The 57,671-nt window shown below is 56.1% G+C and carries 58 protein-coding genes (1 of these 58 running past the window's edge); 16 read left to right on the top strand and 42 right to left on the bottom strand.

Annotated elements, in window-relative coordinates:
- A protein-coding gene (gene aroA, locus QFX31_RS06590; protein WP_348531320.1) for a 3-phosphoshikimate 1-carboxyvinyltransferase crosses the window boundary here: on the top strand, nt 1–1,037 show its 3' portion. It extends 229 nt beyond the left edge of the window; only the last 1,037 of its 1,266 coding nucleotides appear in the window; its start codon lies off the left edge, out of view; its stop codon occupies nt 1,035–1,037.
- A 161-nt stretch (nt 1,038–1,198) separates the two neighbouring features.
- Here the strand turns inward: aroA and priL are convergent, their stop codons facing one another.
- The 3 genes from priL to QFX31_RS06575 form a co-directional block, all read right to left on the bottom strand.
- Nucleotides 1,199–2,206 (bottom strand): DNA primase regulatory subunit PriL, encoded by a 1,008-nt coding sequence (gene priL / locus QFX31_RS06585; protein WP_348531319.1) that lies wholly within the window; start codon nt 2,204–2,206, stop codon nt 1,199–1,201.
- A complete protein-coding gene (locus QFX31_RS06580) occupies nt 2,203–2,934 on the bottom strand; it encodes a DNA polymerase sliding clamp (protein WP_348531318.1) in 732 nt (243 codons plus the stop codon). Before QFX31_RS06580 ends, priL begins: the two co-directional genes overlap by 4 nt.
- A gap of 62 nt (nt 2,935–2,996) precedes the next feature.
- Nucleotides 2,997–3,305 (bottom strand): transcription factor S, encoded by a 309-nt coding sequence (locus QFX31_RS06575; RefSeq protein ID WP_348531317.1) that lies wholly within the window; start codon nt 3,303–3,305, stop codon nt 2,997–2,999.
- A gap of 276 nt (nt 3,306–3,581) precedes the next feature.
- Here QFX31_RS06575 and QFX31_RS06570 point away from each other — a divergent pair, with 276 nt between their 5' ends.
- The 3 genes from QFX31_RS06570 to QFX31_RS06560 all read left to right on the top strand — a co-directional run bounded on the left by QFX31_RS06570 (nt 3,582) and on the right by QFX31_RS06560 (nt 6,765).
- Nucleotides 3,582–4,262, top strand: coding sequence for a hypothetical protein (locus QFX31_RS06570; RefSeq protein ID WP_348531316.1), 681 nt, complete (start codon nt 3,582–3,584; stop codon nt 4,260–4,262).
- Between the two features lie 102 nt (nt 4,263–4,364).
- A complete protein-coding gene (locus QFX31_RS06565) occupies nt 4,365–5,441 on the top strand; it encodes a pentapeptide repeat-containing protein (RefSeq protein ID WP_348531315.1) in 1,077 nt (358 codons plus the stop codon).
- 4 nt (nt 5,442–5,445) lie between these two features.
- Nucleotides 5,446–6,765 (top strand): right-handed parallel beta-helix repeat-containing protein, encoded by a 1,320-nt coding sequence (locus QFX31_RS06560; RefSeq protein ID WP_348531314.1) that lies wholly within the window; start codon nt 5,446–5,448, stop codon nt 6,763–6,765.
- A 12-nt stretch (nt 6,766–6,777) separates the two neighbouring features.
- Here QFX31_RS06560 and QFX31_RS06555 read toward each other — a convergent pair whose 3' ends face one another.
- The 14 genes from QFX31_RS06555 to QFX31_RS06490 all read right to left on the bottom strand — a co-directional run bounded on the left by QFX31_RS06555 (nt 6,778) and on the right by QFX31_RS06490 (nt 16,562).
- Complete coding sequence (locus tag QFX31_RS06555; protein WP_348531313.1) at nt 6,778–7,509, bottom strand: metallophosphoesterase; 732 nt, start codon at nt 7,507–7,509, stop codon at nt 6,778–6,780.
- A gap of 52 nt (nt 7,510–7,561) precedes the next feature.
- Complete coding sequence (locus QFX31_RS06550; RefSeq protein ID WP_348531312.1) at nt 7,562–8,329, bottom strand: hypothetical protein; 768 nt, start codon at nt 8,327–8,329, stop codon at nt 7,562–7,564.
- A gap of 296 nt (nt 8,330–8,625) precedes the next feature.
- On the bottom strand, nt 8,626–8,991 hold the full coding sequence (locus QFX31_RS06545; protein ID WP_348531311.1) for a hypothetical protein: 366 nt from the start codon (nt 8,989–8,991) through the stop codon (nt 8,626–8,628).
- A 6-nt stretch (nt 8,992–8,997) separates the two neighbouring features.
- On the bottom strand, nt 8,998–9,591 hold the full coding sequence (locus tag QFX31_RS06540) for an NTP transferase domain-containing protein (RefSeq protein ID WP_348531310.1): 594 nt from the start codon (nt 9,589–9,591) through the stop codon (nt 8,998–9,000).
- Nucleotides 9,591–10,331 (bottom strand): adenosylcobinamide-GDP ribazoletransferase, encoded by a 741-nt coding sequence (gene cobS, locus QFX31_RS06535; protein ID WP_348531309.1) that lies wholly within the window; start codon nt 10,329–10,331, stop codon nt 9,591–9,593. The genes QFX31_RS06540 and cobS overlap by 1 nt, the downstream gene beginning before the upstream one ends.
- Nucleotides 10,332–10,348: 17 nt before the next feature.
- Nucleotides 10,349–10,807 carry an alpha-ribazole phosphatase CobZ gene (cobZ, locus tag QFX31_RS06530; RefSeq protein WP_348531308.1) on the bottom strand — a complete coding sequence of 153 codons (459 nt, stop codon included), beginning with the start codon at nt 10,805–10,807 and terminating at the stop codon, nt 10,349–10,351.
- Nucleotides 10,808–11,189: 382 nt separating this feature from the next.
- Entirely contained in the window at nt 11,190–11,741 is a 552-nt protein-coding gene (locus QFX31_RS06525) for an imidazoleglycerol-phosphate dehydratase (protein ID WP_348531307.1), read from the bottom strand.
- Nucleotides 11,723–12,175: a hypothetical protein gene (locus tag QFX31_RS06520; RefSeq protein WP_348531306.1), complete on the bottom strand. Its 453-nt coding sequence runs from the start codon at nt 12,173–12,175 to the stop codon at nt 11,723–11,725. Before QFX31_RS06520 ends, QFX31_RS06525 begins: the two co-directional genes overlap by 19 nt.
- The gene (locus QFX31_RS06515; protein WP_348531305.1) at nt 12,172–12,330 is read right to left on the bottom strand and encodes a hypothetical protein; all 159 of its coding nucleotides are present in this window, start codon (nt 12,328–12,330) and stop codon (nt 12,172–12,174) included. Before QFX31_RS06515 ends, QFX31_RS06520 begins: the two co-directional genes overlap by 4 nt.
- 161 nt (nt 12,331–12,491) lie before the next feature.
- Nucleotides 12,492–13,040 (bottom strand): AAA family ATPase, encoded by a 549-nt coding sequence (locus QFX31_RS06510; RefSeq protein ID WP_348531304.1) that lies wholly within the window; start codon nt 13,038–13,040, stop codon nt 12,492–12,494.
- On the bottom strand, nt 13,037–13,786 hold the full coding sequence (locus tag QFX31_RS06505) for an anaerobic ribonucleoside-triphosphate reductase activating protein (protein ID WP_348531303.1): 750 nt from the start codon (nt 13,784–13,786) through the stop codon (nt 13,037–13,039). The genes QFX31_RS06510 and QFX31_RS06505 overlap by 4 nt, the downstream gene beginning before the upstream one ends.
- A gap of 123 nt (nt 13,787–13,909) precedes the next feature.
- Entirely contained in the window at nt 13,910–14,326 is a 417-nt protein-coding gene (locus tag QFX31_RS06500; protein WP_348531302.1) for a CoA-binding protein, read from the bottom strand.
- A gap of 3 nt (nt 14,327–14,329) precedes the next feature.
- Entirely contained in the window at nt 14,330–15,682 is a 1,353-nt protein-coding gene (locus QFX31_RS06495) for an MBL fold metallo-hydrolase (protein ID WP_348531301.1), read from the bottom strand.
- Between the two features lie 4 nt (nt 15,683–15,686).
- Nucleotides 15,687–16,562, bottom strand: coding sequence for a sulfurtransferase (locus tag QFX31_RS06490; protein WP_348531333.1), 876 nt, complete (start codon nt 16,560–16,562; stop codon nt 15,687–15,689).
- Nucleotides 16,563–16,935: 373 nt separating this feature from the next.
- On the opposite strand from QFX31_RS06490, the gene QFX31_RS06485 reads away from it, so the two are divergent.
- The gene (locus tag QFX31_RS06485) at nt 16,936–17,727 is read left to right on the top strand and encodes a hypothetical protein (RefSeq protein WP_348531300.1); all 792 of its coding nucleotides are present in this window, start codon (nt 16,936–16,938) and stop codon (nt 17,725–17,727) included.
- A 157-nt stretch (nt 17,728–17,884) separates the two neighbouring features.
- Nucleotides 17,885–18,034, top strand: a complete 150-nt coding sequence (locus tag QFX31_RS06480; RefSeq protein WP_348531299.1) for a hypothetical protein — start codon at nt 17,885–17,887, stop codon at nt 18,032–18,034.
- A 62-nt stretch (nt 18,035–18,096) separates the two neighbouring features.
- Here the strand turns inward: QFX31_RS06480 and QFX31_RS06475 are convergent, their stop codons facing one another.
- The 3 genes from QFX31_RS06475 to QFX31_RS06465 form a co-directional block, all read right to left on the bottom strand.
- Nucleotides 18,097–18,408, bottom strand: coding sequence for a winged helix-turn-helix transcriptional regulator (locus QFX31_RS06475; RefSeq protein WP_348531332.1), 312 nt, complete (start codon nt 18,406–18,408; stop codon nt 18,097–18,099).
- A gap of 23 nt (nt 18,409–18,431) precedes the next feature.
- The gene (gene ftsZ / locus QFX31_RS06470; RefSeq protein ID WP_296609969.1) at nt 18,432–19,538 is read right to left on the bottom strand and encodes a cell division protein FtsZ; all 1,107 of its coding nucleotides are present in this window, start codon (nt 19,536–19,538) and stop codon (nt 18,432–18,434) included.
- A gap of 255 nt (nt 19,539–19,793) precedes the next feature.
- Nucleotides 19,794–20,186: an ArsR family transcriptional regulator gene (locus QFX31_RS06465; RefSeq protein WP_348531331.1), complete on the bottom strand. Its 393-nt coding sequence runs from the start codon at nt 20,184–20,186 to the stop codon at nt 19,794–19,796.
- Between the two features lie 151 nt (nt 20,187–20,337).
- Here QFX31_RS06465 and metG point away from each other — a divergent pair, with 151 nt between their 5' ends.
- Genes metG through QFX31_RS06440 form a run of 5 tightly spaced genes read left to right on the top strand, consistent with a single transcriptional unit; the run spans nt 20,338 to nt 26,873 of the window.
- Nucleotides 20,338–22,347: a methionine--tRNA ligase gene (gene metG / locus QFX31_RS06460; protein ID WP_348531298.1), complete on the top strand. Its 2,010-nt coding sequence runs from the start codon at nt 20,338–20,340 to the stop codon at nt 22,345–22,347.
- Between the two features lie 19 nt (nt 22,348–22,366).
- Nucleotides 22,367–24,070, top strand: a complete 1,704-nt coding sequence (locus QFX31_RS06455) for an ATP-binding cassette domain-containing protein (protein ID WP_348531297.1) — start codon at nt 22,367–22,369, stop codon at nt 24,068–24,070.
- Between the two features lie 20 nt (nt 24,071–24,090).
- On the top strand, nt 24,091–25,206 hold the full coding sequence (locus QFX31_RS06450) for an OB-fold nucleic acid binding domain-containing protein (protein ID WP_348531296.1): 1,116 nt from the start codon (nt 24,091–24,093) through the stop codon (nt 25,204–25,206).
- 33 nt (nt 25,207–25,239) lie between these two features.
- A complete protein-coding gene (radA, locus tag QFX31_RS06445; RefSeq protein ID WP_348531295.1) occupies nt 25,240–26,208 on the top strand; it encodes a DNA repair and recombination protein RadA in 969 nt (322 codons plus the stop codon).
- Complete coding sequence (locus QFX31_RS06440; protein ID WP_348531294.1) at nt 26,205–26,873, top strand: phosphoglycolate phosphatase; 669 nt, start codon at nt 26,205–26,207, stop codon at nt 26,871–26,873. The genes radA and QFX31_RS06440 overlap by 4 nt, the downstream gene beginning before the upstream one ends.
- Nucleotides 26,874–26,965: 92 nt before the next feature.
- Here QFX31_RS06440 and QFX31_RS06435 read toward each other — a convergent pair whose 3' ends face one another.
- From QFX31_RS06435 to QFX31_RS06345, 19 genes are all read right to left on the bottom strand, one after another.
- Nucleotides 26,966–27,607: a YkgJ family cysteine cluster protein gene (locus QFX31_RS06435; RefSeq protein ID WP_348531293.1), complete on the bottom strand. Its 642-nt coding sequence runs from the start codon at nt 27,605–27,607 to the stop codon at nt 26,966–26,968.
- The gene (locus tag QFX31_RS06430; RefSeq protein WP_348531292.1) at nt 27,570–27,983 is read right to left on the bottom strand and encodes an LIM domain-containing protein; all 414 of its coding nucleotides are present in this window, start codon (nt 27,981–27,983) and stop codon (nt 27,570–27,572) included. Before QFX31_RS06430 ends, QFX31_RS06435 begins: the two co-directional genes overlap by 38 nt.
- Nucleotides 27,984–28,247: 264 nt before the next feature.
- Entirely contained in the window at nt 28,248–28,862 is a 615-nt protein-coding gene (locus QFX31_RS06425) for a CDP-alcohol phosphatidyltransferase family protein (RefSeq protein WP_348531291.1), read from the bottom strand.
- A gap of 11 nt (nt 28,863–28,873) precedes the next feature.
- On the bottom strand, nt 28,874–30,064 hold the full coding sequence (locus tag QFX31_RS06420) for an aminotransferase class I/II-fold pyridoxal phosphate-dependent enzyme (RefSeq protein WP_348531290.1): 1,191 nt from the start codon (nt 30,062–30,064) through the stop codon (nt 28,874–28,876).
- Nucleotides 30,061–30,540: an Lrp/AsnC family transcriptional regulator gene (locus QFX31_RS06415; RefSeq protein ID WP_348531289.1), complete on the bottom strand. Its 480-nt coding sequence runs from the start codon at nt 30,538–30,540 to the stop codon at nt 30,061–30,063. Before QFX31_RS06415 ends, QFX31_RS06420 begins: the two co-directional genes overlap by 4 nt.
- Before the next feature lie 187 nt (nt 30,541–30,727).
- Entirely contained in the window at nt 30,728–31,354 is a 627-nt protein-coding gene (locus QFX31_RS06410; protein WP_348531288.1) for a segregation/condensation protein A, read from the bottom strand.
- A gap of 26 nt (nt 31,355–31,380) precedes the next feature.
- Complete coding sequence (gene smc, locus QFX31_RS06405; RefSeq protein WP_348531287.1) at nt 31,381–34,896, bottom strand: chromosome segregation protein SMC; 3,516 nt, start codon at nt 34,894–34,896, stop codon at nt 31,381–31,383.
- Between the two features lie 159 nt (nt 34,897–35,055).
- On the bottom strand, nt 35,056–35,526 hold the full coding sequence (locus tag QFX31_RS06400) for a hypothetical protein (protein ID WP_348531286.1): 471 nt from the start codon (nt 35,524–35,526) through the stop codon (nt 35,056–35,058).
- Nucleotides 35,527–35,640: 114 nt separating this feature from the next.
- Nucleotides 35,641–36,765 (bottom strand): TIGR04083 family peptide-modifying radical SAM enzyme, encoded by a 1,125-nt coding sequence (locus QFX31_RS06395; protein WP_348531285.1) that lies wholly within the window; start codon nt 36,763–36,765, stop codon nt 35,641–35,643.
- A 171-nt stretch (nt 36,766–36,936) separates the two neighbouring features.
- Nucleotides 36,937–38,523: a sodium:solute symporter family protein gene (locus tag QFX31_RS06390; protein WP_348531284.1), complete on the bottom strand. Its 1,587-nt coding sequence runs from the start codon at nt 38,521–38,523 to the stop codon at nt 36,937–36,939.
- A 5-nt stretch (nt 38,524–38,528) separates the two neighbouring features.
- Nucleotides 38,529–38,717, bottom strand: a complete 189-nt coding sequence (locus QFX31_RS06385; protein WP_348531330.1) for a symporter small accessory protein — start codon at nt 38,715–38,717, stop codon at nt 38,529–38,531.
- A 193-nt stretch (nt 38,718–38,910) separates the two neighbouring features.
- The gene (gene gatB / locus QFX31_RS06380) at nt 38,911–40,329 is read right to left on the bottom strand and encodes an Asp-tRNA(Asn)/Glu-tRNA(Gln) amidotransferase subunit GatB (protein ID WP_348531283.1); all 1,419 of its coding nucleotides are present in this window, start codon (nt 40,327–40,329) and stop codon (nt 38,911–38,913) included.
- Nucleotides 40,329–41,744 carry an Asp-tRNA(Asn)/Glu-tRNA(Gln) amidotransferase subunit GatA gene (gatA, locus tag QFX31_RS06375; RefSeq protein WP_348531282.1) on the bottom strand — a complete coding sequence of 472 codons (1,416 nt, stop codon included), beginning with the start codon at nt 41,742–41,744 and terminating at the stop codon, nt 40,329–40,331. Before gatA ends, gatB begins: the two co-directional genes overlap by 1 nt.
- Before the next feature lie 2 nt (nt 41,745–41,746).
- Nucleotides 41,747–42,028 carry an Asp-tRNA(Asn)/Glu-tRNA(Gln) amidotransferase subunit GatC gene (gene gatC, locus QFX31_RS06370; RefSeq protein ID WP_348531281.1) on the bottom strand — a complete coding sequence of 94 codons (282 nt, stop codon included), beginning with the start codon at nt 42,026–42,028 and terminating at the stop codon, nt 41,747–41,749.
- A 266-nt stretch (nt 42,029–42,294) separates the two neighbouring features.
- Entirely contained in the window at nt 42,295–42,528 is a 234-nt protein-coding gene (locus tag QFX31_RS06365; protein ID WP_348531280.1) for a hypothetical protein, read from the bottom strand.
- Entirely contained in the window at nt 42,525–43,151 is a 627-nt protein-coding gene (locus QFX31_RS06360; protein ID WP_348531279.1) for a translation initiation factor IF-2 subunit beta, read from the bottom strand. Before QFX31_RS06360 ends, QFX31_RS06365 begins: the two co-directional genes overlap by 4 nt.
- A 13-nt stretch (nt 43,152–43,164) precedes the next feature.
- Nucleotides 43,165–43,662, bottom strand: coding sequence for a 50S ribosomal protein L16 (locus tag QFX31_RS06355; RefSeq protein ID WP_348531278.1), 498 nt, complete (start codon nt 43,660–43,662; stop codon nt 43,165–43,167).
- A gap of 286 nt (nt 43,663–43,948) precedes the next feature.
- Nucleotides 43,949–48,271, bottom strand: coding sequence for a C25 family cysteine peptidase (locus QFX31_RS06350; RefSeq protein WP_348531277.1), 4,323 nt, complete (start codon nt 48,269–48,271; stop codon nt 43,949–43,951).
- Entirely contained in the window at nt 48,271–49,830 is a 1,560-nt protein-coding gene (locus QFX31_RS06345; protein WP_348531276.1) for a hypothetical protein, read from the bottom strand. The genes QFX31_RS06350 and QFX31_RS06345 overlap by 1 nt, the downstream gene beginning before the upstream one ends.
- Before the next feature lie 238 nt (nt 49,831–50,068).
- Between QFX31_RS06345 and QFX31_RS06340 the strand changes: the two genes are divergently transcribed.
- The 5 genes from QFX31_RS06340 to QFX31_RS06320 all read left to right on the top strand — a co-directional run bounded on the left by QFX31_RS06340 (nt 50,069) and on the right by QFX31_RS06320 (nt 54,556).
- Complete coding sequence (locus QFX31_RS06340) at nt 50,069–51,139, top strand: formate--phosphoribosylaminoimidazolecarboxamide ligase (RefSeq protein WP_348531275.1); 1,071 nt, start codon at nt 50,069–50,071, stop codon at nt 51,137–51,139.
- A 314-nt stretch (nt 51,140–51,453) separates the two neighbouring features.
- Nucleotides 51,454–52,647 carry a sugar phosphate isomerase gene (locus tag QFX31_RS06335; protein ID WP_348531274.1) on the top strand — a complete coding sequence of 398 codons (1,194 nt, stop codon included), beginning with the start codon at nt 51,454–51,456 and terminating at the stop codon, nt 52,645–52,647.
- A gap of 36 nt (nt 52,648–52,683) precedes the next feature.
- Nucleotides 52,684–53,229, top strand: coding sequence for a metallophosphoesterase (locus tag QFX31_RS06330; protein WP_348531273.1), 546 nt, complete (start codon nt 52,684–52,686; stop codon nt 53,227–53,229).
- A gap of 500 nt (nt 53,230–53,729) precedes the next feature.
- Entirely contained in the window at nt 53,730–54,290 is a 561-nt protein-coding gene (locus QFX31_RS06325; protein ID WP_348531272.1) for a hypothetical protein, read from the top strand.
- A 77-nt stretch (nt 54,291–54,367) separates the two neighbouring features.
- Entirely contained in the window at nt 54,368–54,556 is a 189-nt protein-coding gene (locus QFX31_RS06320) for a hypothetical protein (protein ID WP_348531271.1), read from the top strand.
- A 2-nt stretch (nt 54,557–54,558) separates the two neighbouring features.
- Here QFX31_RS06320 and QFX31_RS06315 read toward each other — a convergent pair whose 3' ends face one another.
- From QFX31_RS06315 to QFX31_RS06305, 3 genes are all read right to left on the bottom strand, one after another.
- Nucleotides 54,559–55,701, bottom strand: coding sequence for a DUF1646 family protein (locus QFX31_RS06315; RefSeq protein ID WP_348531270.1), 1,143 nt, complete (start codon nt 55,699–55,701; stop codon nt 54,559–54,561).
- A gap of 201 nt (nt 55,702–55,902) precedes the next feature.
- The gene (locus QFX31_RS06310) at nt 55,903–56,997 is read right to left on the bottom strand and encodes a hypothetical protein (protein WP_348531269.1); all 1,095 of its coding nucleotides are present in this window, start codon (nt 56,995–56,997) and stop codon (nt 55,903–55,905) included.
- A gap of 23 nt (nt 56,998–57,020) precedes the next feature.
- Nucleotides 57,021–57,671, bottom strand: a 651-nt coding sequence (locus QFX31_RS06305; RefSeq protein WP_348531268.1) for a hypothetical protein, incomplete at its 5' end; no start/stop codon positions are given.

Genomic DNA, 57,671 nt, shown 5'->3' with positions numbered 1-57,671 from the left:
CCAGAACCCCTGAGAACATAATAGATGTTCTGAACTCAGGGACGACGCTCAGGTTCATGTCAGCGGTTGCAGCGCTCACCGATGGCGCGGTCCTAACAGGCGACAGCTCGATACGGAGCAGGCCCAACGGCCCGCTTCTCAAGGCGTTAAACGAGCTGGGCGCTGAGGCTTTCTCCATAAGGGGAAACGATCGCGCTCCTCTGGTCATAAGAGGGCGGCTCAGGGGCGGATCAACATCCCTGGATGGCAGCGTGAGCTCGCAGTTCCTCTCAGCACTCCTGATAGCATGCCCGCTATCCAGCGGCGATACGACGATCTCGATAAAGGGTGAGCTGAAGTCCAGGCCGTATGCTGAGATCACTCTGGACATACTGAGAGAGGCCGGGGCTGAGATACATGCTGATGGAAGTGTTTTCCACATGCATGGAGACCAGAGGTACAGGCTTCAGGAGTACACGGTGCCGGGGGATTTCTCATCTGCATCGTATCCGCTCGCGGCAGCCGCGCTTGCAGGCTCTGCTAGAGTGCAGGGCCTGTTACCCTCAAGGCAGGGCGACTCTGCGATAGTTGCGATTCTCAGAGAGATGGGAGCGGACGTCTCCTGGGATACAGAGAGAGGAGAGGTTAGCGTATCAGCGTCAGATCTGGAAGGCACAGAGATAGATGCGAGCCTGACCCCGGATCTTGTGCCAACGCTTGCTGTTCTTGGAGCGGTGGCCGAGGGGCATACAGTTATAAAAAACGCGGAGCACGTGCGCCACAAGGAGACCGACAGGATCCATGCGATGGCTGTCGAGCTGAAGAAGATGGGCGCAAAGATAGAGGAGAGACCTGATGGCCTGGAGATTGTCGGGGGAGAACTGCATGGAGCAGATCTTCACGGATACCACGACCACAGGATTGTGATGGCACTGACGCTTGCAGGAATCGTTGCAGGCGATACAAGGATCGATACAGCCGAATCTGTAGAGGTATCCTATCCGGGGTTCTTTGATGATATGAGAAGGCTTGGAGTGAATCTGAGCACATCTCCGTGAAATTCTCTGAACTGAGCAGTTTGACGTTAGGTTAAAAACCGCATCTATACCGAGACTGATGTTCTGTGCAATTTGAAAACAGATCGATGCACCCCGTAATCCCGGCCGGATCGCAAGATCCTGACCAAAACTCCCCGGGGCGCAGGGATGGCGGCACATCCTCAGGAGGGAGCTGTTGACTTCGGCGATTCCCTCAGGCGGCGCCTGTAGTAGCTTATCGGGTGCCTGATGCGCCTGCAGAGCTCATCGCCCCCGGGGCAGTTTCCGTATGTGAGCATCGTGGAGCAGGACGGCGGGGTGTATCTAGTCCCTGTAGATCCAGCGATGTGCTCGATCTGGTATCTTGTCATCTCCTCATCAAAGTCTGGGCTGTTGTTGAAAATGCCGATTATCTCCTCGACACTCAGATTTATGTTGAGAAGAAAGCTTGTGAGCGCGAATCTCGCTGTGTGGGCCAGGTTTCTGCCGGCAGCGAGCTGCTCCAGCAGCGATCTCATGCACGGCGGCAGTGCGTCCCTGTCGAACTCGCCGAGCTCCACCATCGCGCTCTGCTTCGACGATTCGAGCTCATCTCTTATGGATTTAATTTGATCCGAGAGGCTCTCGCATATGCCTCCAGCATCGAGCGGAAGCCCCTCCTGTATCCTGTCCTTGATCCTCTCCTCCATCAGGCGGAGCAGCTCTTCGCGGGTGACTGTGAGATAGCCGCGTTCCAGGTTTCTGTTGATCAGCTTCCACTTCTGGCTCCTGAACCTCGCAGCGGATACAACAAAATCCACAAAGTGTACTCTGAAGTTCTCCCCCTCAGAGAGTGGGCTCATCCCCAGGTCCCTGGCGATCTCCAGCACCTCCTCTGTATCGGAGACCCTCAGCCTCCTGTGGGCAAGCTTCGACTCAGCCAGGACATAGCGCCTCAGAAGATAATCGTCATCGATGCAGGAGACGATCAGCCTGGCGAGAGGATATGACAGGAGCTCGACGTTCTGCTTCACGCTGTCTGATGTGTCCGCTTCCGGTATCTCTCCCTGGAGCGCTCCGCGGACACGCTCGAGCGCCCTGCGCCTCACAGGCTGAAACGCCCTGCTCCTGAGCACGTCCTCAAGGGGCGCATCTATATGCCTGATATCCTGTGCTGCTGCATGTGTGAATGGGTACCAGAACGTCCTCATTCCTGCTCTATTCTGGGCGCCAGGAGGTAGCTGACATAGACCTCGTTCAGCCTGAAGCTGATCCGCAGCGGATAATCGATGCCTATCTCAAGCTTCACCTCAGGTGCCTTTCCTATGGATTTGCTCATGTCGGAGAGGTAATCCAGCGAGAACAGAGATCTTGCCTCCCCAGGCTTCATGTCGAGAAGCTCGGAGCTCGGCATCGTGAGCTTCAGCGCGTCTATGTCGCCCTTCGCCTCCATGTAGAAGACGTCATCTTTAACACCAAGCACCACATGATCACTCACCTTCTCCGCAGCCTTGATAGCCCTTCTGAACTCCGCACCGGGGATCGTCACATGCGCTGGGAGATCGAGCTCGGGAATCCTGGGCTCCTTACGTATCGCGCTCGGATCTATCAGGCTCAGTGTGTATGACAGAGATCCGACGCCTATCCTGAGCTTCCTCTCATCCTCCAGGAGCTCGAGCCTCACACGCTCTCCCCTGTCAGCCATGCTCAGCAGATCGCTCAGACGCACGAGATCGACCCCGATCTCCCCAGGGGTTGCCTGATAGAACTCGAATGCGGATGCATCGATCCTGAGTGAGACCATTGCGACATTCGCCGGATCGACCGCCTTGAGCTCGAGACCTTTCTCAGATATCGTAAACTTGACCTCATCGACCAAGGAAGATACTGCCTCGATCGCATCCCGCAGGGTTTCTGCATCAATAACTGCCTTCAGCATCCTAGCGCCTCCAGAAAAGAAAGTATCTAGTATTTAATATAGTTTTCCATGTGATCCATCATTCAGTCATACTCTCTCCAGGTATTCCCGCACTTTGTGCATCTGAAGAAGCGGACCTCAGACTCGTCAGCGGCTCTCAGCTGTCTGAGCCACCAGTAGGCAGTATCGTTCCCGCACTCAGGGCATTTCGCTTTTGTTGTCGGCAGGCCTGCAGACTCCTGCTCAAGCACGGGCACAGACCTCTCGAGCTTGTTTGTCACCGAGACGATCGGGTTGTTCGAGCTCTTCGGTATCCTCATACCGCACTTTCTGCATACCATCATCCCCTCCCTGGGGATCATCATGCTCTTACACGCAGGGCAGAACTCCATCGCCAGCTGGTCGACCCGTGCTATATTAAAGGTTGCGATGGCTGAGGTAATTGTGTCCGAAACACAACCAAGCAGTCAAGGGCGGTTGTGTGCTCGAATAGCTGAACCGCTGTGGGAACACCGTGCGCAATGCATGATCCATCCACAGAATCGCATGAATCTGAACTGATTGATAAAAGTACACGGCCACATGAGCAGGCGGGAGATCCTACATCCAGTGAGGAATTCACGCCTTGACGAAAGATGATATATACATGCCGCCGACGGTATTATGGGATGGCCGATATGCCGCTCAGCAGCCGGGCGATGTGTATCGTTTTGCTGATCGTGCTGAGCATCGGCCATTCGTCGGCAGATGATGTCAATGATCTGTGGCTGCTGATCTCCAGCTATGAGGATATCGGCATAACAGTACAGGATCTCGCGTTCTTTCTCGTCTCCCATGGATACGACGCGACCCCTGAGCGTTCATATGTAACTGTCAAGCTGCCGAGCGGCAAGAGTGTTTACCTCACTCCCAACGGAGGCGCGCCGAGACTGGCAGATCTCTGGATGGAGCCGCCCAAGAGCACAGGGATCATGCAGGTGATACCCATCGCGGAGATCCAGAAGGACAGATCTTACAACATAACAACAAACCAGGAGTTCATCAAATCTGTGAGCAGGCTTACGATGTTTCCTGTAACCCCTCTGGGCATGTGCTACGACGGCTCCCAGAAGCTGGCAAATCTTTATACAGAGTTCGGGTACAACATAAAATATATGTACGACCCGAGCGGGTTTGAGAACCAGGGACATCTGTGGATAATCGTCGAAGATCCTGATAACAGCGACAGGTGGCTTGCAGTCGACAGCTACTACGGCGTTGTTACGGACAGCAACTACTACAAGGCGCCGTACAGCTTCCCCGACATAAAGTATCTCGATTCTCTGAATCCAAAGTGGAGGTATGCGTGATTTGAGAGTATCACAACTCTGCCCCAAGCGGCCAAATGCATTCCTCGCCCAGGAGGTATTATGAGCCCAGGTTATAAAATGATAATAATTTTTACGATTTTAATGAGTACTGCATGTGCACTGGATATCTGCGATCGATCGGATCTCCGCTTATCCGACATGCGCGGCCGGGATCTCAGCGGTGCGCATCTCAACCAGTCAGACCTGACGGGCGCGGATCTCAGGGGCGCGAACCTGAGTGGAGCCTATCTGAGATCCGCATGGCTTGTCAACGCAAACCTCGAGGGGGCGTCGCTGGCAGGCGCTGACCTGAGCATGGCGGATCTCAGCGGTGCGAACCTCAACGGCTCGGATCTCTCCAGGGCGAAGCTCAGGAACGCGCGGCTCAGCGGCGCAACTCTTGTCAATGCAAATCTGACAATGGCAGACTGCACGGAGGCCATGATGGATGATGTCTCTCTGACGGATGCAGAGATGACGAGCACTAGGTTCTTCCGCACGGATCTGACAGGCGCGGTCTTCTCCGGTGCGTCGCTGAGCCATGCGAACTTCGTCGGCGCACATCTTAGCTGGGCTGACCTGAGCAATGGCAGGTTCAAGGAGAGCCAGTTCTCCAGGGCCGAGCTCTACGGAGCGAATCTGACAGGCACAGATCTCAGCGGCTCAGACTTCACGCGATCATACATGATGAGGGCAAGAATGGCTGGCGCAAATCTGAGGGGGGCCAGCCTGGATTATGCAGACCTGACTGAGGCAGATATGAGGGACTCGGACCTGAGCAGCTGCAGGATGCGCTATGCTGATCTCAGCGGGGCGAACCTGGCAGGCGCGGACGTCTCAGAGGTGGTGCTTGATTCTGTGAAGACGACTGGAGTTAACCTGAGCGGCGCGAACCTGTACAAGACATCGCTGTTCAACCTGGATCTGAGGGACATCGATATGCGTGGAGTGCAGATAAAGAAGGCAAAGATGGACACGGTCTTCCTCACAAACTCAAACCTCGCAGGTGCGGTGCTGAACGATGTGACGATGCACATGGTCGAGATGACCAACGTGGATCTGAGCGGTGCAAGCCTGCGGAACATCGAGTACGATGAGTTCACGCTGAGATCGCTCAAAAAGGCGAATCTCGATCGCGCCACAATGGACGACCGCCTGAAGTCCGACCTGAGCGGGTGAGATCATGAGGTTTATAGTCCTCATACTGCTCGCTATATCTGCCAGTGCTGCAGATATCGATGTTCGGCCCACGGGATCTTTAGCAGATGCGCTCGGTTCCGCATCAGATGGAGACACAATTTACCTCCAGCCAGGAACATACCGCGAGAGCCTGATCGTAAACAAAACGGTGACCATCAGAGGGCCAGAAAATGCGATAATTGAGCCTCCGGGAGGCATCACCATACTTGCAGATGGCGTGGTTCTGAGCGGTATCACCATCCGAGGTTCCGGAATAACCATCGAGTCAAATGGCAGCAGGATCGAGGGCTGCAACGTGAGCTTGTGCAACGGATCTGGCGTGGTGATAAAAGGTGCCGGCAACACCATCATTAACAGCAGCATAACCAGAAACAGCTTTGCAGGCATCGAGATCCTGGGCAGCAACAGCACAGTGAAGTGGAACAGAATCAGCGCAAACGATGATTGTGGAATCATAGTGTACGGTGATGGTAATGTAGTAGAGAGCAATGCGCTTCTCGAGAACGTCCATGACGGAATGGAGGTGGAGGGCTCCAGCAACATGATCTCAGGTAACAACATCTCGATGACCCGTGGCGCAGGGATAGAGCTGCTGAACATGTCCAGCGGGAATATGATAGAGGGCAATACCATCTATGGCAGTGAAGAGTGCGGCATAGAGGTCATAGAGTCATACGAAAATAACATCTCCGGGAACAGCCTCATTGGAAACGGTTTTGGGATAAAAACAGAGCGTGCAACAAACAACCTGATATCCGGCAATAGAGTACAGGGCAGCGTGGAGGACGGCATAATCATCTCAGATGAGAGCAGCTGTAACACAGTTCATAAGAACAACGCAAGCCAGAACCATGGGGCGGGCGTGAGGATAGAGGGATCAAAGGATAACATGGTGATCGGAAACACTGTGCACAGCAACGCGGTGGGCATAGACATATCCCGCTCTGAAAACAATACCATCCGTGGCAACCGTGTGGTGATGAATGGTGTGGGCATTCATCTGGACATCTACAGCACGGACAACACGCTCTACCACAACGCTATGATCGATAACAGGCAGAGCGCATTGGATGGCTCGGTGCACTACGGGAGGAACATCTGGGACAACGGCAGCGAGGGCAACTACTACAGCGATCACGTCTGCCAGGAGTTATGCGGTGCGTATGAAATACCTAGCGGCGAGGAGATAAACAGCATGGACAGATTCCCGCTGAGCTCCTGGGATGAAGGGTTCATGTATGTGAGGTTCGTGTGGCCTATCCCCGGATGCGTGCCTGCATACGCTAAGGGCCTGGCCATATGAGAACCCTTCTGCTCATCTCTTTCTGTACCTCTGAGTTGCAATTATCTCTCCAAGCCTTCCCAGATATGTGCCGTCGAGAAGGTATATCATGGAACGGCTCAGATCAACCAGCTTCATGATCGGCCCCTTCTCATCGTTCATCTCGTTCAGGGGCAGGCTGCCGCAGAGCGGGTTGAAGGCAGGCATGACCACGATCTCTTTTCCGTGCTCGTTCGAGAATGCCCTGACCCAAACCCGCTCGCTCCTCGATGCCCCCAGGGGATCCACGAGCCTGATCGATGGGTGAAGGTGAGCGGTGACGAGGCTTTTAGCTGAGAGCACCTCGGGGCCTGGCCAGGTGTGGCCGTGGAAGTAGCCGATTCCATCGATCACCGTGCCCTCAGGCTCGCACACCTCTGCTCCTCCCGCAAGATCCCGCAGACCTGTATCGTGATTTCCCGGGACCACGGTGACCTCCAAGATCTGGGATAGCGCGTTGAGAAAATCCGGCACCTCGACCCGCTCCTGCCAGCTCGTTCTGGGAACGTTGTGCTTCAGGTCGCCGAGCACGACCAGCCTGTCTGGCTCATGTGCTTTCATCAGGGCTAAAAGATGGTTGAGCAGCTTTCCGGTCTGGCTCGGAACGTTCGCACCTCCGAGCCAAAGCTCGTACTCGATGCCAAGATGAACATCTGCGACCACCATAACCCTGTGTCTGCCCTCTGCAATGAGGACAGCCTCTCCTGCGACCGGGAGAAACCTCACACGAACCCACCCATATGCTCTGGACCTCTGCTGTGTAGCATACACCTCAGGGCTACAGGCAGGGATCGAAGGCCGGCTCAGAGGCGATCGATCTGATGAGCTCTGAGGCAGCCTCCTCTCCATCTCCATGCACATGCAGCCACACGCTGCCCTCCGCCCCGCAGACGCCGCCAGCTGCCATGATCTCAGCCTCTGCGCCTGTGAGCATGCGTATCGCATCGATCTCAGTTATTATCTCACCGGGCACTGGAAGAAGGCGCAGGCCTTTCGATCCAGGCGCGTTCAGCCTTCGCGAGAGATCCATTAGATCCGCATCGACGCGCTTCTCGAGGCCCACGGGTATCATAAGCCCGACCCTTCGACCAACTGCGGCCTGGAGCGCGGCAACAATCGTTCCTCCCCTCGGATGCCCGACGAGGACCGCGGCCTGCCTGCGTTTGAGGTCGAGAGCGTTCGCGCCTTTTATTATCACATCACCCTCTGAGAGACCATCGACAACATCAAAGAGCGTCAGACCCCTCCTCCATTCCCCTCCTGTTATGACCACATCCCCCGGGAAGCTGCGTTCATCTGGAATCCGGCCCGTCTCCGTGGTCTCCTTCCAGGGAGGAAGCGTGATGCCCCTGAAGAATCTCTGCCTCGTGAATCCATCCCTCTGGCCGATGTGATCAAGCAGCTCCTCTGCCACGTAACCGTTCGTGGTTCCTGCGACGATAACCAAAGTGCCGGATCGCATCGCCTCGCGGACCGCGGGATGCGCAGCAACCGCCCTGGCGATCAGACGTTTTCCAGCCGCCGGCGTTACGACAAACTGGCCCATGATCTCAGATAGGCATCCTGCTGAAAAAAGTTCCCTCAGGTTGAAGTGTCATGTCAGCGTTCGCCAAAGCGGTGCTGCGCATCTATGCCACAGCCGCGTTGAAGGGCAGCCCCAGAGTGTGGGCAAACCGCCTTGGCAGATCATGAGTGCTGTTCGGTCGTGTGCTCAGATCATTGAACCAGCAGCATGTGGCATCGCATGATTTTAATCTGTTGTGCCTGTGGATGCCGATTCCTGTATTTCAATTCAGTGATTCAAGTACGTGACTCGTTGTTCTAGATGCGTCCCGTCTCAACTCACTCGAAGTCGGCCTCTATCTCCTTCGGTGCCAGCAGGAGCTCCTTGAAGATGAGAATCTCTATCACCTGGGCCACATAGCGCCTCTGCTGGAAGCGCAGGATGTCCTCATGCATCCTGAGCTCGCTGTCTATCTGCACCCTGAGCAGTGCCATGCGCAGCTCCTCCTTCTCGGGATCGCTGAGCGTGTTTCTCAGCGTGCAGAACTCCCTGAGCAGCTCCGGAAGCCTCATCGGGTTCTGAAGCACCTTTGCGAGCAGGAGTATGTAGTCCTTTACGTTCTCTGGATTTCTCTCGCCTGTGAGAAGCTCAAGCTCTGAGATCCTGTAGACCGCTCCATCTATGCTGATGATCTCCTCGTTCAAGCCATATCACCCTGCGGATTCCATGCGTCTTTTGATGATGCCCTCGCAGATCCTGAGATCCTCAGGTGTATTTATGTTGATCGCGAGCTCGATCCTGCTCATGATGAGGTGGAAATCCTCCTGCTCCTCTGAGATCCTCGAGCCCGTGAGAATGTTCACGCCTGCCGGCACTATGAGCTGGCCCATGTAGTTGAAGATCACGTCAGGCCTTCTTCCGAGAGATCTGTGCAGGCTCAGTGGAGTGTGGACGGAAAGAGCGGGCTCTGGCCTGGATTCATACACACCAATCACCTCTCTTACGATCTCCTCTGTGATTAGAGGGAGATCTGCCATAATCACCATGACAGGTCCGGATATCCCCGATCTCTCCACAGCCTCTATCATATCTGGAATGTAGCCTGACCCCGAGGTATCCACAACCTCCAGATTTTTCTCCAGAGACCATACTCTTGTCTCGGGTGTTGCACTGGTGGTGGCCACAATTATCCTCTCCACCGATGGTCTGAGAGCCGATACGACATAATCGATCAGCGGTCTTCCGTAGAGCCGGACCATCGGCTTCTCGCCCATCCCGAGCCGGGTGCCCCTGCCACCGGCCATCAAAACACAGTCCAGCCCCTCACCCCCAGCACGAGTGCTGAGCACAGCGCTACAGCCCTGCCGATCTCATTCGATGCGCCTATGCCATCACCAGATCCTCCGCCGAAGTTTCTCCTGGAGACACGCGCCAGATAGAGCGCTGATATTATGGAGAAGATCAGCATGATCAGCCCGGCTGTCTTCAATATCAAAGCGGATGCAGTTGAGGAGATGATCAGCGCTATGATGAACTCCCTCTTTCCCGTCCTGTCTATCATGATCTGGCCCAGGCCTGAATGAAACGGCTCTGTGAATGCCGCAAACGCCAGCATTGACTGCTTTGCTGATATCTCAGAGACGACAAGGGCGGCTGGCAGAACCGCATTATCCATGGATCTGATCGCGGAGAAGAGCGCGAGGAGGGTTACTATCACGAACACAGCCCCTCCAGATCCGAGGTTCACGTCCTTCATCGCCCTGATCTTCTTCTCGGTGCTCCCGTGCGCGGTCACACCATCGCCGAAGTCTGCGAGGCCGTCTATGTGATTTATGCCGCAGACCCAGTATATCGCGATCAGGATGCAGATCGCGGTGATATCCCCGGGCAGAAAGAGGCCGAGAAGATATGCCACGGCTGCGAAGATCAGGCCGAGTGCCATTCCAATTACAGGAAAGACATATACATGCCTCATCAGTGCCTCGATCCCCTCCATGGATATCCCCACAGGTATCGTGGAGAGAAATCCGAAGCCCGATCTCATCGCGAAGAGCAGATCCCTCAGCTGAATCCCGCCCTGGTGTACATGTTCGAGGAGACGCCACCGATGAGACCGCCGATCACATCGTCCATGAACGGCCCGAGCCTTGCGAGGATCCCGGGCTTTGCCCTGTCGTATCTGACATACTCGAACGTCCCCTTGTACCCGCCGATGTACTTCGCTATGCTCATCCCCAGCACCTCATCTGCTATGAGATATGTGAGATCCCTCTCGTAGTCCTCTCCTCTCAGGTTCGGGAGCATCCTCATCCTCCCCCTCTCCTCCAGAAGAACCCCCGCGTATATGAGAAGGGCAAGGTTCGGATCCGAGAGCGCTATCTGCAGCTCTCTCCGGAACACAGCATCCGCCTTCTCGCGGGTCTCGACGCCCGGATGCGGGACGTAAAGCTCCAGAGCGGTCGCGACTATATCGTCAACTGTTATACCTTCCTCCCTGAGAACATCCACGATATCCCTCATAATACCTCCTGCTGCAGGGTGGCGAGAACTCCAGCCGTCCCTAAGAACAGCTGCGCCAGGCAGCACCTTTCGCCATGCATCCCTCAAAGCTGCAGACTCATGCATCTATTCGTTATGCTTTCTCAGACACTAAAATCCAGGATTTCCATCTTTCGGCCGGTGATGCTGAGTTACAAGATGCTTCCAGACCGCGAAATTTGAGCTTGAAGAGAAAACGCTCAGCGCGCAGAAGGAGTTCAAATGAGACCCGAACATCGGTTGTGTGCTCTGATCACCGACCCCAGCAGCAAGTGGCACTGCATGATTTGTGATCTGATGTGCTAGTGGGTGCTGACTCCGGAAATTCCATTCAGTGATTCAGGCACAGACCCGAACATCAAAGTCAGGGAATCCTCTCCTCGAATCCGCCATCTCTTATCGCATTTCTGAGCGCAACTCCGAGAGCCCTCATCGATGAGACTATCTTCTCTCTGTCATCGCCGCCATCTGTGATAACGTGAAGCGTGAACGACCCGCTGTATGCCATCGATCTCATGAAGTGCTCAAGATTCTCCAGAGCCATTCCGCCGATGTTCTTCGCGGAGAGGTTCAGATTCGCTTTAAATCCAGTAGAGCCGAAGCTCACTGCAGCAAGAGCCGTGCAGTCCCCGTAAGGAACCACTGCGCTGCCGGTGCCGCTCTTCACTGCTGAAAGGCATCTCCCAAGGGTTATCCCGACATCTTCGACGAGATGGTGATCTCCTGTAGCATCGCCTCTGGCTTTGATCCTGATATCGAAACTGCCAGATGCTGCTAGTATCCTGAGCATGTCATCAAGAAGCTCGACGCCTGTGGAGACCTCGGCCTCCCCTTTGCCATGGAGATCGATGCGAGCATCCACGTCCGTCTCGAGTGTGGTTCGGCGTGCTGATAGCGTCATAGCTTCTCTATGCATACCTCCCCATCAAACCCGATGATCTCTGCACCATCGTTTGTTCCGTGGATCTCAAGCCCGTCCATCTCCTCAGCCCCGCAGAGCACATCCTGCTCCGGATGGGTTCCGGGCTGTATTCTGCAGCTCACACGCGTCCTCCGTCCCACTGATACGACAACCTTGAGCCTGGGGGACGCCGGATGGCCCTTCGGGAGCACTATGAGCGGGGAGCCGAGCTCGCGGATGTGGAATATCGTGCACCTCAACCCCCGCTCAACCGTCCCGCCGGTGCCGAATGATGATGCGACTATCAGATCGTCCGGATCTGTGAATAAGACGATCTCCTCCTGCTCGGTCTCAAGAAAGAAATGCCTGCCAAGCGTTCTGGCCAGTGCGAGCGTTCCTGTGCTGCCACGGAGGTACGCTATCTCATCATCTGCGATACTGATCCTCATCTCTCGAGCTTCACGTTTCTGGATTTGCATGAGGGGCACATCGGCCTTTTGCCCATACCCTTGAACTTGTTCCCGCAGTCCAGGCATATGTAATCCTTCGCGGAAATACCCTCCTCTATCGCGCCGAGATCCGGACCGCCTCCAACTGTGCACATTCGATCTCACCTCCAGGGATCTGTTTGCTGCAAACATATTTAACTTGCGGGAGTGGAGATAAGGGGGTCTCCTTGTTCAGGGAAGCCACATCTGGGGAGTCCTGGCCTGGAGACCTCAGTGGTTCTTCGACGATGTACGGAAGTCATGCTTTTAGTGATGTTCACGACCTGCAGAGCTCCTCCAGAACCGCCCTGATGCGCTCCCTGAACTCTTCGAGGGGGCAGTCGTTGCATATTCTCATCTCCGCTGCAGCTATCGCCTCGCCCATCCCCCAGCCGAGCTCCCGGGCATCGCGCCTCTCCATCGCTTCAGAGATGTTCTCACAGTTACTGTCATCAGGCCTGCCCCTGGATGCGATTCTCCTCATCCTCTGATCCGGAGGGGCGAATATCTCGATGAGATGAAACCGATCCGCCACCGATCTGAAGTGCTCCACCTCTGCAACGCTCCTTATTCCATCGACCACGATCGTCTCATCCCTGCTCACACCCTCGAGGCACCTTTTAGCGATCGCATCCTCCCCCTCTGATCTCCTGAGATCATCCCCGACCATCCCGTGGTTCGCATCCGTCGGCTCCAGTCCTCTTCTTCTGGCCTCCGCCCTTATCACGTCACCCATAACCACGACCCTGATGCCCATCTCCCGCGCCACATCAGATGCCACGCTCTTTCCGGAGCCGGGCATTCCCACGAACCCGATGATCCTCAAGGAACGCTCCTCCTCACGGATCTGATCCTTACGTTAAACTTTAACGGTTGCGCAAGCCTCCTGAGATTCTCCTCGGACACGGGCTCGAACCCGCCGCGCGGAGGGATCCCCTGCTGCAGGACGACCGATATGAGGGAGCGGGGCTTGAGGCGCTGCAGAAGATCAAAGATCTCATTCAGCTCATCCTCTGAGGGCATCCCTGGGAAGACCGTGATCCTTATCTCGAAGGGTGTGTCGTGCTGCATTATCACATCCATGCTCCGGAGAACCCGCGGGAGAGCGTCTATGACCCCTGTGGCCCTCAGATACGCATCCTCTCTAGGAGCTGCCTTGATGTCGAGAAAGACCATGCCAAGATATCCCTCTGATATCAGGGCCTCCAGTGCCTCCGGATGGTAACCGTTCGTCTCAACCCCCAGATCTAGGCCGCGTGCTGTTACATGCCGTGCGATCGCAAGGGCTGCCTCACCCTGCGCGAGCGGCTCACCCCCCGAGAGAACGACAGAGTCGATGCCCAGAGAGCCGCTGAACTCATGGAGTATGCTCTGGCCTGAACCCCTTCTCGGAAACAAACGCTCCATCAGCTCTGAGATATCCACAGGTGTCCAGCCGCTCTGGAGCTCCGCATTCTGGCAGAACGGGCATCTGAATGAACACCCTCTCAGAAAGATCACTGCGGAGACCCTTCCGGGCCAGTCGACCGTGGAGAGTGGAACGATGCCGCCGAGGTTCACCATCATCGCCATCTGGATCCTAGCGTTGATATTTCTCCGACACCTGCAGCCTGGTTGATGACTCTGGATCTCCTGAAGTTATCGCTCTTGCGCCTATCCTCGTAGCAGACTGCAAATACAGCCCCATCCAGCCCCTCACAGAAGCTTTCTGCACTCGACCTTCATGCAGCGGCCCACCACAACGTTGAATCCCTCATCTGCGAGCTCCCTTGCCACTCTCATGTCCTCTGTCCCTGGCTGGAACCAGACGGTCCTGCAGCCCTTCGCCCTGATCTCCTCCGCCACATCACGGGCCGCAGACGGCCTCCTGAAGACATCCACTATGTCTATGTCCACCGGCACATCTCTGAGTGATGCATAGACGCGCTCCCCGAGGATCTCCTCTCCCGCATGGTCCGGGTTGACGAAGAACATCCTGAAGCCGTAAGTCCTTACCACAAGCGATACGAAAAAGCTGGGTTTGCGGGGATCTGTGGATGCGCCCAGGACCGCCACGGTCCTGGACCCCTTCAGCACCTTTTCCAGTTCCTCATCACCCCTCAGAATGGGCACGGATCACACCCGCCTCACAACAGGGCACGTCACGCTCTTCCAGCCCGCCAGGCCTCCGAGAACAACAGCTATGTTTCTCCATCCATGCCTCTTCAGGAACGATGCCGCCACCATGGAGCGCATGCCACTGCCGCAGAATATGTAGACCGCTTTCTCCCTCGGCACCTCCTCCATCCTGCCGGGCAGCTGTGTGACGTGGATGTGATGCGCCCCACTAATTCTCTCTCCTGACACCTCCTCATCCGATCTCACATCCAGTATCCATGCCTGGCCGCCCTGGTCCAGATGCCTGCATAGCTCCTGGACTGTCACGGTTCTTACAGAGCTGCTCTCCAGTCCTGACATATGCCAGGCCAGCATTCCTCCCCCAAGGTATCCGGAGATATCATCGTAGCCCATTCGCATGAGGATTCTAGTGGCCCTGTCGATCTCATCGCCCACCAGGATCACCGGCTTATCGTAAGAGAGATACCATCCTGCGAGTGCGGAGAGCCCATCCATCCATATGAACTGCGATGCCGGTATGTGGGCACCGCCATAAGCCACCTCAGATCTGGTATCGAGAATCACACACTCATCGAGCGCGTCTGCGACCTCCTCCGGGGAGAGTGGAGGTACCGCGCGTCTCCTGAGCCTGTAACCATTTATGTTCAGCTCCTCCATCCGCCTGAAGTACGGGGGCCTCTCTAGCTCAGCAGCAGCACTTTTGACGAACTCGTCTCTGCTCCCTGCCCTCAGCTTCGGGTTGTGGAGACGCTCCAACCCTATCGTAGTCCATGGGCGGTCGGTTATCGCAGACCCGCACACAGAGCCCGGACCGTGCGCCGGACACAGCAGCACTCCATCACCCAGAGGTAGTATCCTCTGGAAGATGCTCTCGTAGAGCATGCCAGCGAGCTCCTCAGCGCGGTCCATCCCGAGGAGATCAACCCGCCCGACATCTCCTGCGAAGAGCGCGTCTCCGGTGAAGACCGCGTGCGGAACTCCGGATCGATCTTTAAGGACATAGGACATCGAGCCGAGCGTGTGTCCTGGCGCTGATATCGCCTCGATCTGCCAGGAGCCTATCATCCATACCTGCCCATCTCTGGCGGGCGCGCCGTACCTGTAATCGAGCTCAGGATCCGCGTGCCAGATGGATGCTCCCGTCAGGGCGGAGAGCTCCACAGAGCCTATTACGTAGTCCTCATTCCTGTGCGTCTCCAGGATGTCTGTTATGCGCATGCTGTTTCTGGAGGCGATCTCAACATACACGTCGCAGTCCAGCCTCGGATCTATGACAACCGCGCTTCCGCGGTCACCCACGATGTACGAGTAATGCGCCAGACCCTCGGAGACGATCCTCTCAAAGAGCACGATCTCACCTCGGATTGGGGCCTGTGACCGTCGGGTTCTCTGGGTAGGAGGACCACTCTGTGAAGGATCCCTCGTAGATTCTCACATCTGGATGTCCGAGATAGTATCTGAAAAAGAGATACTCGTTTGTGGCCTCTCTGCCTGTTCCGCAGTATACGATTATCCTCTTGCCCTCGAGGTCGAAGCCGCTCACCAGAGACCGCAGCTCCTCATCATCTCTGAGAAGGCGGCTGTTCTTCTCTGTCATCAGCCGCCTCCATGGGAGGCTGTGTGCGCCGGGAATGTGCCCGGGCTTGATCCACACGGCCTGGCCCTCATACGATGGCGTCGGCCTCGCATCGAATATTATAACATCATCCCTCCCCATCATGCTCTTGAGCTCCTCCATCTCCACGAAGTGCTCACGCCTTATCTCCGCTCTGAATCCGCTCTCCTGGGCGTCAGGAAATTCCTTCGTCAGCTTCCGGCCGGACTCCATCCATCCCTCTATTCCGCCATCGAGGATGTGCACCATGCGGTGGCCGAAGCGCACGAGCGCGTACGCGACCATCGTCTGCTCCAGGCCATCGCCCAGCCCTGCGGTGCATTTGCTGTAAACGCCTGGGCCGCTGTAGACAACCACCGGCATATCTCCAGATATCCCAATGCTTCTGAACACAGCCTCTATCGACTCTGCAGGCACGAAGCTGGCAGGCTGCCTTCTGCGTGCAGCCCTGAGGAGGCCCTCGTTCATGTAAACAGCCCCTGGAATGTGGCCCATTATGTAGTCGTGCACATTCGGCTGAGCATCAATTATTCGCACATCATCCATGTTTTCGTCCAGCCACTCCGGAGATACCCATCTGACCTCGCTCTTTGAGGGATACGGATACTCTCTCATGGAACTCAAACCCCACTCTGCAACAGAACAGCAGCATAGTTTTTTACAGGATTCTATTTCAATGTATCGCGGGCCGATTTGCTGGTGTTCGGTCCTGAAAACTTTGACAACAACCGAACCTTACGGTTCAGCTTCACTGCAGTGTTACGATTTCTCGCAAAGGACGATTGGGTGTATAAATTCTGGATTTTGCTCATACACACAGCAACCTGGAGGCCATGCACGCTGGATGATCCCAATTCATCCTTCAGGAGCGGACAGACGACCGATGTATCTCTGGGAAATAATACGATGAGGGCGCAGGGGTTCCGGGACCAAAGAACCTGGAAAAGTCACAAAAAATTTTTATAACATAAAATTATAATCACATATCATGCTACCGTGGAAGATGCTTGTTCCTGTCCTTCTCTCGCTTTTGCTCTCAGGCGGGCTGGCCGAGGAGTGGATCGAAGGGCAGATTGATGGAGAGATACCGATTTCAGGGGAGGTATCGTATGCGCAGGGCGTAAGCGGGGGGCAGCCTGCCAGCGACTCTGCCCCAGAGGCGCTCATGAGCTTTGATCTGGAGCAGAATCAGCCTCAGGCCGTCTACTTTGGAAGCACGGCGGTGAGCTTCTCCTCGTACAGGCCGATGATATCAGGCGCGAACACGCTCTGGATCGCAGATGGTCGCTTCTGGAGGCAGTACACGACCTGCCCTCTGGGCGGCACGGTCTCACTGGTTGCGACAACGCCTTATGCAGGACCAGGAGACCTCATCGAGATATACCCGAGCGGAAGCACGAACACCAGGAGGTACTGGTTCAGCACATACAGCTATCTGAGATTCTACGGTGATACACCGGGACGGCACATACTGCTCTTTGTGAAGGACAACCTCCCGAGCAGCGCTGTTATCATTGACGTCACCGGCGGCAGATACATTCCTCCGGCTTACGCCGGTCTTGCCCTGATCACAGTCACCTCAGGTGCGCTCAGGGGGTTTGATGTCGTTGTCGATGATACGTATAGATACAGAGATGTCGATGATGGCGCGATCGATGGCACCATCAGCTTCACGGTTCTGGGCAACATGAACCACAAGATCGCGGTCTACAGGGGCGGCTACCGCTACGTCCAGACGAGATACTTCGCCGCAGGGAGGTCGTACACGCTTAGAATCTGATCTGAGCAAATCCAGCTGACTCCGGGGGAAGCATGACGAAAGCAGTCCCGCAACCGGAAGTCTGCCCGGGTTCAACCTGACATGCCACGACACCGGTGCGCATATCATAGCGCGCCGGGATGAACCTTTATATCGTCGGTGATAGTTGGAGATCGATATGCCAACGTGTGGAGACTGCAGGTTCTACCAGCCCATGGATAAAATCAAGGGGATGTGCACAACTCTGGGAAGCGAGACCCAGGCGGGCAGGGACTCTGACCGGTGCCCGATGAGGATGTTCCAGCCGAAGCTCCAGTCGAAGCGCTGAGCTCGGTGAGCTGTTTCGTTTAAACCTACGGTCAGAGAGATAGCGCTGCTGGTCTCTCTGAGTCAGGCCTCCCTGCGCCTGCGTGGCATCTCGATGCGCTTGAGCTCCAGAGTCGCCTTCACTATCTCATCTATCATCGCATCCAGCCCCTCCAGGAACGGACCGGTCGCTGAGGTGGTGATCGCCCCCGGAGCAGAGGCTGCTATGAGCCCCTCCTGCTCGAGAACCCTGAGAGAGTAGCGCACCTTGTGGCTCGGTATCTTCGTCTCCTCTGCCAGCTTGAGTATGCCTATGGGCTCGTTCTCCACCACGCACTTCAGGATCGTCAGATGCCTCTTGAGCATTTCAAGCTCGCTGGTCACCCTCTCGGACAACATCGATCTTCACGCCCTCTGGCTCAGTACCGCGCGCGCCTGCTCAGGAAGTCGATCCCGTGCTTCGATACCACGCGCCTTCCCTCGTCCCTGCCGAGTATCTGCGGGGATGAGACACCTGTCACCACAAGCATTGTTCTTATCGTGCCCTTGAGCTCAGGATCGATCTGAGCGCCCCATATGATCCTCGCATCGGGGTTGATCCTGCTGTAGACCTCTTCAACGACCATCTCTGCATCGGCTATGGTCATGTCCGGCCCGCCAACGACATTGACAAGCGCAGACGTGGCGCCGGATACATCCACATCCAGCAGCGGGCTGCGCAGGGCCCTCATCACCGAGTCCCGGGCCCTCTCCTCCCCATCTGCCTCTCCGAGGCCTATCATCGCCACGCCGCCGTGAGACATGACGGTCTTGACATCTGCGAAGTCAAGGTTTATCAGCCCTGGCCTGGTGATTAGCTCCGTTATCCCCTTCACGGATCTCATCAGGACCTCGTCAGCGACCTTGAACGCTGCCTGCAGGGGGAGATTTGGCGCGACCTCGAGGAGCTTGTCATTCGGAACGACTATGACCGTGTCCGCCGACTCCCTCAACCTCTTCAGCCCCGCCTCTGCGTTCGCCATCCTTATCGAGCCCTCCGCGCTGAACGGAAGAGTCACTATCGCTATGGTGAGTGCGCCGGCCTCCCTGGCGGCCTCAGCAACCACCGGCGACGCACCTGTTCCCGTTCCTCCACCAAGGCCGCATGTGATGAACACCATGTCAGCGCCCTGTACAGCAGCCTTTATCTGCTCGATATCCTCCTGAGCGGCCTCCTCCCCGATGGCAGGCAGGCTTCCAGCTCCCAGACCTCTGGTCGTCCTCCTGCCGATCAGGAACCTGCGGTCGGCGTTGATGTGGAGAAGGTGCTGGGCATCTGTGTTTATCGCATAAAGCTCAGCTCCCTGGATGCCCGCCTCAGATAACCTGTCTATGGTGTTGGATCCCCCTCCACCGCAGCCTATCACCCTTATGACTGTGGTGAGCCCCTCGAGGATCGAGACCAGATCCTCGTCTGTGGCGCTTGTGGGCTCAGCCCTTCCCTCCCGCTCGGCCCTGCTCAGGGCCTCGTCGATTATGGACTTCATGCCATCCCCTCTACGTGCTTGTCTACTTTTACTGTGCAATTAGTATATAGATTTTTTGATAGTGAGGCTGTGATTACACGGATAATATATCCACGTGGCATTTAACAGCGTCTTGCTGATGTGTGGTAAAACTATTATGCGTTAGGTTATAATTTTTATATGTAATCGAAATGCATGCCATGCAAGTGCCTGTCACGATCGCAATCGATCTTTATGATATTTTATCTGCATGCGATCCGTCCTCGCTGCATGGAGCTAAGCCCCGCGAGCCCCCGCACTCCTGAGCTCCTTCAGGCGCTCTATCTGGCGCATGGTCCTCTCAATGTCCTGCAGCTTCTGATCCTCCAGGTATTTTATGATCTCGTCGACGCTCTTCTCGAGCCTGTAGATCCTGTAGGGCCTGCCCTTCCCCGGGTTCTTCTCGTCCCTCTCGGAGATCCACCCCAGCTCCCGGAGCTCTCGCATGGCTATGCTAACCTCAGGCTGCCTCAGATCGGAGTTCGTTTCTATATCCCTCGATGTCGCCTCGACCACCCCTGCGAGATACGTGAGAACCTTGGCGACGTTTCTCCTGAGGCCGATCTCCATCAGTATGGAAGAAAACTCCTCCTGCTCATCGCTGGGATCGGGCAGTGGTACCTTTTTCAACCCCATCACCACAGGAGATACAAGATTGTTCAATATATATATGTTTCGTGGAAATTAATTGTAACGCGCGCTGCGGGGGATTGTCATTCACCCACTGCTGAAGGAAAACCTATATCTCCCTTAGCCCAATACTGGAGCCAGGTGTTCATAGTTGCCCACAGATAACGATCCCATTCTGGTTACATGTGGTCTGCCCTATGCGAACGGTCCGGCCCACATAGGCCATCTGAGAACATATGTGCCTGCGGACATATTCGTGAGAGCTCTCAGGAGGATGGGCCGCGATGTCCTCTTCATCTGCGGATCAGACGCCCATGGCACTCCCATAGTGGTCAATGCCGAGTCGAAGGGCATGAGCCCCAGGGAGCTTGTGGAATTCTACCACAAACACTTCGAGGATGTTTTCAGGAGCATCAACGTCAGGTTCGACTACTTCGGATGCACGGATGATCCATCGAACCATCACAGAACTCAGGAGATTGTGAGGGCCCTGATGGAGCGGGGGCATGTTTATCCCAGAGAGATCGAGCTGGCCTACTGTCCTAGATGCGAGCGGTTTCTCCCTGATAGATATGTGGAGGGAATATGCCCTTACTGCGGTGTGCCAGCGCGAGGGGACGAGTGCGATCAGGGCTGCGGGAGACACCTGGAGCCCGGGGAGATCAAGGACGCGGTATGCAAGATCTGCGGCTCCAGGGCGGAGTACAGAAAGCAGACGCACTACTTCTTCAGGCTCTCCGCATTCAGGGACTTCCTTCTCGATTACCTCCAGAGGCTAGGCGGCACTGTCAGCGCGAGAAATTATGCTCTTGAGTGGGTCCGGCAGGAGCTCAAGGACTGGTGCATAACTAGAAACATGAGCTGGGGCGTCAAATTTCCGGGGAGCGAGGATCTCGTCGTTTACGTCTGGGTCGATGCGCCCATCGGCTACATCTCATTCACAGAGGAGTGGTGCAGATCGCATGGCGTGCCCTGGGAGAGATACTGGCGCGGGAAGAGCCGGATAATCCACTTCATAGGCGGCGACATAATTTACCATCACTGCATCTTCTGGCCCGCCATGCTCGAGGGCGCTGGCTACACGCTCCCAAGCGATGTCGTCGCGAGCGGCATGCTCAAGATCGATGACAAGAAGTTCTCGAAGAGCCGCGGATATGTTGTCTGGGTGAAGGACGACTACCTCGATCAGGGTCTTGAGCCCGATTATCTGAGATACTACCTGGCAAGCTACACCTCCCACACCAAGGAGGTGAACTTCTCCTGGAAGATCCTGCAGGAGAAGGTCAACACAGAGCTCGTGGGCGCCTTCGGCAACTTCCTGAACAGGGCCGTGACATTCGCGGTGAAGAACTTCGACGGGCGGGTTCCGGATGGGGACCTGGATCCAGAGGTCATGAAGAGGATAGAGGCGAGCGTCGAGGATGTGTCCACATCGCTTATGGAGTACGAGTTCAAGAGGGCCTCGGATGCCGTGCTCTCGCTCGCGGATTATGCGAACACGTACTTCCAGTCGCACGAGCCCTGGAAGCTGATACGCTCTGATCGAAGGGCAGCCGGCTCTGTCCTCAGGAACTGTCTCCAGATGGCGAAGGCGATGATCATACTCATGGAGCCGTTCATGCCGTCGAAGATGGCAGTTGCATGGAGCCAGCTCGGTATGGATTCTCTTGATGACATACAGTTCAGAGATGCGGTCAAGCCCATACCTGAGGGTCAGGCTCTGGGCACCCCGAAGATACTCTTCAGCAGGATCGAGGACTCGACTGTGAAGAGGCTGGAGGAGATCTTCAGGGAGCGCATCCGCAGGGCAGAGGGTGCTGAGGAGAGGAAGGAGGAGAAGCCACTGATACCGTTCGACCATTTCAAGGCGCTCGACCTCAGGGCTGGCACGGTTCTCGAGGCGGAGCGGATAAAGGGATCTGATAAGCTCCTCAGGCTCATCGTCGATATAGGCGAGAGGCGCCAGATTGTGGCTGGGATCGCGAAGATGTACAGTCCAGAGGAGCTCGTGGGCAGGCAGGTCGTGGTTGTCGCAAACCTTGAGCCTGTGAAGATATTCGGCGTGGAGTCAAGGGGGATGCTGCTTGCGGCAGACATAAATGGAAATGCTGTGCTTCTCAAGCCTGATAGAGAGGTTCCAGCTGGATCCGGGATCAGGTAATTCGCTGAGGTGTTGAAGGATGCTTGAGGTCGAGGGAGTCTGCAAGACATACGATGTGAAGGGGCGGAAGGTTCTCGCTCTGAAGGATGTCAGCTTCAGCGCAGATGAGGGTGAGATCCTGGGTATCGTCGGGAAGAGCGGCGGTGGCAAGAGCACCCTCATGAGGATTCTCAGAGGCATAGAGGATTTCGATGCTGGCAGGATCGTCATAGACGGCCTCGAGATCACCCCTGAGTCCAGCGAGGACGTCAGGATGCAGCAGCGAAGGATAACAGCGATACACCTCCAGCGTGAGTTCGGTCTCTGGACAGAGTCCGCGATAAAGAACGTCGTGAGGCGTGTGTACTCCAGAGAGACAGGCTACGAGGCTCTTCCCATACCCGAGGATGCGAAATACGAGGAGTACTACGAGGAGGCGAGGGGTTTCCTGGAGCTCGTCGGCCTGGGGCACAAGGCGAACCATCTCGCAACGATCCTGAGCGGCGGGGAGAAGCAGAGACTGCTGATAGCGAGACAGCTCGCCAAAAAGCCGAGGCTTCTCCTGCTCGACGAGCCTGCCACAATGGCCTGCCCGAAAACGAAGCAGGAGGTCCTGGACACAATAAAGAAGGTCAACGAGGAGCTCGGACTGACAACGCTTGTTGTATCGCATCTGCCAGAGATACACAGGTACCTCGCAGATCGCCTGATCTGGCTCGATGGAGGTTCCATCAGGACCATCGGCGAGCCGTCTGAGGTCCTCAGGATGTTTCTCTCCAAGATCGGTCCGGCAGTGCCGCTTCCGCAGAGGCCGGAGCGGCCGGAGGCGGAAATACTGGTGAGACGTCTGTTCAAGAGGAACTATCTCGTTGGAACTGGCGAGGTTCTCAGGATCTCGAACCTGAGGCTGAACATAAACCGCGGGGAGACGACTGCCATAATAGGATCGAGCGGCGCGGGCAAGACCACGCTGCTCACGATGATCGAGGGCCTCCGGATGCCGGATGATGGCCATATCTACTACAGACACGAGGATGGCTGGGTCGACATAACCACATACTCGCCAACGAGGATGGAGATCAGGAGAAAGCTCGGCATAATGTACCAGGAGTTCGCCCTGATGCCCCACGAGACCATACTGGAGCAGATAGCGTACAAGCTCGGAGTCAAGGGGCAGCATGTGATCGAGTACGCGAGGGAGGTCGCCGCAGAGATAGGGATAAGCGATCGCGTCCTGGACATGCTATACACGCTCACAGATATGCGTGAGGACGAGGCGAAGGCAGTTCTTGAGAGGCTGGGTGTGGAGAGGGATGTTCTATCAGAGCTCTTCCCGAAGTTCCCTGATACAGAGGCGAGGAGGTTTGCGGAGCCGGTGTTCAGGATCATGGACCTGGACACCTCTGTCCTGGACAAGTACCCGGAGCAGCTCAGCGGCGGGGAGAGCGTCAGGGCATCGCTCGCGATACTGCTCGCTGCGAATCCGAGCATACTGATACTGGATGAGCCCTTCGGGGATATAGATCCGATAACTTTGAGAGATGTGGCGAATGCCATGAAGAGGATCCAGGCGAGGTACGGCACAACGATAATCATCGTAAGCCACCACGTGGACCTTGTGAAGGAGGTTGCACATCGTGCGATCCTCTTCGAGAACGGAGAGATAGTTGCGGATGGGGATCCTGCAGAGGTGTGCGATATCTTCGTCGAGAGATGCGGCGCGGAGTACCTGAAGGAGCATTGATAATCATCAGAGGGTGTCGGATGGACGAACAGCTCGAGGAGATCTTCAGGCAGGTATCAGATAGGATAAGCATCGAGGAATTCGAGGCCAGGGTGAACGAGAAGGTCTCCCTCATGGGCGGACTATGCGATCCCATCACAGCAGCCATGCTCGTCGCACATGAGCTCGGCGCTGGCGAGATACTGACGAAGATAAAGGATATCAGGCCTGAGTCAGGGGCTGTCACATTCATCGGCAGGGTTGTTCAGATCTCAGAGGTGAGGGAGTTCAGCCGGTCGGATGGCTCCACTGGCCGGGTTGCATCTCTCACCATGGGCGACGAGACCGGGATGATAAAGGTGACACTCTGGGATGATGCGACAGATCTGATAAGCTCTGGGGATATCAGGGTCGACCAGTGTCTCAAGATAAGAGGCTTTCCCAGGCTCGGAAGATCTGGAGTGGAGATAAGCATCGGGAGAGGATGCAGCATACAGGAGGCTGACAGGGACATAAAGGTCAGGGTCGAGCCTCTGAAGATCGCGGAGATAAAGCCTGATATGGGTGAGATCAGCATAATCGCGAAGGTCATCGATCCAGGAGAGGCGAGGGAGTTCGCAAGAAAGGATGGCTCGAGGGGGTTCGTCAGGAGCATGCTCCTCGGAGATGATACAGGGAGCATCAGCATCACGCTCTGGAACGATCATGCTCTCATCGACGTTTCAGAGGGTGATGTTCTCGAGTTCATAAACTGCAGCTCACGGGAGAGATACGGATTCGTAGAGCTCCAGACCAGCAGGTACACTGTGATAAGAAAGAGTTCCACTGAGATCAAGTACTACGAGCGATTCACGCCAATCGCAGATCTCAGAGCTGGAGAGGTGTGCAACATAGCCGGTTACCTGACTGGGATCGGCGAGCTCAGGGAGTTTCAGAGGGATGATGGCACAAAGGGATACGTCACAAGCATAAATGTCACAGATGAGACGGGACGTGTGAGGGTCTCCCTCTGGGGGGATCTTCACCGGCTGCTGGAGAACGCGGATCTCGGCTACAGAGTCGAGATAACGGGCGGCCAGGTTAAGAACGGCTGGAACGGCGAGCTGGAGATCAGCTGCGGCCGGAGGAGCAGGATCACTTTCGCTCCGCCTGGATAAACGTGTTATATTCGTAAGGAGTATGGGGATCGGATGAAGCTGTTGGAAGATCTGCCCGGTGTTGGGCCTGCCACCGCGGAGAAGCTCAGGGAGGCGGGATTTACAACAATAGAGGCTGTAGCAGTCGCCTCCCCCGGGGAGCTTGTGGCAGTGGCTGAGATCGGCGAGGCCACCGCTGCGAAGATAATCGCTGCAGCGAGGGAGGCCGCAGATATCGGAGGGTTCGAGACAGGAGATCAGGTTCTTGAGCGCAGGAAGCTCGTCGGCAAGATAACCACCGGCAGCAAAAACTTCGATGAGCTGCTCGGCGGCGGCATGGAGACCCAGGCGATAGTGGAGCTGTATGGCGAGTTCGGCTCGGGCAAGACACAGGTGGCCCACCAGCTCGCTGTAAACGTCCAGCTCCCGCCAGAGCTCGGCGGCCTGAATGGATCGGCGATCATCATCGACACGGAGAACACATTCAGGCCTGAGAGGATATCGCAGATGGTGATGGGGCTGAGAGCGATAGATGACCGGGACTGGCGGCCCGAGGATTTCCTGAAGAACATACATGTCGCGAGGGCCTACAACTCGAACCATCAGATACTGCTGGCTGAGAGCGCCATGGAGCTTGCAGAGAGCCTCAGGGAGACCGACCACCCTGTGAGGCTTCTGATAGTCGACTCTGTGACCGCACATTTCAGGGCTGAGTATGTGGGGCGGGGAACGCTGGCCGACAGGCAGCAGAAGCTCAACAAGCACCTCCACGATCTCATGAGGTTCGCGGATCTGAACAACGCGCTGATACTCGTAACAAACCAGGTGATGGCGAAGCCTGACACGTTCTTCGGCGATCCCACGAAGCCTGTCGGCGGCCACGTCCTCGGCCACACAGCGACCTTCAGGGTTTACCTCAGAAAGTCGAAGGGCGACAAGCGCATAGCCAGGCTCGTCGACTCCCCCAACCTGCCGGACGGCGAGGCTGTCTTCTCCGTGACGATGGAGGGTCTCAGGGATTGATTGAGGCTGTGGCCGTCGACATCGACGGCACGCTCACGGATGAGAGAAGGGTTCTGAGCCCGGTATCTGTCAGCGTTATCAGGGAGCTCGATGTGCCTGTGATACTCGTGACAGGCAACACCCACTGCTTCACCAGAGCCGCAGCTGTGCTTTTAGGCGTGAGACACTTCGTCGCAGAGAATGGCGGGGTCATCTCCTCGGACGACAGAATAGAGGTCGTTGGCGACAGAAAGATGTGCGACGAGGCGTATGAGCATCTCAAAGAGAGGTTCGGCATTAAGAAATTCGATTCCAGGTACCGTCTCACAGATCTCGTGCTCATCCGCGGTTTTGATGTGGATGCAGCCTCCAGGTACCTGGAGTCCCTGAACATACCTGTGGAGCTTGTGGATACCGGTTTTGCCATTCACATAAAGAACAGGGGAGTAACAAAGGGCACTGGTCTCAGGAGGATATCTGAGCGTCTGGGGATTCCAACCAAACGCATCGCGGCCATCGGCGACAGCCCCAGCGACATACCTATGATGGAGATCTCGGGATTTCCGGCTGCTGTCGGTAATGCGCATCCTGCTGTCAAATCCGCGGCCAGGTACGTCGCAGACCGCCCGTTCGGAGATGGGTTCGCTGAGATAATCGATCACATGCGCTCTTCAGGCATGATCTGATGCAGTTCTGGTGTTTTTATACCACAGCGGGCGCAGCAGAGCGCGGCGGGCTCCAGCGCGGAAGAGTTTCAATCTCAGGAGACCACTGGATATCACTTCTGATATGCTTTTACTATCTCGGCCCAGTGCTTCTCGCAGATCGCCCACCAGCCCAGTGTCTTCTTCGCCACCTCCCTTGCAGCAGGGCAGAAGGAATCGACTGCGAGGTTGAACGGCATATCCCTGAGGGGTGGATGCAGCGGATAGAGCCTGCAGGTCAGCGGCCTGACCTCGTAGATCCTGCATCCCTCACTGCTGTCGTAGAAGGGGCAGGGCTGCTTCAGTATCCAGGTCCCCCCTTCACCCTTCCTGCACATCGATCTGAGGCGCTTCTTCGAGCCCAGAAACTCAGAGATCCTCTGTATGTCACCCTCCTCCAGCACCAGGCCAGCGCCCGGGGTGTAGCAGCACCGCCCGCATCTCCTGCACTCGAAGATCTCCCAGAAGAGATCCACGCCCTCGCACGTCTCAGCGAAACCCCTGTCCCGGGCGGGTATGGGCAGGGCTATATCGAATGAAGCCCTCTCCCCGAGATCGATCTTCCTCTGCTCCTCCTCCCTGACTGACCAGTGATCCCTGAGGAAAGAGAGATGCTCGCCGCGCCTCTTCTCTTCGAGGCAGATGTGAGAGAAAAACTTGTGGCAGAGCCACCTGACATCAAATGCGCTGCGCACCTTCACTGGAGGGAGCTTCATCGCCGCCTGTGTATTCCCACGGCACTATGTATACCTTGTCTCCCTCGCGCCTGCCCTTCACGAGCTGGCAGTGCCGCAGGATCGCGATCTCGTTCTCAAGCTGCTGGGGAGAGAGCCCCAGCTCCGCCTGCAGATCCTCGCGCGTGACCTTTCTCGAGCACACCAGATTGTACAGCCTCTTCTGGATCTCTGTGAGGCCCTCATCGCCCTTGAGTCCATGCATCTTCCTGAATGTCCTCGCTGAGTACTCGCCCCATGGATCGCACACGCGTATCCTGTGGCTCGCCTCGATATAGCAGTCCTCGCAGAGCGTCTCCCCATTATGGATGTAAACATCGTCCTCCCCAAGATCCCGACCGCACATCTGGCATCTCATGCGTCTCGAATCTTATTTTGGTATTTAAAAATATTACTGCATGGTTTTAGAAACCGATGTGTCAACGGAGCGGGCTGCAGGTCCCATCCATCCGATCTGAGGCTGGAGGCAGCCTATGGTTCTGCTGCACAGATGTCCAGCGCCAGTCTCTGCCATATCATTAAGACCGAAAACATATGGTATCTCAGGATTCAGGAGGCTTTACGGCAATGATTGCTGATCCCAATCAGGCTTTCAGCGACTCGGGCCACGAACCGGTCAGGATCATCCCGATCTTCTCGCATGATTCAGAACCAGAAAGATCCTCTGGATCACGGTCAGGTTCGCGAGCAGCGCTGTTATCGTCAATATCACCAGCAGAATATCCGTGCTGTACAGCCCTGCGATTATGCATGTGTATAGGAGCATGAGACGCTCCGCCCTCTCAAGGAGCCCCCCCATCCTCCTGAGCGCCTCCTGGTCTCTGACAAGTCCTCTGTGATCTGCATAGGCCCTGACGAAGCTCGTCATCAGAGAACCAAAGATGAGCAGCGAGAAGATCAGGGAGAGTCTCAGGTCGATGCGATCGCCGAGGTGGAGCATCAGCCCCAGGATGAGCAGCAGCTCCACGTACCTGTCGAGGACTCCATCTATGTATGCGCCGAGAAGGGTGACCGTGCTGGTCGCCCTCGCAACAGCTCCATCGATGACATCCATCGCTCCAGCTGCGAGAAACATCAGCAGTCCTGGGACGAGATCACCCCTTCCCAGGAGCAGCATGCCCGCAAATGCGAACGGCAGTGACAGCAGAGACCACGTTATGGGATGTAGACCCAGCCTAGCGAAGGGCTTGAGAATCCCATCTGTTCTCTCCCTCCGGAGAAGCCGGGATCTGAGCATCCTCCCTCCTGCTACAGCTTATCCAGGAACGTCTCGATCCTGTCCAGAGCCTCTATGAGCTCCTCCCTGGATGTGGCGTAGGAGCACCTCAGGAATCCCTCGCCGCTCTGTCCGAAGACGTTCCCCGGGACGACCGCGACCTTCTGCTCCCTGAGCAGGCGCTCTGCAAAGGCTTCTGATGACAGACCTGTATCGATGATCGATGGGAACGCGTAGAAGGCGCCCTGCGGCTCTATGCACGGCAGGCCGATTCTGTTGAGACCGGAGACGAAGAGCCTCCTTCTCAGGTTGTACTCGTGCTTCATCTTGAGCATCTCCTCCTCTCCATGGAGGAGTGCCTCGATGGCAGCCATCTGCGACATTATCGGGGCACAGAGCATGGTGTACTGATGGATCTTCGTCATGGCGCCTATGACCATCGGATCTCCGAGCGCGTAGCCGATCCGCCAGCCGGTCATGGCGTGTGATTTTGACAGGCCGTTGAGTATGATCGTCCTCTCGCTCATCCCATCGAGCTGTGCGAAGCTCGCATGCATCCCAGAGTACGTTAGCATGCCGTAGACCTCATCGGATATGACGAGAAGATCGTGCTCAACAACCAGGTCTGCGATGCTCTCGAGATCGCTGCGCGTCATTATCGCGCCCGTCGGGTTGTTCGGGTAGCTCAGCACCAGCGCTTTGGTTTTCTCCGTGATCGCTGGCATTATCGATTCTGGAGTGACCCTGAACCCATCGTCTATTCTTGTTGAGATCTGACGGGGCACGCCGCCTGCAAGTATTATGTCCGGAACGTATGCGACGTAGCACGGCTCGGGAACTATCACCTCGTCCCCCGGGTTGAGCGTCGCCCTGAACGCAAGATCCACAGCCTCGCTCACGCCCGTGGTCACGAGTATCTGCTCGGCGGGATCGTAATCGAGGCCCAGCTGCTCCTTTGTGAAATCTGCGATGGCCTCACGCAGCTCAGGCATCCCCTTGTTTGATGTGTATGAGGTGTAGCCTGACTCGAGAGAGTATATGCAGGCCTCCCTGACATGCCATGGTGTGACGAAGTCCGGCTCGCCGACCCCCAGGCTGATCGCCTCATCCATCTCGTTCACCAGGTCGAAGAATCTCCTGATCCCGGATGGTGGCAGATCCCTCACCGTCCGGGAGATGTGGGCCTCGGCATTCCATGCTGGAACCTCTCTGAGGATAGTCATGCTGTTATCACCAGTCTCCTGGGCTTGGTTCTATCTGTCAGAATGACCCCGTGCTCCTTGTAGCTCTTCAGTATGAAGTGAGTGCATGTCGACTGGACGCCCTCCAGGGGCGCGATCTTCTCCGCCACAAAGAATGCCACATCCCTCATGGATTTTCCGCGGACCGTGACCGAGAGGTCATGATCACCTGATATGAGCCGCACAGACTGAACCTCGGAGAATCTTGCAATCCTCTCTGCCACGGAATCGTAGCCTGTCGACCTCTGGAGTGCAACCTTCAGCTCTATGACCGCGTAAACGTAGCCCTCAGATGCCTTCTCCCAGTCTATGATCGTGATGTACTTTCTTATGACCCCTGAGTCCTCCAGCTCCTTTATCTCGCGGGCCACATCCTCCTCAGTTCTGCCGAGAAGAGCCGCGATCTCCGCTGGTGTCGCCCTCGCGTTCTCAGAGAGTATCTGCAAAATCTCGTTCATAAAATCCTGTATAACGATGCACGATCTGATTATAGCCTTTACGCTTGTGGAGGTCCGGTCCCATTTTATGCAGATGCTCCGATGAACACATCACATCTCATGGGCTTGGACCGGATGGACAGATCTAAGGCGATACGAATCAGCAACAATCTGTGAGATGCATATTTGCAGATGTCGTGCCGCGTGCTCACATGCTTCCTCCTGGGCGTGTGATGAAGAGATCCCCGAAGAGCTGCTCCTGCTCGAGCCATATCTGCTTCCGCTGGGCCATGAAGAGGAGAGCGAGATAGTTCATTACCCTGTCGCCCTCGATATCCCTGAGCTCAACCCTCTCCTTCACGCTCAGCATATCCTCTATCAGAGGGGAGAGCATCTTTATCCTGTCCTCGACGCCCTCCTCGTGGGAGAGGTCGAGTATCTCCTCCTCAGGCTCCTCCAGTCGCTGACGTATCGCTCTCTTTCTCCCTATCATCTCGGCCTTTTTGAGCTCCGCTATCAGCTCGTCAAGTGTGACCGGGCGCCTGGTGCGGCGGCGGACCGGTGGCTGCGGCAGGGTGTACGCCACCTCCTCCGGGGTCTCCACAGGAGCCTCAACGATCTCCTCTTCCTCCTCCTGCTCCTCCATCGCATCTGATTTCATTCTAAGAAGAATCGCGGCGTAGAGAAGAGTCCTGGCAGGTATCCGGAGATCCCTCTGAGCAAGCGACTCGACATACTCCAGGAACCTCTCGGTGGTCCTGACTATATCCACGTCCCAGGGGTCGAGCTCTCCCCGCCTGGCAAGCTCGACCAGCACCTCAGCCGGGTCGCTCATCTCCAGACCTGCATAAGGATCGGGGTTCAGCTCAGACATATGCCGGTCACGCTGCTGATGTTCTTATCCTGCATCGAGACTCCGATTGTGTAGCTGGCCTGCTGTATCATGGGGCGCCTCAGCGAGACCACTATGAACTGCGCATCCCTGGAGATTCTGCGAATCATCTTGGCCACGCGCTCCACATTCGCCCCGTCAAGGAACATGTCGATCTCGTCCATGGCATAGAACGGGGCAGGCCTGAACCGCTGGATCGCAAAAATCAGAGAGAGCGCGGTAAGGCTCTTCTCCCCGCCCGACATCGCCTCAAGCCTGTGGAACGCCTTGCCAGCTGGTCTCGCTCTTATGGTCATACCTCCGCTAAGCGGATCGTCAGGACATTCGAGCACGAGCTCTCCATCTCCGCCTGAGAGCTCGTGAAAGATCTCCCTGAAGTTCTGGTTCACGGCCGCAAAGCAGCTCATGAAGGCATCTTTCTTCATGCGGTCGTACTGCTCAAGCTTCTCCATGATCCCCTCCCTCTCCCTGTGGAGGACCTCCCTGCGATCGCTCAGATTGCGGAATCTCTTATCAACGCGATCGTACTCATCGATGGCGAGCATGTTGACTGGCTCGAGAGCTGCCATCTCCTCCTCCAGCGCTCTGATCTTCGCAGCGATCGTCTCGCTTTTCGGAGGAGCCTCTGAGAGATCGATGCCTGCACCCTCTATCTCGGATCTGAGCGCCTCCATGCTCCTGGAGATCTCATCCCTGGCTCCCGATACTGCAAGTAGCCTCGCATCGAGACGCTCAATGTTTCTCTCCATACCGCCTATCTCGCGCTCCTTGCCGATTATGCTCTCCAGGAGAGACCCTCTCTCCCCCTTCAGGCCGCTGAGCTCCAGGTCGAGGTTCATCTCTCTCCTGAGCAGCTCATCCAGTGCACCTTTGAGCTCCTCTATGCTCGAGAGCGCTGTGCTGCGTCTTGTAACTGCATCGTTTTTCTTGAGCTCCATGAGCTCCCTCGTCCGCGCGAGCTCATCCAGCCTGCTCCTCAGGCTCTCCTCCCTCAGCCTGGAGCGCATGATCTCGGAGTCCAGATCCATGATCCTCGACTCGAGCCTTCTGATCTCTCCCTCTATCTGCTCCGCACGCTCCATCATCTCAGGTATCCTGGAGCCCTGCATCTCCCGCTCCAGTTTCTCCCTGGCCTCATCCTTCTCCGAGAGGAGGGACTCCAGCTCCTGCACCTCCCGCTCCAGCGCTGTGAGCCTGCTCCTGTGCTCCTCGCCGCCTTTCTCGATCTCCGAGAGCCTGGACTTGCGTTCCTCGATGTACCGCTCCATTCTGCCTCTAAGCGATCGCCTCTCCTCAAGCAGGAATGTCCTCCTGGAGATCTCCTTGTCCAGGGTCTCGAGCTTTTTGCTGATTGATGCTATCTCCTCCTCGGTGGAATCGAGCTTCTCGAGCAGCTCGCTCCTGCTTGTCTCTGTGGCTGATATGCGCTCTGATATCCCCACAAGCCTCCTGCTCTCCTCTGCCGCGAACTTTAGGCGTGATGTGTAGTGGCCGCCCGTCATCGCGCCGCTCCGCTCTATAAGATCCCCATCGAGGGTCACCATTCTGTATCTACCGATCATCCTCCTGGCGGTATCGAGATCCTCAACGACAAGCGTATCCCGGAAGACGTACCAGAAGGCAGGGTAGAAGCGATCATCGAACCTTATCAGGTTCAGGGCGAAGTCTATGACGCCTGGAGCTCTTGGAACCTCAGGCAGGGAGCCGAACTCCATTTTGTTGAGCGGCAGAAATGTCGCCCTGCCTATCTGGGATCTCTTCAGGTAATCTATCGCGGCTGCTGCATCATCATCGCTCTCCGCGACCACGCTCTGGAGCCTTGAACCGGCTGCGACCTCAAGCGCTGCGGCATACCGCCTGTCCACCTCCCCGAGATCCGCGATCGTCCCGCAGAGGCCCTGGAGTATGCCCCGCTTCATCGCAGATCTCACCGCCTCCACCGCTCTGCTGTAGCCGGACCTCTCCTCGGCTGCCCTGACCTGGGCTTCGACCCTGGCGTACTCGCTCTGCAGCCTCTGAAGGCTCCTGTCGAGCTCTGCCAGCTCCCTGCGGAGGCTTAGCCTCCTCGCCTCCAGCTCGTCTTTCCTCTTATCGAGAGCCATCGCCTCTGAGGCGAGAGACTCGACCTCGGCCTCGAGCCTCTCAGACTCTGTGGATGCCGCGGAGATGCTGCTCAGCGCCTCGGTGATCTCTGTGGCTATCTCCTCCTTCTCCATCGATGCCCTTCTGATAGCATCGAGAAGCCGATCCCTCTCTCTGACCCTCTCCCCGATCTGTGAGCGTATCTCCTCGATCTCCTTTAGCACCCGGGCCAGCTCTTCCCTGTATCTTGCGAACCTGCTATCAGCATCGGAGATGGTTGATCGGAGCGATGAAAGCCGTGATCTCTGCTCCTCCAGCTCCCCCTGGAGGCCGGCTCTTCTCACAGCCTTATCGCTGAGCTGCTCTGAGATCGCAGCGATCTCCGTTCGCACTTTGTCCATCTCTATGAAGCACTGGCTCAGGGATCTCTCAGCCTCCTTTATATCAGCATCCGCGGCCTCGATCCTGGTCTCCTTCCTCGCGATCTCCCCTCTGATCTCCTCGATCTCGCGCCTCAAACTGAGCTGCTCATCCTCTCCCTTGTGGCTGATCTCGCCCTCAACAGCCTTCAGCCGCTCCTCCAGCGCCCTCAGCTCCTCTCTTCTATCTTCAAGAATCTCTAGAAGCCGGGACTTCTCTGATGTGATGGATGCGATCTCGCCATCCAGCCCGCTGAGCTCGGCCTCAGACTCTTTTAATCTTGCAAGCAGAAGGTAGGCCTCCTGCCTCTTCCTCTCTTCCCGACATGCCCTGTACCTCAGAGCCCTGTCGCGCTCTGCCTGGAGCCGCCTGAGCTGCTGGCCGACCTCCTCCAGGATGACATCCACCCGGGCGATCCTCTCCCTGACAACATCGAGCTCTTCCATGGCCCGCTGCTTCTTCTCCTCGAACTCGGCGACTCCGGCTATCTCATCGATGATCCTTCTCCTCTCCGTGGGGCCCATCTCGATTATCCTTGTGACGTCCCCCTGCATCACAACGTTGTATCCCTCCGGCGTTATCCCAGCTCTCGCCAGGTATTCCTGAAGCTCGGCCTGGGTGCAGGGTTTGCCGTTCAGGTAGTGCTGCGCGTGGTACCTGTCGCCGTTGACCTTTATGCGTCTCGTTATAACAACCTCATCGCTGTCCACAGGCATGGCCCTGGTGCTGTTGTCGAGCCTCACGGTCACCTCTGCGAAGTCAGGGGCTTTGCCGTCATCGCCGCGGTATATGAGATCAGTCAGCCTCTCGGCGCGCATAGCCCTGGAGCTCGTGAGGCAGAGCGAGAAGAGAAGGGCATCTATGATGTTCGATTTTCCGCTCCCGTTGGGCCCCGTGATGACTATGAAGTCCTTTTTAAGCTGTACGAGAGCCCTTCTGCCGAACGATTTGAAGTTCCTGAGCTCGATCTCCTTGATATGCAATGCTGCCTCCAGATGAGATGGCGCATGCCCTCAAGAGCATGCCTGTGGTGACCTCGATGGTATCAGTGCCAGGCGTATCGATTCTGCTCGTGACCTTCTCTCCGGCCTGAAGGCCGGAGTTTGCGCCCTGATGCTCTCTATCACATGGGCTGGCAGGCATCAGATCAGCGGGTAGTAGTAATCGGTGGGCGTTCTCACTATCGTGCCGAGCTGCTGCGCCCTAACCCATGGGTCATCGGATAGGTACAGCGGCGAGAGCGGGAGACCTTCCTTCAGGGTGGCGTACCTGCTCCCGTTCAGGTTAACGATCGTCCCGAGCGGCATCTCGCCGAGCCAGTCTGAGGTTATGTTCGTGTAGTTCACGGTCATATCCGGAACGAGCTTGCCCCCGACGATCTTCTTCCCCTTGGGAGCTCCACCCCAGCTCCAGAGGTCGTTCACCTGATCCGCCTTCACGGGCGGCTCGTTGTACCTGAGGAAGTTCTGGAGCCAGGCCCGCCCAAATTCTCCGCCCACCTGCTGCCCGGACACCGGAACGAACGCCCCCTCGGACACAGTCTGCGCTGCAACAACCCCGGCAACCAGAGCAATCATGATTAAAGGAACGAGCATTCTGATGAACGCTACCATGCACAACCCCCATGAACTGATACCACAGACTCACCCGAATAAAGACATCCTCTGATCGAAAGTGGAGATGTGATTGATGACGTATAGATTTATCGGTTAGATGAACATAAAATATCAAAGCCCTCTCGGCTCCTCCTTGGATGCGATCTTGCGGATGAGTGCCATTATGCCAGGCTTGTTGCCCTGCAGTCCTAAGGAGCTGAGAAGCTCTCTGTTGAACCTATCGGAGATCTCGTCGAAGATCCTACGGTAGGCGACGCAGTATGGATCCACGCCTCTTATCTCTCCATCTGTGTGGGATATCGCATTGTAAGGGCATCCGCCCCTGCAGTACCTGAGATGCTTGCATTTCTTGCAGTGAACCTCCACGCACTCCCTGAAGCGGTTCATTCGCCTCCATGCGTCTGATTTTCTGATGTCGTCCATGGATGGGCGATCGTAGACGCTGCCCATGACGTAATCAGGCATCCCGACGAACCTGTAGCACGGATATATGCTTCCATCAGGGCCCACAGCAAATGTGTTATCAATGCAGTCCACAAACGTGCAAACAGTCCCGCGACCGCTGAAGACGCACCTGCAGAGATCGTTGATGTTCCTCACCTCAATCCTGTCCATGTTCTCCAGGTATCTATCGAGGAGATAAACGAGAAGCTCTCCGTACTCAGATGGATCGAGAGCCCAACTCTCCGGCTCGTCGCTGCGGAGCGATGGGAGCGCAGGGTGGAGCTTTAATGTCAGCCCGTTGCTCATGAAGAAATCGAAGATCTCCTCCCTGTACTTTATGGAGTGAGAGGTGAAGGTGCATATGAACTGCACGCTCAGGCCGTGAGCACGGGCGATGCTGTAGCCGCGCATGGTCCGATCGTAGTAGCCCTCGGATCTCTGAAAATCGTTTATCTCCTTCGGGCCGTCGAGGCTCGAGCCGATCGGCACATCATACCTCTTAAGCACCTCTGCCAGCTCAGGCGTGAGCCTCCAGAGGTTCGTCTGCAAAGCAAAAGATGGCTTGAGGTTTGAAAGACCATCTGCAAGCAGCGGCAGCGCCTCCCTGTAAAACTCAACGCCAGCAAGCAGCGGCTCCCCGCCGTGGAATGTGAATGTCACAGGATCATCACGAAAAACCTTCAGCCACTCGACGATCTCTCTGACGGTATCAATGCTCATCACAGGAGAGCCCTCCTCAGAGCTCCAGCAGTAGCTGCACTTGGAAGGACATCCCAGAGTGGGAATGATCATAACATGAAAAGGCCTTTTCCTCTGCATTCAGGAGCTTAGAGCATCTCAGGGTATTAATAGATTTCCAGGGAAAGCATCACAGTGTTAACATACTGAAATACAATGTTCAGAAATAAAAATTCAGACACAGAACAGCTCGCAATTAAGTAAAGAAAATAATAAAATATAAAATTATTTGATGCCCTTGAAGCATCTCTCAATATGCGAGCTGTCCGGCGGTCTCGTGAGCATGCTCACAACGATCGTGACGAGAAATGCCAGTGGGAGCGCGACGACTATGGGATCCACAACCGGCCAGGGCATCTGGGTTATCAGCACATCCCTGCCGAAGATGAATCTGGATATGCCCAGAGCTTCGGCCTCCTTCTTGTGCACGAAGACCATCCAGAGCACGCTTGAGAGGGTTCCGGTCACGAGCCCTGCGATCGCGCCCGCTCTTGTGGCACGCCTCCAGAAGAGGGCGCACGTGTACATCGGGAGAAACGCAGCCGCACAGAGTCCGAAGAATATGGCAGTTCCCCGGGCGATTATGTTCTCAGGAAGTATGTATCCGAGGACGACCGCGATAACCACTGCAGCTATGATACCTGCTCTGGTCACCAGTATTGACCCCGTCCCCTTTCTCCCTGTCAGCGTCTCATAGATATCCCTGCCGATCGCAGTGCCCTGGGCATGGAACTGGGAACTCGATGTGGACATCGCGGCTGCAAGGAGTGTCAGCATGAAGAGGTACACAAACCACTCCGGCATCGCCGCATTGATGTAAACGGGTATTATGCTGTCCGCGTTCCCCTTTGCGGCCTCTATCGCTATCTTGCCCTGTGTGGTGTAGAAGAAGACGTTTGAGAGTGCCCCGACATCAAATGCGACGCCGGTCATTGCAAGTATGAAAACGCCCCCGATCAGGACTCCACGGTTCAGCTCCCTGCTCGATCTCACCGTCATGAAGCGCACCGCGAGCTGCGGCATCGCCAGAACCCCAATACCCACACCGAGAACCACGGTCGAGACCAGGGTCCACCACCATGCGCTTCCGAGCGCTGGCATGCTCGTCCATCCCCTGTGACCCTGAGCCGCAAGGTTCTGTGGGACCAGGCCTGCCATGTCTGTTAGCGCCTGGTGTGCAGCTGTCACACCTCCAAGATGGAGATAGGTCATGATGAGAAGGAATATCATCCCCAGGAACATTATTGTGCCCTGCATCGCGTCTGTGTACATGACCCCCTTCAGGCCACCCCATACCACATAGGCGGCGATTATGATGGAGTAGAGAAGCAGCGCGAGGTTGAAGTCTATGGAGAGCGTCGTCTCCATGAACCTGGCAGCTCCGATCAGGACAACCGATGAATAGAGAGGCATCCCGAGAAAGATCACAAGCCCGCTGAACCACTGGATGAAGTGGCTGTCAAACCTCCTGCCCATGAGCTCTGGAAGAGTCATTGCCCCCAGGTTATATCCCATCCGCCTGGTGCGCTTTCCGTAAATTATGAACGCTATGAATATTCCCACAAAGATGTTGAGAAATGTCAGCCAGAGGAGACCCATGCCGAAGAGCCCTGCCATCCCACCGAATCCCACGATCGCAGAGGTGCTGATGAAGGTTGCCCCGTAGCTCATCGCCATTATGTATGGATGGATCTTTCTGCCCGCCACCATGTACCCTTCAGTGTCCCTGGTCGTCGCCCAGCCCCTGTAGCCCAGGTAGAGTGTGACAAGCAGATAGACCAGAACTATCACGTTGAGAAGTAACAGATTCATGGTTATCACATGCCCAGCTCTTTCTCCTGCATCTCCAGCTCCTGGGCCTCCCAGGAAGCCTCCTCCATGATCTCCTGCTTCTCAAGCTCCTCGCCTTTGTTCCAGTTGGCGATGCCGTATGAGACACACAGAACTGTGCTCAAAATGCATAAAATATAAACTCCCCATATCCAAGGATCATCTATTCCAAGCACATCGGCACCCTCTTTGCAGATCTCCCAAAGAATGTACAGTGACAGCATGTTACACAGTATCATGATATAAGGGTGACGGTCAGGATTATATGTTAAAGATTTGTGATGCAGAGTCCGGTGTGGTGTCAGGGGAAAAAGCGGCTCGGCGCTCTGAGAATGGCGACCAACATTTCATCAGAAGGGGTCGAGCGGATCAGCGGCTCTGCCGCTCGATCTCCTCCTTCACAAGCCTGTGTGCAACCGATGGATCTGCTCTGCCCTTTGTTCTCTTCATGACCTGCCCTACGATGTAGTTTATCGCTCTCGCGTTTCCGCTCAGGTAGTCCCTGACCGCCTCATGTGAATCAGCAACCGCCTCCCTGACCGCCTGGACGACATAATCATCATCCACCCTCTTCAGGCCCATGCTCTCCACGATCTCCCTGGGCGATCCGCCCCTGTCGAGTATGGTTCTTATCAGGCTGACTGCGATCTCGTCTGTGATCTCCTTCTCGGAGAGCATCCTGACTATCTCGAGCATGCTCTCTCTCCTGAAGCTATCAATTGTCAGATCCCTGTAGTTCAGCTCCCCTTTAAGAACATCTGCGATCCAAACAGCAGCAAGCCTCGGGTCGGCTCGAGCCGCAACCCACTCGTAGAAGTCAGCGACCTTTATCTCAGAGGTGAGGGACTTCGCGTGATCATCGCTGATGCCGTACTGCTCCCTGAAGCGCTCCCTCTTCGCATCCGGAAGCTCTGGAAGCTCGGCCCTTATCCTGGGAACCCAGTCAGCGATCCTGAGAGGAACGAGGTCCATCTCTGGGAAGTACCTGTAGTCGTGGGCCTCCTCCTTTGTTCTTATCGATACCGTCACTCCGCGGAGCTCGTCGTAGTGCCTGGTCTCCTGGACGACCTCAATCCCCCTCCGCTTCAGGTTCCTCTGTCTCGTTATCTCGTACGATAACGCCTTCTCCACGCCCTTGTGGCTCGAGATGTTCTTGACCTCCACCCTGTCCCCGCCTGCTAGCGATATGTTCGAGTCCACTCTTAAAGCACCTTCGAGGTTGCCATCGAACACATCCAGGTACTCCAGGATCGTCCTGAGCTTGTCCAGAAAGAGCCTCGCCTCTCTGGGGGACCGGAGATCTGGCTCTGTGACGACCTCGAGAAGCGGCATGCCGCATCGATTGTAATCGACCAGGGTGTACCTTGCTCGGTCTATTGTGCCCGCGTGCACCAGCCTTCCCGGATCCTCCTCCATGTGGACCCTGGTTATCCTTATTCTCCGCTCCTGCCCATCATCACCCTTGATCAGGACATACCCGCCGGTGGCCAGCGGATAATCGTACTGGCTTATCTGGAATCCCTTTGGCAGATCCGGGTAGTAGTAGTTCTTCCTGTAGAACATCGTCTCCTCTGCTATGCTGCAGTTCAGCGCGAGTGCGACCTTTATCCCGAACTCGACCGCCCTCCTGTTGATGACAGGAAGCGAGCCTGGAAGGCCCAGACAGACAGGACATGTGTGAGTGTTCGGAGGTGCATCGTGATAATCCGTAGAGCAGCCGCAGAACATCTTCGACCTGAGCTTGTTCAGCTGGACGTGTATCTCCAGGCCTATTATCACATCGTCCATCAGACCACCTCCGGGGCTCTCAGATGATGCGGAGTGGATTGCTCATAGGCATTGGCGACCCTGAGAAGCAGAGCCTCGTCGAAAGGCCTTGCCATGAGCTGCAGCCCTACAGGAAGTCCATCCGAGAAGCCGCATGGCACTGATATCGCGGGAATTCCTGCCAGATTTATGGGAACGGTGAACACATCTGACATGTAAAGCGATAGTGGATCCGTTATCCTCTCACCGATCCTGAAGGCGGGGAAGGGCATCGTGGGGGATGCTATGATATCGACCTCCTTAAGCGCATGCTCGAAATCTCTTCTTATGAGAGTCCTCACCTTCAGAGCCTTCAGGTAGTACCGCCCGTAGTAGCCGGCGGAGAGGGCATACGTGCCGAGCAGTATCCTGCGCTTCGTCTCCTTCCCGAATCCCTCAGCCCTGATCTCAGAGAATGTCGTGTGCCAGTCCCTGTCCTCGCCGACCCTCAAGCCGTATCTCAACCCATCAAACCTGGCAAGGTTCGATGATGCTTCAGACATCGCTATTATGTAATACGCCGGCAGCGCGTACCTCGTGTGCGGCAGGCTTATCTTCATCCAGCTCGCGCCCAGGTCCTCCAGAACTGAGACAGCGTCCCGCACAGCCCGCTCCACCCCCGGATCGACACCCTCGCCGAAGTATTCCTCCGGAACACCGATGCGTATGCCTCTGATATCCCCATTCATGCCATCGAGATAGTTCTTTTCAGAGGCGACAGACGTGGAATCCCTTGGATCGTGGCCTGCTATGACCTCCAGGAGAAGGGCTGCATCCTCAACGGTCTTTGTGATCGGCCCGATCTGCTCGAGCGAGTTCGCATAGGCGATCAGACCGTAGCGCGAGACCAGTCCGTAGGTGGGCTTCAGCCCGACCGTGCCGCAGAAGGATGCAGGGCATCTGACAGATCCGCCCGTGTCAGAACCAAGGGCGCATGGCGCCTCGCCCGCTGCAACAGCTGCTGCAGATCCGCCGCTCGATCCCCCCGGCACCCTCTCCAGATCCCAGGGGTTTCTTGTCGGCCCAAAACAACTCGTCTCTGTCGATGTCCCCATGGCGAACTCATCCATGTTCGTCTTCCCGATGATTATGGCGCCCTCCGCCCTGAGCCTTTCTATCACATGGGCATCATACGGTGGTACGAATCCTCTGAGTATTCTGGAGCTGCATGTCGTCTCTATGCCCTTTGTGCAGATGTTGTCCTTTATCGCGATCGGAATCCCGGCGAGCGCACCACTCCACGGCCTGGCATCGAACTCTCTTGCCGCTTCGAGGGCGCTCTCCCTCGCAAGCGTGGTGAATGCGTTCAGCCTGCTGCGCTCTATCCTCTCGAAGAGTTTATGGAGATACTCCTCAGCAGAGCCTGACCTGATCTCATCCTTAAGCTGCAATAGCATGCTCACACTATCCTCGGGCTTCTGAAGTATCCATCTTCCCTTCTCGGCGCGTTTCTCAGAGCCTCCTCCTGTGAGAGCGAGTCCCTTGACACATCATCCCTGAAGACGTTTGCCAGGTCCACAACCCTGTATGTCGGCTCGACACCCTCTGTATCCACCTCATCCATCTGCTGGAAGTACTCCAGGATCGTGTTGAACTGCGCGACAAGCTCCTCCTTCTCCTCCTCGGAGATCCTGATGCTGGCAAGCCAGCTTATGTGCTCGACATCCTTGATGGTGATCATGGTATCCCCACATCCGAAGTGTAAAGACCACAGGCCATGCCGGCATGTGGATCTCCTGGGTAATATAACTATCCGGATGACGCTGCCGGCGCAGACCCCGGGAAAACAAAGAAGCTCTGTAGAAGCCGGCTGAAGGGATTTGGAGAACAAGCCTCAGGACCATCCCCTCAAAGAGGAGCCGTAGAGGTCGCATGCCGGTGATCTCATTGATGTGAGAGAACCACAAACGCAGGCTTTAGTCTTCGGGCCGGAGAGGAGGTCGAAAGCTACCGGAACCGCTCCTCGAACGGCATGGACCTGAGGTAGAACTGCCTGGCATGGACCAGCAGGTCCAGGAGGTACGAGTAGTTCTCCGCGACCACAGAGAGGCAGTCATCGCCTACCGACCACTCTACCCCCTCATAGGCATCCGCGAGAGGCCTCCAGAACTCGGCCGGCTCGAACTCCATCCTGTATTTATGCCTGTCTGTGAAGCTGAGGTGTATCCTCTTATCACTCATGCCTTGCCCTTCCGCTCAACGATCTCCGCAAAAGCAAGCGTCCCGCTTATCTTCTTGACCTTGGCCTTGACGATCTCGCCCTTCGATGTGTTCGGCACAAAGATCAGGTACTTGTCCACCTTTGCTATGCCGTCACCCTTGCTTCCCACGGACTCGATCCTGAGCTCGTAGGTCTCGCCCTCCTCTATGACATCCTTCGCCACGACCGCCTTGGCCTTCCTCTTCTTTACCGGCCTGTGGGCTCCGCACGCGTCGCACTTCAGCATAAGAACGCGATCGCTCTTTATGAGATGCGTATCAGGGAGCTTGCACTCTGTGCATATCACATACTCATCCACATAGGCCTCGATCTGGTTCTGGATCGCCTGCTCTGTGAACTTCCCCTGAAATACTCCGCGATGCCCTTCGATCTTCCCCGCGGTGCCCAGCTCCTGGAGAAGGAACTTCATCAGGTGATCCGGATCCCTGTTAAGAGCGTCAGCTATTGATGCGAAGTTGTCAAGCACAGTGGTCTTGCCCTCGTAGAATATCTTGGGCATAGGGATCTGGAACCTCTCCTTTGTGCCCTTGGTGGCGGGCATGGACCTCATCGCCCGCTCGAGTCCCGCTAGATAGTCCTCCAAGCCTGGTCACCGTTCAGGAGCCTACGATGATCTGGACCGGCGAGGGCAGCTTGTGACCTGCCCTTCGCAGAGCCGTCTTGGCCTCCTCGATATGCTCCGGGTGCACACCCAGCGTGAATATCCGCTGTCCAGGGTAGACCTGGGCCGCTGTGCCGACAGGCTTCCCGAATGCGCGACGCATGCCGCTGGAGACGCGGTCCGCGCCTGCGCCTGTCGCCTGCTTGTTCTCCCTTATGACATGGTGCGGGTAGACCCTTAGCTTGAGATGGAAATCGTTCCTGCCCAGTGTTTTAAGGAGATAACGGTTTGCAGCAACCCTTGCTGCCTCAAGTGCAGTGTGTCTTATCTGACATGGCTCTCTAACTACAAGAGAGAGCTTCACGGGAAAGTCCTCCGTGAGATTCCCCATGTCGTAGTGAACGACCTTGCTCCCAGGGACGCCTCCGATGTACTCCCTGCGCGTGTAAGGCCGCTCGATCCTTCTGTACATGCTTCCAGGTTTTCGCGCCAAATAATACTCCTCCGATGAGCTTGATACCTGCTACCTGCCACCCAATGGTTTATAAGTCTTAGTATCCGATGCGCGCGTCCGGCAAATTTATGCTGCAGACAGTGTGGCGATGAGTCTCCTGTGCTCTTGTAGGTCGGGAGCCAGACTCTCTGAATTGCCTCAGCATCTCGTGAGCATAAGATGCAGAGCTCGGTGCTGTTGATCCGACTGAATAGAGAAGCGCCCGCTGTCCTCCAGCAGGAGTTATACGAGCAGACTCCTGTGTGGGGATGTATGCCCCATGAACTCACCTGAACTCCAGCCTGCACTCCTTCGTGACCTCCATCAGGTACGCCCTCCCCGGCTCCATCTGCTCATCCATCTTCAGCGGCTTCCAGTCGTCATCCTCATACTTCCACATGAATGCTGAGATGAGTCCCTTCTCGACAGCCTCGGAGAAGCTGTACCGCCGGTGCTCTGTGTTGACGGTGATGTTCATGGGAGCCAGCGATTCGTTCACAGGCAGCCCTATCAGGTTCCAGCCGGGTCTCAGCTTGAGCCTGTAAGGTCGCTCAACAGGCTTACCGGATATCTTAATGGTGAAATCATCGTAGCTGTCGATTATGTAGCCCATTCCGGGCTCGAGGGCCGTTATGTTCGTAATCGCCGAGTCCTTCAGCGAGTAGCTCCACGCGTCATCAGACACCGTGAATATACCGCGGTACGGCTTGCCCTTGATGTACTTCTCCACGCGCGGATCCTTTGGCTTGACGTAGATGGAGACCGCGTTCCAGCCGGCTGTGATGTTTATGATCTGGACCTCCTCGGGGATTACGCGGTATTCCACTGAGAAGCTTCGCGTATCTCCGAGGCGTGGATTGATGAGGGGCCACATCACACGCTTGTGCTCTCCTGAGACATCCTCCGTATGCCATATGACCCTTGAACCCTCCTTAACAACAACATCCTCTGCATCCCTTGGAAGCAGCACCTCCGCTACGATCGCAGGGGGCGCGTTGAGGCTGACCTCCCCGTCGGTGCTGTCCACGCCGAGCCAGTAGAGCCAGTCCGTGGCCTGCTCTGAGATCGGGGAGACGGAGACCGAAACGGTATCGTTGCCCGCCACCGCATCTACCCTGTACGGAAGCTCCGGCACTTTTGGAAGATACGGCCTGAACTCAGGATCGCCGAAGAGCATGAAGCTGCTCGCGGTCTGGTTCATCATCTCCTTCATCGAGTACTCCCAGGGTGGCAGCATCTCCTCTATCCTCTCGAAGGATATCTTCTCCGCACCCTTCATCTTCATGATGTACAGGTTCTCAGCCCGGCTCAGCGCCTCTCCGGCGGTTGCATTCTCGAATACCAGCGCCTGGTAGAAGCGCTTGTTGTAGTCCTCTGAGACGTATATCCACACAAGCGCGGATGAGCCCACATAGCCCACTGCGCCAGCCCTGACGAACGCGAGGGCTATCGAGTCGTCGAGCCTCATGGGTATGTACATCTCGGTGCCGCTCACGTTGATCGTGAACCCCTTCAGGCGTGAGCTCAGACAGGAGTTGCTCGTCGTGAACTGCGGAGCGAGAATGAACTGCTTGACCTGGGTCTCATCGAGGAACGAGTCTGTCATGGCCCAGCTCGAGAGGGCCCAGCCTTTCTCAGAGCCATGGTGATCGAAGTGGACTATGCCCACACCATTATTCAGGAACGCCGAGACCCTCTGGAAGGTCGCCTCCTCCCATCGCAGGTCCCTTGAGTTGAGGCCGGCATCTGCAAGATACTCCTTTATCCTTATCGGTACAGGGCTCCACGGCCACTCCACAGGCGTGGCCACTACGAGCGATGTGTTCTTCCAGTTGCCCTGAAGCCTCCCGTAGCTCAGCGTCCTGGCGACCATCTGCGAGACGTCGTAAACGCTGAGACCTATGAACCTACCTGTAGATACCTCTGTGTAGTTGTCATCGTCCATGTCTATCCTGTAGTCCCTGTAAACATCATAGGAGAAGGGATCCCCCTCGAACTCCTGCTTCACGCCGGTGGTCGGGAACGGAAGTGCTCCGGGGTCTCCAACCACAAGGAGGTACTCCGGCTTTAGCTCCATCTCCTCCACGCTCTCGCGCAGCCACTCCTCCACATCCTTCGGATCCACGTACTGCGGGTCCCTGACCACATCCATCACAATGGCATGCTTTGCAGCTGCGACCTGCATCGATGCCAGCGACAGCTTCGGTATCTTTGTGTGGCTGAAAGCCGTCACGTTGTTCGGCGGCAGCGTGGACTTCACCTCTATGCTCATGTTCTTCGTCCGGTACTCTGTGCCGCCTCCAACCTCGATGTTGAATAGCCACCTTCCAGGCTCGGGCATCGGAAGCACCGCGCGGTATCCTCTGGAGCTGGCACTGAACCGGACGTGGCCGATAAGACCGTGCGGGCTGAAGAGCCGGAGGGCTGTGTAGGTGTGCGGCTCGGTGACGTTCCATGTGACTATCGCGGTCCCAACGGGCATCTCTCCCGGATACGTGATCTCAGAGACCGGCCCATCGTTCTCGGTCTTCACCGTGACGTTATCCTCCAGGCCGGTGTACCTGACGGTCATGCCCCTGTCGAGAGGCTGCACCCAGCCGGCATCCAGCGGGTGTAACACCACCACCTCCAGATTCAGGGATACCGACTCGTCTGGCTCAAGCTTCTCCAGGTCCCATGTGAGTATCGAGCCGTTGAAGAATGCGCCTGCCGGATCAGATGGCTCTTTGGATATCGGATCGGTTATCGCGAGCTTTCCTTTGTAGTATATCGGCATTCTCACATAACGACCGTTAGCGAACATGTCGACGAGGCTGATCCCCTCCAGGGGCTCCGTGCCGGTGTTCTTGAGCGTTATGTTCATCCTCACAACCTCACCGGCCTCCTCGGAGGGTATGCTCGCGGGCGTCATCTCAACAGTGACCCAGAGATCCCTGACGATGGCTCGCTTTATTCTGCTCTCCGGCTTTGGGGGTATCAGGGATATGTCATGGCTGTTTGTCAGCACTATGGATCTGACAGAATCGTTGCGCGCCTTCATCTCGTTCAGCAGGAGATCCAGATCGCCTCTGTGGACTGTGACGTTTATCTCCTCCAACCTCTTGACCACAGCAGATGGCGCATCTCCTGTGATGATCACATCACTGCATCCCAGCCTCTCGATCTCCGAGAGCGTGGTGTTCGATATGTTGGAGGTGAAGAAGAGAACAGGCCAGTTCAGGTAAGAGGCTATTGTCGCTGCCTGGATCCCAGCTGTGTAGTTATCCCCGACCAGAACCGCTCCTGGAGATGAACTCCACCGGCTGCTCACAAGCACTGCGAGCTCCTCGCTGCTGTTGTATCTCAAGGTATCATTGCATGCCCATGAGACATCTCCGATGCCAAGCGTCCTCATGCCGAGCTCTTTTATCAACCACTGCGCGGCCCTCGAGGGCGGCTCGAGCTCCGACCAGAGTGGCGTGTAAACGACGTTGTACTCGAACACAATACCATCGCATGCCGCTCTTACCAGACTCTCGATGTAGTTCAACGCACCCTCGACGTTCTGCGTGGAGAGCATGTACTCGACGTAATCATCGCTGAGCCTCACATATATCGGTGTATCAGTCACCCTTGCGGCAAGCTCCGCATCCTGCACCGGCACCGAGGACACGACGACGAAGTCTGAGATATTGGAGAGATCATAGAGATTGTAGCCCTTCGATTTGTCAAAAGGTTCGTCTATGGCGACACCGAGCTCGACCGGTCCCAGATTTCTGGTTATGTTCCGCGCCTCTCGGGCGATCTCCAGGACCTTCTGCTCCCTCCAAGAGAGCCACTTCTGATAGTTGTATCCCGAGGACCTTATCCTCGTCAGGTCCAGCCCTGTATCTCTGTAGAACTCCTCCTTGCAGACATCGCAGAAGCAGTAGTCTGCTCCCTCGAAGCCGAACCTGTAGAGCACAACGCCATCAACCTTGTAATCATCTATGATCTCCTCGATCCTGGCGTAGAGATCCTCTCTGACATTGGGATTCACAGGACACAGGAGAGATCCACGGTTTCCGTTTGCGTCCAGAGAGTATCCCCCGATCTCTGTATCGTTCCCCTCCTCCACGCTCTTCCTGAGCTCGACACCTCTGAATGCATCGCGGATCATTCCGGCCAGGGTCGAGTCGTTCGCCTCCACCGGTGTGGTCGTCGTCCACTTCTCCTCATCTTTTTCCGGCTCCAGGGATACGGTCATGTACGCCCTGATTCCCTGCTTCTGAGCTGTTTTGACAAGGGTCTTGACGTCCTCGCCTGAGCCGTGGATTATCATCGCGGAGACGTTGCCCGAGGTCATGGACTGCAGGATCGCATCCATGCCGTACCTCTCGAGATCCGTGCCCTCCACCCAGCCGAGGCGCCTTCCGGTCTTCACCTCCCTCGGGAGTATCAGCATCGGCTTCACCACTGTGGTGTTATCCTCACTCCATGTCGAGAGCGGCACGGATGCCACAACAGCATGCCAGTCCTGTCCTCCGACGAGTATCATCTCATCGAAATCTGATTTCGCCCCCCTCTCGAACACGGCGCCTGCCTGGGATACCAGGAGCACTAGAATTGCTGCTATACATATGGCGCGCATCACGACACCTCCGTGGTGAGGCCGATGGCCCTGAGCGATTCCACCGCTGAACTGCTCACCCCGCTCCCGATGATCGCCTTCTCCAGGCCCCTCGCCATCATATTCTCAATAGACGACCTGATCGAATCGGTGAGCTCATCGCCACAAACGACCAGTGGAAGACCTGAGCGCTTCGCGATCTGATAAGATCTGAAGACATCCACCTCGCCTGGCCCTGAGACGACAACTGCAGTCTGGTTTGACCACATCCTGTCCGCGAACATCCAGGAGGTCTCGGCGAGATCCGCGCCCGCGATCCTCGAGACGTTGAAGCCAGAGAGCTCAGACTCGATCCTGCTGCTTACAACAGATTCATCGCCCAGTATGATCAGATCCCTGTACGGGAGAAGCCTGTCCCTGATATCCCTGCTCACCCTGTCCTCGACCTGAATCACAGGCACGGTCGTGTTGTTTCCTGATAGCAGAGAGGCCATCGCCGTGTACCGTGGATCAGTCGATGTGATCATCGCGAATCCAGACGGCTCTATCGCTTCCAGATACACGATCTCAGGCGGGAACGGCACCCCGTTCGAATCAACCATCTTGAAGACTATCGCGTATCCAGAGGGCTCTGTCGCGATCAGCGTGAAGTTCGCGGATCCGAGCTTGCCGTTGATGTCCAGAACCATGCTCGATGGCACGATCAGCAGAGATGGATCTGATATGGCATCGACCATCACCCTGACGTTGTTCTCCAGGAAGAGCGTCATCCTTCCCTCATAGCTCCTGTTCACGACCACGCGCTTCGGGATATCTATCCTGACATTGTAACCCTTGACCACAACCCCGACATCTAGATTCACAGCAACACTTGCGTTCTTCGATCTGTTGCCCTGTGACTCTGCCACGATCCTCATTGACCCGCTCCTTGCGCTCTCATCCACCTCGACCTCCAGGCTCAGAACACGGCTCGATCCGGAGGGGAGCGGGAGCGAGTATGGAAGATCTATCTCCTTATCCCCATCGAAGAGCTTCGGGTGCCAGCCCTCGGGAACCTCGGGAATGTATATCTCGATGAGATCCCTGAACCTGCCGGTGTTTCTCACCTCGAGATCGAACTCCGCAGGCTCATCAGGGGTGACCTCTCCGCCTGCCTCCCTGGCATCGTTTATGTAGAGCCCGACATTGTAGCTGTCCTTCTCGATGACGTTCAGGTTGAAGCTTATGGCTATCGGAAGAACAGGAGGCGCAGTCTCATCGAAGATGTAGAAGAATCCCGTGTACAGTCCGGGCTTCGTCTCAGGAGGTGCCATGAAAAAGATGTCCACATCCATATCATCGCCCGGATCGATCTTCTTCTTCGGTATATCGATCATAATCATATCCTTTGCATCCCCACCCACAGAGGTGGCTCTTATCCTCGATACCGGCTCCTCACCTGTGTTTGTCAGGGTCAGAGTCTTGTGTATGACCTCTCCAGGGTGGATCTCGATATCGAAACGCTCCCGATCCGGCTTAAGCTGGGCGGAGGCGATCCCGCTCAGAAGCAGCACAATGAGCATGAGGTAAATGGGCTTCATCAGGACCACACAGTGGCAACTATTTTCTTTTGGTTCACTCTTTCCATCAAGATATAAAACAGTATCTGGTGTCAGGGATGCCCTGAAGATTTCGGTCATGTGGATGCAACCAAAGTCCAGGACTCATGCGCAGGCCGGGATGTTCCATACTCCCGCTCCCCAAACGAAGAGATTATCTAGTGGGACGCCAACCTGCATGTTTCAAAGGATTGAATCGAGGGGAGAAAAGGTCGTAGTCATGATTTCGAAAGAGGAGATCTTGGAGATACTGAAAGGGTATGATCTGAAGAACATCACCATAGCCACGGTCTGCTCACACAGCAGCCTCCAGATATTTCACGGCGCGAAACAGGAGGGCTTCCGGACGCTCGGCATATGCATAGGGCCGCCTCCGAGGTTCTATGATGCCTTCCCGCTTGCAAAGCCGGATGCGTTTCTGTCGCTGGACAGTTATAAGGGCATGCTGGATGAGAGCGACCGTCTGATCGATGAGAACGCCATAATAATACCACACGGCTCGATGGTCGAGTATCTCGGCATCCAGAACTTCGAGGCACTGCCCGTCCCGACATTCGGGAATCGAAGGTGCCTCGCCTGGGAGAGCGACCGCGAGATGGAGCGGGAGTGGCTCCTGAGGGCGGGTGTGAACGTCCCCATGAGGTTCGAGAGCGCAGAGCTGATAGACAGGCCTGTCATAGTCAAGTACCACGGCGCAAAGGGCGGGAAGGGCTTCTTCATAGCCAAGAACAAGGAGGAGTTCCAGTCGAAGATCCAGAGGGGACAGAAATACACAATACAGGAGTTCATCCTGGGAACGAGGTACTACATCCACTTCTTCTACTCCCCAATAAGGGAGAAGGGCTACCGTCTGCGGAGAGGGACGCTCGACATGCTCGGGATCGACAGGCGCGTGGAATCCAACGCTGATGAGATCTTCAGGATAGGATCCGTGAACGAGCTCGAGGCCGCGGGGATATACCCGAGCTTTGTGGTGACAGGAAATCTGCCGCTTGTTCTTAGGGAGTCGCTTCTTCCGAAGGTCTTCGATCTGGGAGAGAGGGTCGTCGAGACGTCGATAGAGCTCTTCGGCGGCATGATAGGTCCTTTCAGCCTCGAGACGATAGTAACGGATGACCTGGACTTCAAGGTCTTCGAGATATCTGCAAGAATCGTCGCCGGCACGAACCTCTTCATAAGCGGCTCGCCGTATTCCGATCTAATAGAGAAAGGCCTATCCACAGGAAGGAGAATCGCCCAGGAGATCGCGCTCGCGAGAAGCATGGGGGCGCTGGGAGAGGTCATAAGCTGAATGGATCCTCAGGAGAGATCCATCCCGGGCATGTGCAGGATGCAGAGCAACAGGTCAGAGATGCATCTGCCTTTGTTTTTCCCCTTGCTGCATAGGCGCAGGAGCAAGCGATAGCTGATCGGTGCCCATATGCTCCTGTGACCTCATCTCCGGAGTGTAGACAGGAGCTTGCGCCCTGTTACGCTCTGTCTCTGAGATGCAGCGTGCGTCCTGCAGATCTCTCACATGCCGCACAGGGCATATGGCTGATATCTTCTCTGACCTCTGAGCACCGGAAAAGCTTATCTTCAGACCTTCTCATATCACGACCCACCATGTCCAGCCTGTTCGAGATATTCAGGGAGGCAACACTGCTACAGTGCGGGTTTCTGGAGAAGCTGCTTCGCCTCGATATGTCTGAGGTCGCAGCCTTCTCAGAGTCGCTGGCATCTTTTCTCAGCGATACAGAGAGAAACAAGTTCGTCTACGGGCTCGCTGCGGGCAGAAGCGCGCTCTCGCTGTACAGCTTCCTTCAGCTCCTCCAGAACCACTTCGATAACGTCTTCCCGTGCACCCTGGAGGATCCCGTCCAGAGACACTTCAATCCGAGAAAGATGAATCTGGGGATAGCGGTCTCGGGCTCTGGAGAGACCCCGTCCGTGAACAAGTACATCGAGGATGTCATAGGGCAGAAGGGAGAGATCAAGCTGATCACAGCCAACAGGAACGGCACCGCATACAGGCTCGTGGAGGATTACGAGAACGGCACCATACTCGTGATAGAGGGGAGGACGAAGTACAGCACCGACAAGGAGAGGCGCTCCCGGCTATCGCCACTGGGCACCGAGTTCGAGCTCGAGGTCCTGGCGTTCCTCAATGCTCTCTTCAAAGATATACAGGCCAGGCTGGATGGTCACCATGATGATAGATGTCCCGAGTACTGCTCCACAATACAGGACTTCGAGGAGAACGGAAGGCTCATAGCCGGTATGGACCAGGAGCATCTGGAGAGATGGTTCGGCAGGCTCTTTCCCAGATCGGGACGTTATGTCATCGGCGGAGTCGGAAGATCCGGGCTCGTCGCAAGGGCATTCGAGATGAGGTTCACGCATCTGAACAAGATAAGCTACTGGGAGCGGGACTTCAACACGCCGAGCTTCCAGATAGGGGATGTGTACATACCAATAACGGGAGGAGGCAACACCTACGAGGCGCTTGAGGGCGCCAGGAACGCCTTCAGGAACGGCGCGGACGTTATGCCGATCACGGCGAACAGGGAGTCGAACCTGATGGCGCTTGTGAGGGAGAAGGGCAGGCTCGATGATGCTGTTTTCATACCCGTGAAGAAGGACTACCAGAGCCTTTTTAAGGGCAATAGAAGCACCACAAGCTGGCTTGTATCCGAGTTCACGAAGTACAGATACCCGATATTCGAGATAAACACATCCATATTCACGAACAGCGTCGTCGCAGTCGGCGCCGAGTTCCTGGGCATAGTCGAGGCCGGGATGCGCAGGCTTCATGTGTAACAGGTGGCTGAAGCCCTCTCTTCATGCTGAGGCATCATGAAGATACTACTGATATCTGACACACATCTTGATCACATTCCGGAAAGCCTCCTGGAGATTTTGTCCGGATATGACATGATACTCCATGCGGGCGATCTCGTCAGCATGGATGTCTACACAGATCTTGAGACTCTTGGGGAGACGCACGCAGTGGCGGGGAACTCAGATCATCCGGATGTAAGGAGGACACTTCCAGAGCGTCTGAGGCTTGATGTTGAGGGGATGCGTGTGGGTCTCATCCACAGGCCATCCCACTCGCCCGATTCCCCCGGCATAGCCCTGATGGCCAAGGAGATGGATGTGGATCTCCTCGTCTTCGGCCACTTCCACAGGCCGATCTTCGAGCGCGATGGGCGGCGGGTGATGGTATGCCCCGGAAGCCCCACCTCCCCCAGGCTCTCTCCGCCGTCGGTGGCAGAGCTTCTTATCGAGGAGGGGCGGGCATCGCTCAGGATCGTCCCTGTGGGAAGGCCGATGTGCAGCTACCTCCAGTTTGCTGAGACGCTTTACCTGAACGGGTCGAGGGATCCACCAGAAGGATGAGCGAAAGGAAGCTGCTGATTCTCGAAGCCCACAGAAACCGCAGCTCGACCGCATGCGTGATTCCATGGGGCCAGCTGCCACCCAGCGAGGTCACACGCCACAACTCCCCCAGACACCAAAATGTTTATCAGCGATCAGTTTGGTACATCCACGCGGTGGTTTTATGGATACAGCTACAGCTCTGGAATACCTGCAGTCCCTGATCGTGCTGGCGATATTCATACTGATAGTGGCAGCTGGCTTCAAGGTATGGAGATGGAACTACGTGGTTCCTCCAAAGTGATCCTCTCTTTTTGATGAATCAGAGATGAGGGAATCAGGCTCCACAGCTCTCTGGAACTGCCCAGCGCTGGCCGTTTCTGCGCGGCTGGATTCTGTTGTGCAGCAGGTCTATTAGTCGCGATCGCTGAGCATCAGAAGAGCGGATCCGGGTCGCGCCATGCCAACCAGTGCTCCGGGCTGGTGAAACATTTTTAACCGTACCCGCGCACCGGTACCACATGCCAGATGCGGTGATCCTTTGCGACAGGTCGTTTCTCTACGAGAAGCTCTTCGAGGAGGCGGGTGCTGATGTTCACTTCATAAAACCTGAGATGCTATGCAGTCCGTTCCTCCCCAGGTTCAGGGCTCTGATAATCCCGACTGGATTCGCGAACCAGCAGTACTCAAGAGCCCTGAGACACCTGAGAGCCTGCAGGGATGGGATAAAGAACTTCGTGCGCTCCGGTGGCGTCATCGTCGTATTCGGCCCGCTCGTTCCGGAGCACGACTATGACTGGCTGCCGCTCGCGATAAGATACAGGGGCGAGTACACCGAGGCTGCACAGATAAACTTCTCCTGCGAAGAGGCGCCGCTCTGCGGCGGGTCGGGTGACTGCGACGGATACCTGGAGCCCGGAGCGGATTTCGAGGTGCTCGCCAGGGACCCTGCAGGGCGACCGGTCCTGTGCGCGGGCAGGTACGGCGAGGGCATGATTTTCATCACTTCAATCCATGAGTTTCCGTCAGTGGATTTTGTGAGATATGTGATCTCGAAGGGGAAGCCATCGAAGATCGTGTGAATTTCTGCGCGGCCCGACGGAGAGATCTTGAGCCTTAACAAAATTGTCTGAGTCACGTCATGCCGCTGGAGGATGCGATGTACAGAAAGCACAGCCGGCTCAGGGATGAGATAGAATCATTAAACGTGAAGCCTGAGGGAGGGGTTCTCCTGGTGAACCTCAGCACCGGAGAGCGCTGGAGCTTCGATTCGTACCACGATGCGATCGAGTTCATGAAGGGAAAGAAGGGAAGATGGTATCTGACAGCAAATATAAATAAAAAATGAAATTACAGATGGAACTCTATGTGGAACGGTATGTAGAATACCCAGATGAAGTAGAGCACCATCAGTATCAGGCCGAGCGGTACGCCTAGCTTCGCCCACTCCTTGCTCGTGATGTTGAGCTTGCCTGCCGATATGATGTTCGGGATGTTCCCGGGGATCAGCATGCCTCCGGATATCAGGAGTCCCATCAGCACAGCCTGGATCTGAACTATATCCATCGAGGGGCTCAGCTCAGCTGCAGTGAGTGTGGCGTTGTCGAGGATCGCAGAGATCATGTTCACCCAGTACAGGATCTGGGGCGGTACTGTCAGCAGGTATTTATCTATGACGGTCTTCATGCCCCCGCCCAGGAGAAGCAGCGCCATGACGAAGATGTAGACCTTAAGAGCCCTGACGAAGACGTCCCTCAGGCCTGCGCCCTCCTCAGCTGCAACTGCACATGCCTCCTTCGCCGCCTTCCCTGTGAAGAACATCGCGAGAAGTCCCATCGCCAGGCAGCCTGGAATTATGTACACCGCGAGCCTGTTGAAGAGGAAGAAGAACCCAGCATTGTATGGCGGGCCCTGAAGCTTGGTGATCGCTATGGTCGAGAGCGGCTCGCCTACAGGAGTGAGAACAGCGCCGAGGCCTATCGAGAAGCACGCGATGATCACTACGTTTATCTTCGTCTTCCTGTCAAGAGGCATGCAGTTGACGAGCTCGACTAGGAGAAGGGATGCTATGATCGCGGTTATTATGCTTGACGAGAGGCCGAGTATCACGACCATCAGGAAGACAATAACCTTCAGGGGAACTACCTCAAGGATCCTGGCCATGGCCCTCTGAGCAGTTGTTCTCCCATAATGGAAGAGCAGACCCGCAACCAGGACAGCAGGCACGATGCCCTTTATGATCGGCTCCTTTATGGCCTCCATGACGAGCTCCATGTGCCAGCCTATCTTCTCCACTGCCTCAGGGTTGTTGATGTATATCTGCTCAAGAACCTCCTTGCTCTCGAATCCAGATAGGGTCACTGCGAGCACGCCCATCACGAAAAGAAACGCCTCCAGGTTGTGCTCTATCTTTCTCACCATGAATGGACCAACGAGCACAATCAGAACTATCGCAAATAGCCCGATATCAACGGGCGTCGGCTGTAATGCCATTGAATCACCTCTTTATTCTACACCCACAAGACTGAAAGTCTGTTGCCAGATGGTTTTTATCTATTAAATGGTTTTGGTTTTCAAAAGCCGATGCTCGATTTCAGAGGCTCTGGGAAAATCAGCACCCAGAAGAACCCCGCTGGTGTCTCAATGGGGGCGCCTGAAAATGGGTATAAAAAATTGCCGACGCCCCGCAGGGCATCAGCTCGATTTGAGCCTGAGATTTATGTTCTCCATGAAGTCGCATGCACCGCCGATGCACCCTCTCCTGAGCGGCTGGTCTCTGAACAGAATCTTGCGCATTATCTCAAACGACCCCAGATACTCCTCGTGCTCCTTCATGCTCCTCTGTCCCGGCTTGGACTGCCGTGCGTCGAGCATGAGGTAGCCTGTGAAGTTGTCGGCTGTCCTGAACTCGGCGCTTCTCCCCAGAGTGCCCGTCTGGTACAGGTTGAAGTTCTGGTTCTTGAACTCCATCGCCTGGAGGTTGTAGCTCTCCCTCACCTTCGCGCCGATACCGCCGAAGGCTATGGAGCTTCTGAAGCTCTCGCTCCCCATGAGCGTGTCCCCGGGCGCCAGAGCAACGTAGTCATCGACAGCGTCCTGCTCCTCGAAGTTTGGATTCCTGCCCTTAGCACGGTCGACCAGGTACTCGTTCTTCACCAGCGCCTCGACGCTGCCGCTGAAGTAGACGTCCTTGTTGGATTTTATCCCCGAGTTCATCGACCTGACATCCTTGCTGAGCTGGAACTGGCCGCTCCCGCTGATCATCGTCTCGGATGCGTAATCGAATCCCTGGACCTTGAACTTTCCTGTATACGATGAGGATTCTGCGCCTGGTGCTGTCGCGGTGACCCTGAACCTGTAATCCCCGCCAAGCGCGTTTGTGGCCGGCGTGACCTGCAGCGGCTCCGAGACCTCGCCGCCGGCGGGTATGAACACCTCCGTGGAGGTCCAGCTGAACCAGTCCATGCCGCAGGTCTCAGGGCTGACTGTGAGGGTGGCGGTCACGTTCGTGTAACCCTCGTTCCTCACGGTCACAATGTAATCTAAAGTTCTCCCAGGAGTCGTGTACTCCCTGTCCCGCTCATGGAGTGGTCCGGTCTGCCTCACGTAGACGGCAAGCTTTCCGGGAGCGATGGGCGCGGGGGGAGCAGAGGGAACGGCAAAAGAGCTCGATGGGTACGATGGATACACTGAGTCACCTGTGTACGGTGGGCCTGTCGGGCTCTCCTCCACCGTCGCTGATGCTGGAATTATCAGCGCCAGGATCAGAATCCAGATCAATGGAACCACCTCAAAAAAAAAAAGAGAGGAGATCAGCAGTCGACGCCTGCGCACGGGCTGGGCTTCTCCTCAGCGAACGGCGCCTCGTGGAACTTGATCAGCTTCTCGACCTCGAATGTGCCTGTGAACGACTGGTGATCCTTTATGTCCTTGTAGAATATCTTGTGCCACTTGGAGTCGGTGCCCCATGTGCCGTTGAAGTAGTTCCTGGTCTCGAATCCGACGAGATGCGTCGGGCTCACGTTGTACTTGAGATTGTTCTTGGCCTTATCATCCCATTTCTCACTCGAATTCAGCGGGTTCTCGGTCCAGTGGCCTGTGGGATCAGTCGATGCGAAGTACACGGTCTGATCCTTCTCCATCTCCGTTACAGCGAAGACCTCCTGCACCTCAGCACCGATGCCTCCGTAGAAGGCCTTGGAGTGGAGGTACTTGCCACCGACGAGCGGTGTGCTCCCTGAGTAGGTCATCTTCGATGTCTCATACAGGTTGAGAGGCTTCTTATCACTCACATTGCTGGAAGGCCCTGGTCTCATCAGCTTGCTCGCGTTCTCCGAGAGCAGGTGCTCGGAGTCGAGCTCGAAATCGCCGTCGCCGGCCATCACGTTGTAGTACTCGAGAGCGATCTTCTTGTCCACGATCGATGTGCTTATGTCAATAACACCATTCCCCGCCACCTTCTG

The organism is Methanothrix sp., from assembly GCF_030055635.1.
Classification (GTDB): Archaea; Halobacteriota; Methanosarcinia; order Methanotrichales; family Methanotrichaceae; genus Methanothrix_B.
This window is presented reverse-complemented; position numbering and strand designations above follow the sequence as displayed.

Excerpts from the sequence above, each read along its gene's own strand:
- priL (WP_348531319.1), bottom strand. The coding sequence starts at position 2,206 with ATGAGGACGTTCTGGTACCCATTCACACATGCAGCAGCACAGGATATC.
- QFX31_RS06580 (WP_348531318.1), bottom strand. The coding sequence starts at position 2,934 with ATGCTGAAGGCAGTTATTGATGCAGAAACCCTGCGGGATGCGATCGAG.
- QFX31_RS06575 (WP_348531317.1), bottom strand. The coding sequence starts at position 3,305 with ATGGAGTTCTGCCCTGCGTGTAAGAGCATGATGATCCCCAGGGAGGGG.
- QFX31_RS06570 (WP_348531316.1), top strand. The coding sequence starts at position 3,582 with ATGGCCGATATGCCGCTCAGCAGCCGGGCGATGTGTATCGTTTTGCTG.
- QFX31_RS06565 (WP_348531315.1), top strand. The coding sequence starts at position 4,365 with ATGAGTACTGCATGTGCACTGGATATCTGCGATCGATCGGATCTCCGC.
- QFX31_RS06560 (WP_348531314.1), top strand. The coding sequence starts at position 5,446 with ATGAGGTTTATAGTCCTCATACTGCTCGCTATATCTGCCAGTGCTGCA.
- QFX31_RS06550 (WP_348531312.1), bottom strand. The coding sequence starts at position 8,329 with ATGGGCCAGTTTGTCGTAACGCCGGCGGCTGGAAAACGTCTGATCGCC.
- QFX31_RS06540 (WP_348531310.1), bottom strand. The coding sequence starts at position 9,591 with ATGGCCGGTGGCAGGGGCACCCGGCTCGGGATGGGCGAGAAGCCGATG.
- cobS (WP_348531309.1), bottom strand. The coding sequence starts at position 10,331 with ATGAGATCGGGCTTCGGATTTCTCTCCACGATACCTGTGGGGATATCC.
- cobZ (WP_348531308.1), bottom strand. The coding sequence starts at position 10,807 with ATGAGGGATATCGTGGATGTTCTCAGGGAGGAAGGTATAACAGTTGAC.
- QFX31_RS06525 (WP_348531307.1), bottom strand. The coding sequence starts at position 11,741 with ATGCATAGAGAAGCTATGACGCTATCAGCACGCCGAACCACACTCGAG.
- QFX31_RS06520 (WP_348531306.1), bottom strand. The coding sequence starts at position 12,175 with ATGAGGATCAGTATCGCAGATGATGAGATAGCGTACCTCCGTGGCAGC.
- QFX31_RS06515 (WP_348531305.1), bottom strand. The coding sequence starts at position 12,330 with ATGTGCACAGTTGGAGGCGGTCCGGATCTCGGCGCGATAGAGGAGGGT.
- QFX31_RS06505 (WP_348531303.1), bottom strand. The coding sequence starts at position 13,786 with ATGGCGATGATGGTGAACCTCGGCGGCATCGTTCCACTCTCCACGGTC.
- QFX31_RS06490 (WP_348531333.1), bottom strand. The coding sequence starts at position 16,562 with ATGAGAGAGTATCCGTATCCCTCAAAGAGCGAGGTCAGATGGGTATCT.
- QFX31_RS06485 (WP_348531300.1), top strand. The coding sequence starts at position 16,936 with ATGCTACCGTGGAAGATGCTTGTTCCTGTCCTTCTCTCGCTTTTGCTC.
- QFX31_RS06480 (WP_348531299.1), top strand. The coding sequence starts at position 17,885 with ATGCCAACGTGTGGAGACTGCAGGTTCTACCAGCCCATGGATAAAATC.
- ftsZ (WP_296609969.1), bottom strand. The coding sequence starts at position 19,538 with ATGAAGTCCATAATCGACGAGGCCCTGAGCAGGGCCGAGCGGGAGGGA.
- QFX31_RS06455 (WP_348531297.1), top strand. The coding sequence starts at position 22,367 with ATGCTTGAGGTCGAGGGAGTCTGCAAGACATACGATGTGAAGGGGCGG.
- QFX31_RS06450 (WP_348531296.1), top strand. The coding sequence starts at position 24,091 with ATGGACGAACAGCTCGAGGAGATCTTCAGGCAGGTATCAGATAGGATA.
- radA (WP_348531295.1), top strand. The coding sequence starts at position 25,240 with ATGAAGCTGTTGGAAGATCTGCCCGGTGTTGGGCCTGCCACCGCGGAG.
- QFX31_RS06435 (WP_348531293.1), bottom strand. The coding sequence starts at position 27,607 with ATGAAGCTCCCTCCAGTGAAGGTGCGCAGCGCATTTGATGTCAGGTGG.
- QFX31_RS06430 (WP_348531292.1), bottom strand. The coding sequence starts at position 27,983 with ATGAGATGCCAGATGTGCGGTCGGGATCTTGGGGAGGACGATGTTTAC.
- QFX31_RS06425 (WP_348531291.1), bottom strand. The coding sequence starts at position 28,862 with ATGCTCAGATCCCGGCTTCTCCGGAGGGAGAGAACAGATGGGATTCTC.
- QFX31_RS06420 (WP_348531290.1), bottom strand. The coding sequence starts at position 30,064 with ATGACTATCCTCAGAGAGGTTCCAGCATGGAATGCCGAGGCCCACATC.
- QFX31_RS06415 (WP_348531289.1), bottom strand. The coding sequence starts at position 30,540 with ATGAACGAGATTTTGCAGATACTCTCTGAGAACGCGAGGGCGACACCA.
- QFX31_RS06410 (WP_348531288.1), bottom strand. The coding sequence starts at position 31,354 with ATGAGCGACCCGGCTGAGGTGCTGGTCGAGCTTGCCAGGCGGGGAGAG.
- QFX31_RS06400 (WP_348531286.1), bottom strand. The coding sequence starts at position 35,526 with ATGGTAGCGTTCATCAGAATGCTCGTTCCTTTAATCATGATTGCTCTG.
- QFX31_RS06395 (WP_348531285.1), bottom strand. The coding sequence starts at position 36,765 with ATGATCATTCCCACTCTGGGATGTCCTTCCAAGTGCAGCTACTGCTGG.
- QFX31_RS06390 (WP_348531284.1), bottom strand. The coding sequence starts at position 38,523 with ATGAATCTGTTACTTCTCAACGTGATAGTTCTGGTCTATCTGCTTGTC.
- gatB (WP_348531283.1), bottom strand. The coding sequence starts at position 40,329 with ATGGACGATGTGATAATAGGCCTGGAGATACACGTCCAGCTGAACAAG.
- gatA (WP_348531282.1), bottom strand. The coding sequence starts at position 41,744 with ATGCTATTGCAGCTTAAGGATGAGATCAGGTCAGGCTCTGCTGAGGAG.
- gatC (WP_348531281.1), bottom strand. The coding sequence starts at position 42,028 with ATGATCACCATCAAGGATGTCGAGCACATAAGCTGGCTTGCCAGCATC.
- QFX31_RS06365 (WP_348531280.1), bottom strand. The coding sequence starts at position 42,528 with ATGAGTGATAAGAGGATACACCTCAGCTTCACAGACAGGCATAAATAC.
- QFX31_RS06350 (WP_348531277.1), bottom strand. The coding sequence starts at position 48,271 with ATGCGCGCCATATGTATAGCAGCAATTCTAGTGCTCCTGGTATCCCAG.
- QFX31_RS06345 (WP_348531276.1), bottom strand. The coding sequence starts at position 49,830 with ATGAAGCCCATTTACCTCATGCTCATTGTGCTGCTTCTGAGCGGGATC.
- QFX31_RS06340 (WP_348531275.1), top strand. The coding sequence starts at position 50,069 with ATGATTTCGAAAGAGGAGATCTTGGAGATACTGAAAGGGTATGATCTG.
- QFX31_RS06335 (WP_348531274.1), top strand. The coding sequence starts at position 51,454 with ATGTCCAGCCTGTTCGAGATATTCAGGGAGGCAACACTGCTACAGTGC.
- QFX31_RS06330 (WP_348531273.1), top strand. The coding sequence starts at position 52,684 with ATGAAGATACTACTGATATCTGACACACATCTTGATCACATTCCGGAA.
- QFX31_RS06325 (WP_348531272.1), top strand. The coding sequence starts at position 53,730 with ATGCCAGATGCGGTGATCCTTTGCGACAGGTCGTTTCTCTACGAGAAG.
- QFX31_RS06320 (WP_348531271.1), top strand. The coding sequence starts at position 54,368 with ATGTACAGAAAGCACAGCCGGCTCAGGGATGAGATAGAATCATTAAAC.
- QFX31_RS06315 (WP_348531270.1), bottom strand. The coding sequence starts at position 55,701 with ATGGCATTACAGCCGACGCCCGTTGATATCGGGCTATTTGCGATAGTT.